This window comes from Paraclostridium sordellii (assembly GCF_000953675.1).
GTDB lineage: Bacteria > Bacillota > Clostridia > Peptostreptococcales > Peptostreptococcaceae > Paraclostridium > Paraclostridium sordellii.
Genome location: NZ_LN679999.1, coordinates 57,672 through 103,770 on the forward strand (window position 1 = coordinate 57,672; position 46,099 = coordinate 103,770).

The 46,099-nt window shown below is 24.2% G+C and carries 42 protein-coding genes and 1 riboswitch (1 of these 43 running past the window's edge); of the genes, 21 read left to right on the top strand and 21 right to left on the bottom strand.

Translation table 11 applies throughout. From position 1 onward, the window contains the following. Positions 1 to 23: the start of a hypothetical protein gene (locus ATCC9714_RS16995; protein WP_021121829.1), read on the bottom strand. The gene continues 307 nt to the left of window position 1, outside the view; 23 of the gene's 330 nt are visible here — the first part of the coding sequence; its start codon is at positions 21 to 23; its stop codon lies off the left edge, out of view. 143 nt (positions 24 to 166) lie between these two features. Beyond that, positions 167 to 379, bottom strand: a complete 213-nt coding sequence (locus tag ATCC9714_RS17000) for a DUF6897 domain-containing protein (RefSeq protein ID WP_021121824.1) — start codon at positions 377 to 379, stop codon at positions 167 to 169. A 400-nt stretch (positions 380 to 779) separates the two neighbouring features. On the opposite strand from ATCC9714_RS17000, the gene ATCC9714_RS17005 reads away from it, so the two are divergent. Next, positions 780 to 1,028: a hypothetical protein gene (locus ATCC9714_RS17005; protein ID WP_244465178.1), complete on the top strand. Its 249-nt coding sequence runs from the start codon at positions 780 to 782 to the stop codon at positions 1,026 to 1,028. Between the two features lies 1 nt (position 1,029). Here the strand turns inward: ATCC9714_RS17005 and ATCC9714_RS17010 are convergent, their stop codons facing one another. The 5 genes from ATCC9714_RS17010 to ATCC9714_RS17030 form a co-directional block, all read right to left on the bottom strand. Then, a complete protein-coding gene (locus tag ATCC9714_RS17010) occupies positions 1,030 to 1,290 on the bottom strand; it encodes a hypothetical protein (protein WP_054630264.1) in 261 nt (86 codons plus the stop codon). Between the two features lie 19 nt (positions 1,291 to 1,309). Beyond that, positions 1,310 to 1,960 (bottom strand): hypothetical protein, encoded by a 651-nt coding sequence (locus ATCC9714_RS17015; protein ID WP_054630265.1) that lies wholly within the window; start codon positions 1,958 to 1,960, stop codon positions 1,310 to 1,312. 13 nt (positions 1,961 to 1,973) lie between these two features. Continuing rightward, positions 1,974 to 2,059, bottom strand: a riboswitch (cyclic di-GMP riboswitch). Positions 2,060 to 2,433: 374 nt separating this feature from the next. Beyond that, a complete protein-coding gene (locus ATCC9714_RS17020; protein ID WP_155485769.1) occupies positions 2,434 to 2,577 on the bottom strand; it encodes a hypothetical protein in 144 nt (47 codons plus the stop codon). A gap of 97 nt (positions 2,578 to 2,674) precedes the next feature. Then, entirely contained in the window at positions 2,675 to 3,301 is a 627-nt protein-coding gene (locus ATCC9714_RS17025; protein WP_130624592.1) for a hypothetical protein, read from the bottom strand. Positions 3,302 to 3,337: 36 nt separating this feature from the next. Continuing rightward, positions 3,338 to 3,532 (bottom strand): zinc ribbon domain-containing protein, encoded by a 195-nt coding sequence (locus tag ATCC9714_RS17030; RefSeq protein ID WP_021121822.1) that lies wholly within the window; start codon positions 3,530 to 3,532, stop codon positions 3,338 to 3,340. A 509-nt stretch (positions 3,533 to 4,041) separates the two neighbouring features. On the opposite strand from ATCC9714_RS17030, the gene ATCC9714_RS17035 reads away from it, so the two are divergent. Both ATCC9714_RS17035 and ATCC9714_RS17040 read left to right on the top strand, forming a co-directional pair. After that, positions 4,042 to 4,605: a recombinase family protein gene (locus ATCC9714_RS17035; protein WP_054630267.1), complete on the top strand. Its 564-nt coding sequence runs from the start codon at positions 4,042 to 4,044 to the stop codon at positions 4,603 to 4,605. 453 nt (positions 4,606 to 5,058) lie between these two features. Then, a complete protein-coding gene (locus ATCC9714_RS17040; protein WP_054630268.1) occupies positions 5,059 to 5,781 on the top strand; it encodes a nitrite reductase in 723 nt (240 codons plus the stop codon). Between the two features lie 239 nt (positions 5,782 to 6,020). Here the strand turns inward: ATCC9714_RS17040 and ATCC9714_RS17045 are convergent, their stop codons facing one another. After that, the gene (locus ATCC9714_RS17045; protein WP_021121645.1) at positions 6,021 to 6,434 is read right to left on the bottom strand and encodes a universal stress protein; all 414 of its coding nucleotides are present in this window, start codon (positions 6,432 to 6,434) and stop codon (positions 6,021 to 6,023) included. Positions 6,435 to 7,123: 689 nt separating this feature from the next. Between ATCC9714_RS17045 and ATCC9714_RS17050 the strand changes: the two genes are divergently transcribed. Both ATCC9714_RS17050 and ATCC9714_RS17055 read left to right on the top strand, forming a co-directional pair. Next, complete coding sequence (locus ATCC9714_RS17050) at positions 7,124 to 7,288, top strand: aspartyl-phosphate phosphatase Spo0E family protein (protein WP_021121672.1); 165 nt, start codon at positions 7,124 to 7,126, stop codon at positions 7,286 to 7,288. Between the two features lie 129 nt (positions 7,289 to 7,417). Beyond that, positions 7,418 to 8,209 (top strand): PepSY domain-containing protein, encoded by a 792-nt coding sequence (locus ATCC9714_RS17055; protein WP_057577642.1) that lies wholly within the window; start codon positions 7,418 to 7,420, stop codon positions 8,207 to 8,209. Between the two features lie 105 nt (positions 8,210 to 8,314). Here the strand turns inward: ATCC9714_RS17055 and ATCC9714_RS17060 are convergent, their stop codons facing one another. From ATCC9714_RS17060 to ATCC9714_RS17075, 4 genes are all read right to left on the bottom strand, one after another. After that, positions 8,315 to 8,488, bottom strand: coding sequence for a hypothetical protein (locus ATCC9714_RS17060; RefSeq protein WP_021121650.1), 174 nt, complete (start codon positions 8,486 to 8,488; stop codon positions 8,315 to 8,317). Between the two features lie 104 nt (positions 8,489 to 8,592). Beyond that, positions 8,593 to 8,856: a hypothetical protein gene (locus tag ATCC9714_RS17065; RefSeq protein ID WP_021121640.1), complete on the bottom strand. Its 264-nt coding sequence runs from the start codon at positions 8,854 to 8,856 to the stop codon at positions 8,593 to 8,595. Positions 8,857 to 9,154: 298 nt separating this feature from the next. Beyond that, on the bottom strand, positions 9,155 to 9,355 hold the full coding sequence (locus ATCC9714_RS17070) for a cold-shock protein (RefSeq protein WP_021121664.1): 201 nt from the start codon (positions 9,353 to 9,355) through the stop codon (positions 9,155 to 9,157). A 329-nt stretch (positions 9,356 to 9,684) separates the two neighbouring features. Further along, positions 9,685 to 9,885: a hypothetical protein gene (locus tag ATCC9714_RS17075; protein WP_021121667.1), complete on the bottom strand. Its 201-nt coding sequence runs from the start codon at positions 9,883 to 9,885 to the stop codon at positions 9,685 to 9,687. Positions 9,886 to 10,236: 351 nt separating this feature from the next. Between ATCC9714_RS17075 and ATCC9714_RS17080 the strand changes: the two genes are divergently transcribed. From ATCC9714_RS17080 to ATCC9714_RS17105, 6 genes are all read left to right on the top strand, one after another. Continuing rightward, positions 10,237 to 10,563 carry a helix-turn-helix domain-containing protein gene (locus tag ATCC9714_RS17080; protein ID WP_054631316.1) on the top strand — a complete coding sequence of 109 codons (327 nt, stop codon included), beginning with the start codon at positions 10,237 to 10,239 and terminating at the stop codon, positions 10,561 to 10,563. A 20-nt stretch (positions 10,564 to 10,583) separates the two neighbouring features. Then, the gene (locus tag ATCC9714_RS17085; protein ID WP_130624591.1) at positions 10,584 to 11,174 is read left to right on the top strand and encodes a DUF7010 family protein; all 591 of its coding nucleotides are present in this window, start codon (positions 10,584 to 10,586) and stop codon (positions 11,172 to 11,174) included. Positions 11,175 to 11,347: 173 nt separating this feature from the next. Beyond that, positions 11,348 to 11,653 carry a DUF3784 domain-containing protein gene (locus ATCC9714_RS17090; RefSeq protein WP_021121661.1) on the top strand — a complete coding sequence of 102 codons (306 nt, stop codon included), beginning with the start codon at positions 11,348 to 11,350 and terminating at the stop codon, positions 11,651 to 11,653. Positions 11,654 to 11,865: 212 nt separating this feature from the next. Then, on the top strand, positions 11,866 to 12,123 hold the full coding sequence (locus ATCC9714_RS17095; protein WP_021121655.1) for an autorepressor SdpR family transcription factor: 258 nt from the start codon (positions 11,866 to 11,868) through the stop codon (positions 12,121 to 12,123). A gap of 15 nt (positions 12,124 to 12,138) precedes the next feature. Beyond that, positions 12,139 to 12,735, top strand: coding sequence for an SdpI family protein (locus ATCC9714_RS17100; RefSeq protein ID WP_021121652.1), 597 nt, complete (start codon positions 12,139 to 12,141; stop codon positions 12,733 to 12,735). Between the two features lie 310 nt (positions 12,736 to 13,045). Continuing rightward, on the top strand, positions 13,046 to 13,474 hold the full coding sequence (locus ATCC9714_RS17105) for a YrvL family regulatory protein (RefSeq protein ID WP_057577644.1): 429 nt from the start codon (positions 13,046 to 13,048) through the stop codon (positions 13,472 to 13,474). 37 nt (positions 13,475 to 13,511) lie between these two features. On the opposite strand, the gene ATCC9714_RS17110 is transcribed toward ATCC9714_RS17105, so the two are convergent. Next, positions 13,512 to 15,248 carry a ferredoxin hydrogenase gene (locus tag ATCC9714_RS17110; RefSeq protein ID WP_057577645.1) on the bottom strand — a complete coding sequence of 579 codons (1,737 nt, stop codon included), beginning with the start codon at positions 15,246 to 15,248 and terminating at the stop codon, positions 13,512 to 13,514. 222 nt (positions 15,249 to 15,470) lie between these two features. On the opposite strand from ATCC9714_RS17110, the gene ATCC9714_RS17115 reads away from it, so the two are divergent. The 6 genes from ATCC9714_RS17115 to ATCC9714_RS17140 all read left to right on the top strand — a co-directional run bounded on the left by ATCC9714_RS17115 (position 15,471) and on the right by ATCC9714_RS17140 (position 22,102). Continuing rightward, the gene (locus ATCC9714_RS17115) at positions 15,471 to 16,514 is read left to right on the top strand and encodes a 4Fe-4S dicluster domain-containing protein (protein ID WP_054631312.1); all 1,044 of its coding nucleotides are present in this window, start codon (positions 15,471 to 15,473) and stop codon (positions 16,512 to 16,514) included. A gap of 15 nt (positions 16,515 to 16,529) precedes the next feature. After that, positions 16,530 to 17,528 carry a sulfite reductase subunit C gene (gene asrC / locus ATCC9714_RS17120; protein ID WP_057577648.1) on the top strand — a complete coding sequence of 333 codons (999 nt, stop codon included), beginning with the start codon at positions 16,530 to 16,532 and terminating at the stop codon, positions 17,526 to 17,528. 294 nt (positions 17,529 to 17,822) lie between these two features. Beyond that, positions 17,823 to 18,203: a universal stress protein gene (locus tag ATCC9714_RS17125; protein ID WP_021121647.1), complete on the top strand. Its 381-nt coding sequence runs from the start codon at positions 17,823 to 17,825 to the stop codon at positions 18,201 to 18,203. A gap of 606 nt (positions 18,204 to 18,809) precedes the next feature. Then, positions 18,810 to 19,055: a DUF1413 domain-containing protein gene (locus tag ATCC9714_RS17130; RefSeq protein ID WP_021121666.1), complete on the top strand. Its 246-nt coding sequence runs from the start codon at positions 18,810 to 18,812 to the stop codon at positions 19,053 to 19,055. Positions 19,056 to 19,083: 28 nt separating this feature from the next. After that, entirely contained in the window at positions 19,084 to 19,407 is a 324-nt protein-coding gene (locus ATCC9714_RS17135) for a DUF6054 family protein (RefSeq protein WP_054631310.1), read from the top strand. A gap of 949 nt (positions 19,408 to 20,356) precedes the next feature. Continuing rightward, complete coding sequence (locus tag ATCC9714_RS17140; RefSeq protein ID WP_054631309.1) at positions 20,357 to 22,102, top strand: sensor histidine kinase; 1,746 nt, start codon at positions 20,357 to 20,359, stop codon at positions 22,100 to 22,102. A gap of 54 nt (positions 22,103 to 22,156) precedes the next feature. Here the strand turns inward: ATCC9714_RS17140 and ATCC9714_RS17145 are convergent, their stop codons facing one another. The 3 genes from ATCC9714_RS17145 to ATCC9714_RS17155 form a co-directional block, all read right to left on the bottom strand. Next, entirely contained in the window at positions 22,157 to 25,093 is a 2,937-nt protein-coding gene (locus tag ATCC9714_RS17145) for an immunoglobulin-like domain-containing protein (RefSeq protein ID WP_208872235.1), read from the bottom strand. Between the two features lie 606 nt (positions 25,094 to 25,699). Next, a complete protein-coding gene (locus tag ATCC9714_RS17150) occupies positions 25,700 to 30,016 on the bottom strand; it encodes a hypothetical protein (protein ID WP_057582222.1) in 4,317 nt (1,438 codons plus the stop codon). 422 nt (positions 30,017 to 30,438) lie between these two features. Next, positions 30,439 to 30,744: a hypothetical protein gene (locus ATCC9714_RS17155; RefSeq protein WP_021121936.1), complete on the bottom strand. Its 306-nt coding sequence runs from the start codon at positions 30,742 to 30,744 to the stop codon at positions 30,439 to 30,441. A 401-nt stretch (positions 30,745 to 31,145) separates the two neighbouring features. Here ATCC9714_RS17155 and srtB point away from each other — a divergent pair, with 401 nt between their 5' ends. Beyond that, the gene (srtB, locus tag ATCC9714_RS17160) at positions 31,146 to 31,856 is read left to right on the top strand and encodes a class B sortase (protein WP_054631306.1); all 711 of its coding nucleotides are present in this window, start codon (positions 31,146 to 31,148) and stop codon (positions 31,854 to 31,856) included. Positions 31,857 to 32,347: 491 nt separating this feature from the next. Continuing rightward, positions 32,348 to 32,887, top strand: a complete 540-nt coding sequence (locus ATCC9714_RS17165; protein WP_021121942.1) for a hypothetical protein — start codon at positions 32,348 to 32,350, stop codon at positions 32,885 to 32,887. 371 nt (positions 32,888 to 33,258) lie between these two features. Here ATCC9714_RS17165 and ATCC9714_RS17170 read toward each other — a convergent pair whose 3' ends face one another. The 3 genes from ATCC9714_RS17170 to ATCC9714_RS17180 all read right to left on the bottom strand — a co-directional run bounded on the left by ATCC9714_RS17170 (position 33,259) and on the right by ATCC9714_RS17180 (position 38,781). After that, entirely contained in the window at positions 33,259 to 36,507 is a 3,249-nt protein-coding gene (locus ATCC9714_RS17170) for an immunoglobulin-like domain-containing protein (RefSeq protein WP_208872237.1), read from the bottom strand. A gap of 283 nt (positions 36,508 to 36,790) precedes the next feature. Next, positions 36,791 to 37,411 carry an RNA polymerase sigma factor gene (locus ATCC9714_RS17175; protein WP_021122173.1) on the bottom strand — a complete coding sequence of 207 codons (621 nt, stop codon included), beginning with the start codon at positions 37,409 to 37,411 and terminating at the stop codon, positions 36,791 to 36,793. Positions 37,412 to 38,052: 641 nt separating this feature from the next. Then, a complete protein-coding gene (locus ATCC9714_RS17180; protein WP_054630237.1) occupies positions 38,053 to 38,781 on the bottom strand; it encodes an EAL domain-containing protein in 729 nt (242 codons plus the stop codon). 225 nt (positions 38,782 to 39,006) lie between these two features. Between ATCC9714_RS17180 and ATCC9714_RS17185 the strand changes: the two genes are divergently transcribed. Continuing rightward, positions 39,007 to 40,440: an RNA polymerase sigma factor gene (locus ATCC9714_RS17185; RefSeq protein ID WP_054630238.1), complete on the top strand. Its 1,434-nt coding sequence runs from the start codon at positions 39,007 to 39,009 to the stop codon at positions 40,438 to 40,440. A gap of 855 nt (positions 40,441 to 41,295) precedes the next feature. On the opposite strand, the gene ATCC9714_RS17190 is transcribed toward ATCC9714_RS17185, so the two are convergent. Then, positions 41,296 to 44,457 (bottom strand): immunoglobulin-like domain-containing protein, encoded by a 3,162-nt coding sequence (locus tag ATCC9714_RS17190; RefSeq protein ID WP_054630239.1) that lies wholly within the window; start codon positions 44,455 to 44,457, stop codon positions 41,296 to 41,298. A gap of 552 nt (positions 44,458 to 45,009) precedes the next feature. Further along, positions 45,010 to 45,423, bottom strand: a complete 414-nt coding sequence (locus tag ATCC9714_RS17195; RefSeq protein WP_054630240.1) for an RrF2 family transcriptional regulator — start codon at positions 45,421 to 45,423, stop codon at positions 45,010 to 45,012. A gap of 225 nt (positions 45,424 to 45,648) precedes the next feature. On the opposite strand from ATCC9714_RS17195, the gene ATCC9714_RS17200 reads away from it, so the two are divergent. Further along, entirely contained in the window at positions 45,649 to 46,011 is a 363-nt protein-coding gene (locus ATCC9714_RS17200; RefSeq protein WP_021127572.1) for a hypothetical protein, read from the top strand. Positions 46,012 to 46,099: the final 88 nt, after the last annotated feature.

Here is a 46,099-nt window from a genome sequence, read left to right on the forward strand (position 1 = left end):
ATTCCCAAAATAAAGTCAACCATGATACTATTCCTCCTATGTTTTTATGAATTAATTATATCAAAAGTTAACTTGAATAATCCATTTATTTCGATTCTAATGGTATTAATTTTATTTAAAATATATAACTAGTTCCTAAACTAAAATTTAAGTGATAGTTATAGAATTAATCTAAAACAAATGATTTTTTCTTACCATTTTTATTTTTAGGATATTCACGAATACGTATTATATAGTCAATATTTACAATTTCAAAATTCGTACCATTACTTATTGAAATTCCTCCATTTGTAACATCTGTAATAACTCCGTTAAATGTTCCATTTATAGTATAAATTAGACACTCTTTATTGATGAATGATTTAATTAATTCTATCATCTTACTCTTCTCCTTAGCATTAAGTTTTTTTGAAACTATATGTTGTATAAATACTTTTTTTTGCTTATGTTGTGAAATCAATATAATAAAAATAGGTAAAAAACAACATAACCAAATTATAGGACTCAATATAATCAGCTCCTTTAATAATATATTAAAAATAATATCATAATTTAGGTATTTAAAGTAATGCGTATTTAAATTGGAATAAAAAAAGCCGTTAAAATCAATTTATTTGGATTTTAACGGCTTTAGGTAAAACCTCCTTTTAGATACAGGTACTACGTACCCTATAATATAAGCTCCTTTCGGATTACTTTCGTTCAACTTCACAACTAATATTTAATACCTATCACTTGCATTTGATTATAATATAAATAGAATTAGGGGATATCTAATTTTGGATAAAAATAAAAAATTAAATAATATTGATGAAAAAATAAAAAAGTTAAAGGCTCAAAAACAAGCAATACTTGCAAAAGAAAAAGAACGTAAAGCTCGAACTATACGTTTAATTGAAATAGGTGCTATTTTTTACAGTATGGGAATTGATACAGTTTATTTAACAAATGAATTTAAAAATCACTTTTCTAATTCCGAAAAATCAAAATCATGGTTAGAAAAATTCATAGAAAAAAATAAGGCTTAATTTAAGCCTTATTTTTATATCTTTCATATAAAATATATAATACAACAATAAGTAATATAATAAAGTAATTGTAAGTAACTTTATCTAATCCGTTAAAATATATTATAATAAATAAATTCAAACTTATTAAAATAACTGAAAAACAAATTTTTGTTTTTGTTAATAATTGTTTATTTTTTGAAACAACTGGCAAAATCATAATTGTTGAAATATAAACTATAAGATGAAAAATTAATTCATTATTATCCATTACATGCTTCATCTATATATTCCTTTCGAGATTAATATCTTTTACCCCTATCAGTAAATGCTTTAATGTATTTACCATCTCCATAAAATGTTGTTACTCTCTCATAGTGATTATACCTACCATCTGAACCATATCTTATTTTATACTTTATTGTAAGTTTATCATACTTACCTGCCACTGCTGCAGCAACCACAGCTATACCCCCAACAGGAGTCCATCCTGCCTTTAATGCAATTAAACCTGCTATAGTAGCGGTAGCTAGTCCACCTGTTTTTATATACATTGTATTATATTGCCATTTTCCCCAACGAATTGCAGCTCTACTACTATTAATTTCAAAATCTTTTTCTAAACTATTATCATTACTTTTGTAATTTTCACTACTATCAACCGATATCTTTTTTCCATCTAGGTATATTTCATTATTTATATCTGTTAATGTATTTAGAACCTTTCCATCTAATGATTTAATTGTTATTGTAGTTTTATTACCATCTACAACTTTATCATATATAGCTCCTAGACTTTCATCAGTATAAGACTCTACTGATTTTTTGTTTGTATAATATGTACTAATGTTGTTGGTTTGTGCAGATACATAAGTTGTTAATAATGGCGACCCTACACTAACTCCAATTAAAGCTATCGCTATACTTTTAGTTGCTCTTTTTTTAAAACTCATTTTAATTTCCCCCTTTGGTAACTGGCTAGCAATATAGTTCCCTACTTAGCCCCTATAGTTTTCCGTCATCTAATTTCTTAGAGTTTGGCTTTTTCAAATTATTAATTAAATTATAACAAGAAAACATTTTCAATAAAAGTCTTTAATTGTCAGAATTTTTATGCTATTCTATAAATAGCGGTGTTGTTTAAATTTTAACATAAGAAAATATAACTTCACCTTAAATTTCCGTTTATGGTGTAGTTATATTCAAAAAAGAATGAAAGCATTGGAATTACTTTATTCCTTTGCTTTCACTCTTTTTTTATTTTTATGTTTTTTATGAAACTTTATTTTATTAATTTTTATAAATTCTATATATTTTAAGCATTATCCTATTTTTACTTTATTTCTATCTGTATTATTTATATTTATTTTGCATTTTTATTTGCTTTTTTAATTTTAAAACTAAAGTAGATTTAAATGTTTTACTTCTATTTTTTTATAGCATTTCTTCCTAATAAAATTAACCCTAAAATACACAGTCCTACTAAATATTTTTTTGAAAGTATGTAAAACAACATCATAAATATCATAAATGGCATTAAAAATTTTAATGCATTGTTTATTTGTTCCAAATTTAATCACCTCTATAAAATCCATTAAATAAAAAATGTGTTTTATAATACATAGTTTTAACTTTCTAGTAAAATTACATTGGTATATGTATAGTATTTATACTAATTTTTTTAATTTTCTCATCCACCAATTTTTATTAAAAGTTACATGTCCATTTGGAGTTATAACTATATAATCATCACTAAAGTCTAACACAGTTGGAACTCCTGTATAAACTACATCTACATGTAACTTAAATGGTTTAGATTTTCTTTTTATTTTATTCTCTATACTCATGATACATTCATGAACCTGAGTACTTTCTATAAGTTCATAAAACTCAAGAGCATTTTTACCTCCTGCAGGCATATTCCACCATTTCAGAAATATAGGGTATGATTCTATACAATATTCCCTTAACTCTCTATAATCCAACTCTTTAAAACTATCTATATCATACATAAGTTCTACTAAGATATTATTTAATTCTACTTCTGCAAACTTAACTTTTTTAGATTTCATTTTTAAAATATCACTAAACCAGTTTTTCCATTGAATTCTTAAATTATCTATATTATGGTTAGGTGATATTTTTCTTACATCAGTTGGCCATCGTTCATTTTCTTTATCAAAATTTTCAATACCAATTAGATCATACATACAACCCACAAAAACAATAAAGTTTAATAATTCATCAGTAACAACAATAATTGACCATGAATCAATATCATCTAAAGACATCAAAGAAAACCACTCCTTTATCACATATTTATAAAAATCTTACATATCAAGCCAAGTGGAACTTCCTGAATATATAAACTCTGTATGGTTACATTTAGGACAAACATAAATTTTGAATATTAAATGTTCTTCTACATCAAAAATTGCTTTAAAAAAACCTCTATTAGCATCTTGCGAATCAAATCTATACTCTTTCAAAAATTTCAATTCTGCATTACATCTTAAACATTCCATATCTTAATTTCCCCCTTTGTTGTACAAATATATTCTTTATTATTTTTTCAATCAAATAATTCATTAAGTTAATTACTCAAACTAATTTTTTGCTCTTTGTTCTATTATAAATTAGTTTAAGAAGATAAAAAATAGATTTAGATTCAATTTATTTTAAAGTTCAAATGAAAAATACTTAACAACATAAAAATATTTTATAAAATACTAAATATTAAAAATATAAAAAACATTATGTATTAATATAAAAAATATTGTATTTTTTATATTTTTAATATTAACTTTATTGCGAATATATTTTTTATTCATAATATTTAGAATCAACTTCGTAACTCAAAAAACAGAAATGTAAAAATAAAGTGTATTCTATTTTTACATTTCTGTTTTTATAAATAAATGTAAAAATAGAATTATATTTTTAATTTATTTACATTATGCAATAGAAATCCTTGAATTTATTTTTACAAAACTGTATTATTTTTATATAAATTCATTATGAGAGGAAAATTTTTATGATAATTGGATATGTAAGAGTTAGCACTGTAGAACAAAATGAGGCTAGACAATTAGTTACTATGGAAAAATATAATGTAGAAAAAATATTTCAAGAAAAAGTAAGTGCCAAAGATTTAAATAGACCAAAATTAGAAGAGATGATGGATTATGTTCGTGAAGGTGATATTGTAGTTGTTCATGATTTTAGTAGATTGGCTAGAAGTACAAAAGACTTGCTTAATATAGTTGAATTTTTGAATAATAAAAAAGTACATTTAATTAGTTCAAAGGAAAATATAGATAGTAGTACTCCAACTGGCAAGCTTATGCTAACTATGATAGGTGCCATAAATGAGTTTGAGCGTTCTAATCTACTTGAACGACAAAAGGAAGGTATTGTAATTGCAAAATCATTAGGCAAATATAAAGGCCGTAAAAAAGTACATATAGATAATTTTGAAGAATACTATAATAGATACATGTGTAGAGATGCTTCAAAATCTCAAATAGCAAAAGAGTTAAATATATCCAGACCTACATTGGACAGAATTATATATGAATATAAAAAAGCAAATGATTAGATCATATGCTCTTTTACTATATAGAAATAAAATATTATTTATCTTTAATTTTTTCTAAATTAGCTTTAGTTTTATAATTTAAATTACTTTATTTTTAGATTTTAATCAAAAAAGTATGCAATTTAAATAAATTGCATACTTTTGGAAGATTATTAATAAAAAGTTAAATATGGAATAAAAACTCCGTATATTTATATTATCAAAATTTCACTTAGAAAATCAATAATAGCGTAAATTTTGTATAATAGAAATATTCAATATAATTCATTTAAAATTAAAATAATTAATTATTTTAATTTTTGATATTATTAATATAGAAACCTTTATTCCTATATCTCGAACTGTAGAGTATAAATTCAGTAGTTGCTAGACCTATTAACTAGCATAAGGAGTGATTTGCATGGTTTCACTCCTTTTTATTTTTAAATGTTTCAATAAAGTGGAGGGAATGTTATGAGTTCAGGCTTAACATATGATGAAAAAATGAATTTTAAAAAAATGGGTATATTAGCTCAGAAACAAAATGGTTATTATACAATCAGATTTTTAAGCAAGGTTGGATACTTTGAAGCAGATGAAATAGTAGCATTAAGTAATATAGCAAAAAAATATGGTAATGGAGAAGTGAGTTTAACTAGTAGATTAACTGTTGAGATTCCCTATATAGAAGAAAAAAATATAGAAAAAGTATTAACTTATGCAAAAGAAAATGAATTAAGAATTGGTGGAGCTGGAAAAACTGTTAGAGCAGTAATAGCATGCAAAGGAAATGTATGTATACATGGACTTATAGATACAAGAAAGCTTGGCAATGAAATTGAAGATAAATTTTTTGGAAAGAAACTTATTGGTAAGTTTAAAATTGGAGTTTTTGGATGCATAAATAGTTATGGAAAAGCACAAAGTAATGATTTATCAATAATGCCAACTAGAAATTTAGAAAATTCAAATATAGAATATTTAATATTTCTAGGTGGAAGACTTGGAAGGAATACAAGGCTTGCAAAACCTATGGAAAGAATATTTAAAAGAGACGAACTTATGAATATTATAGAATCAACAATTGAATACTATGATAAAAATGCAAATAAAAATGAAAGGTTCTCAGAGCTTATAGAAAGAGTTTCTTTAAAAGAGGCAGAGAATTCTATAAATAAAATATTTGATAGTAAATAACTTTTATTTTTAGAGTTAAAAGCTAATAAATAAATATAGCTTTTATTCATAAATTCAGTAAAGCCTAATAAGCCTTAGAATATTTTATATTTAGAGGCTTATTTTATTGAAAGAATCACTTAAATTTTGATATTTTAAGTTTAAATCGAATATCGATTTTTTTCACATAACTAAAATTGCAACATAAAAAACATCTAGATTTTATCTAGATGTTTTTTATGTTGCAATTTTTATTTATCCTATTCTGAAAGTATTATAACTGTACATTTAGATTTCTTCACTACATGTAAAGTTACAGATCCTATCGAATCAATAAAATTCTTTTTAGTAGATTTAGTCATTATTATTGTATCAAATTTACCATTTATTGATTTAGAAATTATTTCATTTCCTGGATCTCCAAAAGTCAAATATTTTTCTACATTATATCCTTGTAAATCATTTTTAATTTTATCTAGTATGATATTTATTTCTTTTTTACATTCTTCTATTTTCTTATCTATAAGCATTTTATTTGTAATATTAGTTAAACTAATATCACTAACATTCATCAACATTATTTCAACATCATCTTTAGAAAAATTTTGCTTAATAAAATCTAAAGATTTTTGACTTCTTTCACTTCCATCAATTGGAACTAATATTTTTTTCATATAATCACATCCTTAAAATTTAATAAAAAAAGACTAATTCAAATGGTCTAGGAGAAATAAAATACAAATTAGTCTTTTTTTATTAAGTTTTTGAAATATATAGTAAGATTAATTTAATTATATCAAATCCTTTACAAATTAATTATTTCACTTTTAAATAGTTTATATTGGATATTTCTATTTAAAAATAAATATGAATTTTGATATAATTTAGATATGATTCATATACATTAAATTTTCCTTAACATGAGGTGTTGTTTTTTACAAAGAAAAAGAGATAATAGTCATTTACTATTATCTCTTTTTCTTTGTATATTAATATAATCCTACAAATTAATTGAATTGTATACCTAAACATCTATATAATTTTCTATAGATTCAATATTTACATGATAAATTTTTTAGTTTTGTAGGGGGATTCTTCTACTTTAAATTATAAAAAAGGAAAAAATGAAAACTTTTACTTTTTTATTTATTTATTTAATTATATACATTAATAATTTCTATTTTATTGTAATCAATAACTTTTATATAATATTATTAACCTTTTTTAAATAAGTGTTATAAATGTTTTTTTATTAGTAAGAAACAGCCGATACTATTTTTAGTTCTTATTAGTATCGGTTATTTCTTTGTTTTGTAATAAATGATCATTTTTGTATTAATTTTATAAATAAGGGGATGATTTTTTGAAAAGAAAAGAAGAAATTAAATTCTTAAAAATTCAATTGGATTTAATTTGTGAAAAACAGGGGCTATTTAGTAAAGAAGTTATAGATCTCAGCCAAAAGTTAGATTTATTAATAGCAATAGAGCAAAGAGAAAATTTAAATAAATTATTGTTAAAAGTATAATAGTAGAAAATAACTAGTTTCTAAACCAAATTTTAAGTGATAGTTACTAGTTATAGAAGTTTAAAGCTAAACTTTGATATAATTACTACTAAAATTAATGGGAATTTAAATATAGAAAGGTGTGAAAAAATGAAATTTAAACAAATAATGCTAATAGGAGTAGGGGCTATTTTAGGAGGAGCATTATCTATAGCAACAGTAGTTAATGCGAATCCAAGTATAGGAAACAATAGTATATCTGAAGTAAATTCAGAAGAAGCAAAAAAAATTATGTTAAACAAAGTTCCAGGAGCTAAAATTACTAAATTTGAGTTTGATTCAGATGGAAAAATAAAAAAATATGATGGAACTTTAATAAAAGATAATATTGAATATGAGATAGATGTAGATTCAAAAACTGGAAAAATTATAAAATTTGAGAAAGAAAACATTAGAATTGTAAAAGATACTATACTTAAAAATTCAACATCTCAAAAAAATAATACTTTCATAGGGGAAAATAAAGCTAGAGAATTAATGTTAAATCAAGTACCTGGTGCTAAAGTTATAAATTTTTATTTAGATAATGATAACACTCCAGAATATGAAGGAAAACTTATAAAAAATAATAAAGAATATGAAATATCTATAGATGCAAAAACAGGAACTATAGTAGATTTTAGTGAGGAAGTAATTAAAACCTCGTCTGCAGCTAATAAAAATAATGAAAATATTACTGTAAACAAGCCGGTAGACACAAACAATAATACTGTTAATAAACCTATAGTTAATCCAAATACTGCTAATAATTATTTTGATGATGACAGATACGATAATGATATAGACGATAGACATGATGATGACAGATACGATAATGATATAGACGATAGACATGATGATGACAGATATGATAATGATATAGACGATAGATATGATGATTAATTAAATATATTTAATTAATATGCCCTTAGAATTCATTTATTTTCATTCTAAGGGCATTAACTTTATTAGAGATACAAACTTAGTCTTCAAAGTAAATTTTTAAGTCTAGTTATTTTTACTTTCTAAAATTACATTTGATAATAGTTTACCAGCAATAATTACCATAGTTATAGATGTCAATATAGTAACAATTAAAGGTATATTTTTGAATATTAATAAGTTCATCATTAGAAGAATTTGAATTAGCCCTGCCAATATTATAGCTATTTTATTTTTCATTTTTACCCTCCTTATATAAGAAACCTAAACTGTGTATTTAATTAATAATATAATAATTTATGTATAAAAATCAATTTGTTCCTAAAGTAAAATTTTAAGACTTGTTAATCGTAAGTTAGATTTAATGGTTCTATTACAATTTTATTTGATGGATTATAGGGCTGAACCTCAAATGAAACTTTTTTGGTTTCTGAATCTTCAGCATGAGGTAAAGTTTCAAATTTATAAGATTTGTTATATTCAACAGTTGGTTGATTATATTCAACATTTGAACGGGCAGAGTATGATCTACTTGCTAGCGAGATAGATACAATTAAAAAGATTGATATAAATCCAATTATATTTATTTTTAACAAAGATTTATGCATTTATATACCTCCATATACACATGTTAGAAATGCTTGTCCAAATTTTTATCAAATGATTAGTAATATGTATATGAAAAGACACTTAAGCATATGCAATTAATCCTTAAAAACTTATTTAAAGAGATCTAGTAAAAAAGCGCTTAAAATCCATTTATTTGGATTATAAGCGCTTTAACTTTATGTAAAATACATAATCTCTAAAGTAAAATTTAATTAATAGTTAGTTTATTAGAAATTAATATTATTAATTATAATAAAAAAAGACACACGATGTGTCTTTTTCACGAACATATATATTTTATAATACAGTTACGTTTTCTGCTTGAGGACCTCTAGCACCCTTAACTATATTAAAGTTTACTTGTTGACCTTCTTCTAATGATTTAAACCCATCAGTTTGTATTGCTGAAAAATGTACGAATACATCATTTCCACCTTCTACTGATATAAAACCAAATCCTTTTTCATTGTTAAACCATTTTACTGTTCCATTTATCATTAAAAAATACTCCTATGAACCTATTTCTAGGTCTCTATTAATTTATTTGTGTATCGCTACAAGTATTATTATAGCACATATTATTAATAATAAATAGTCTTTTATTAATAATACTCTATATACTACTAAATGAATCTATAAAAAAAGCTCTTAGAACCTAGTTATTTGAAGTCAAAGGGCTGTAAATTTGTTTTTTATATAAAAAACTGTACATAAAACGGTATTTTTTATTTTAGGTATTAATTAAAATATTTTTAAATACATTATAGAGCAATTAAATATGTTCATCAAATCATATGTTTTTCTGAACTCAAAATGTATTAAATAAATTACTTAATCTTATCTACCTTATCAAAATATATTGAAATCTCACCACACTTTGGACAAACACTAGCCCTTACCTTACCCTTTGTATCTGAAAAAACTCCACTTCCTTTTCCCAGCACTACTGATGCGTAAGCTGTGAAATTTTCAGTCTTTAACATATACTCTTCAATCATAACTTCATCACATCTTAAACACTTTCTCATACTATACCCCCTCTTTTTAGTTTTATAATAAAAATATAGTTCATCAATAGGTAAAAATCTATATTAGATTTTAATTTAACAATTATTTAAAAACTTATTTAAAGAGTTGTAGTAAAAAAGCCTTTAAAATTCATTTATTTAGATTCTAATAGCCTTAACTTTGTTTAAAATACCTAACTATCCTTTAAAGTAAATTTTTGATACTTATTACTTTTGAAAACTCAATACTAAGTTAAAGTATTGATTTTTCAATTATGCAACTAACACTTGCTAAAAATCTATTGTCATTTTCTTTACAAATTTTATGTATATAATCATAATTAAAGTATCAAATTTTTAGAGGGAGATTAAATGAACTTACAAACAATAATAAAAGAAAATAGAAAGAAAAATAATTGGTCTCAAGATGATTTAGCTAAAAAATTAAATATTTCAAGACAAGCTGTATCAAAATGGGAAACAGGTGAATCTATACCTGATATAGATAAATTAATAATTCTTAGTGGAATATTTAGTTTAACTTTAGATGAATTAATTAAAGGGAATACTACAGAAAAAACAATTGTTTCAGAACAACAAGTTATTGTTAAAAAAGAAAGTAAAAAAACAATAATTGATTTTTTATGTTATCACTGGTGGTTAATCATAACCATCGTATGGTATATATTGTTAAATTAAATAATAAGGGAGTGAAGAATATGAAAATACCGTTTTTGCCAAAAGAGATTTCCATTCAGCAAGATAGATTTGATTTTATTAAAGAGTCCCGTGGTGGAGGTTTTATGCTAATTGCAGGATCTATCTTTTGGTTTCTATCATTTGCTTTAACCTACATATTAAAACAAAACCAAATAGAAAACTTTTATATCTATGGTGGATTAAGTGTACCAATACTAGGTTATATCTTTTCAAAATTATTAAGATTAGAATTTAGCCAGAATCAATATAGGTCTCTTGTAGCTTTTTCATCTGGAATTACAGTATGTTGCTTACCTATTTTATTTATAATAAAAGACTTAAATAGTAACTTGATATTACCAATTTTATGTATAATCAATGCTAGTCATTTACTAATTTTATGTTGGGTTCATTTAGATTATTTATATGCTATATTAGTTGCATTTGGAGTTTGTATAGGGATTCTGTTTATCTATTCAATTCCTTATCAATATACTCATTTTATAGGTTTGATCTGGGGAATTATATCCTTATGTCTAGGTGTATATATTCATATTAATACTAAAAATCCATTACAGGGATATAAGTATATTATTATAACTAGTTCTTAAAACTCGTTTAAAGATTACTAGTAAAAATGCCCTTAGAATCCATTTATTTGTATTCTAAGGGCATTAACTTTATTTAAAATATGTAATTATACTCTAAAGTAAAATTTAAGTTATAGTTAAACTTATATATAATTAATTTATAACTAACCTTTATTGATAGGAGTTGATAAGATATGAAGTTTATAATAATGATAAATGTTATATTAGGAATTTTAAGTATATTTTTGGGATATCAAATAAAGTTTAAGAAAAAGTCGAGTTTTATAAATAATTATAATAGTAAAAGCATAACCGATAAAAAATCTTACCTAAACTGGATTGGATGTTTAGAATTAACTATTGGTTCATTAATATTACTTATAACATTAGTTGGGTATATTATTAAATCTGTTTTATTTATAGCTTTTATGGATGTATTATTAATAGTAATTCTTATATTTTTATTGGTATTAATTGATAGGAAATATATAATAAAGTAAAATTTAAAGTTCATTGTTAAAAAAGCTCTTAGAGCCCAAATTAATGTACTCTAAGAGCTTTAATGTTATAACTAGTCCCTTTAAGTTATAGTTAGTAAATATATTTTTTAATAAAATACTTGCATTTTTTTACAGAATTACATACTATGTTAATATAGATATTTAACTAATTAGTTAAATATCTATATTAAATAATTGAAGGGAGTTATTTTATGAGTAAAGCATTTAAGGCTTTAAGCGATAAAACAAGAAGAGAAATATTAAAATTGCTTAATAATAAAGATATGAGTGCAGGTGAAATAGCCGAACATTTTGATATATCTAAGCCGTCAATATCAAAGCATTTAGATATTTTAAGAGAAGCAGAGCTTATAAGTTCTGAAAAGAAGGGGCAATTTGTAATTTATTCTATAAATACTTCTGTAATTCAAGAGGTTCTTGGAAACTTCTTAGAAATATTCAAAAAATAAAAAGGGGGAAATATTATGAAAAAAATTAACTCTACAAAAACTATATTATTAACCATATCACTTTTAATACTTGGTATAGGATTTATAATGTCTGATGGATATATTGAAATTTTAATATTAGGAATTTTAGGTATTGTTTCTTTATTTTTATTAAATATTCAAGCAACAAATATAGTAGAGTTATCAGAAGATAATCCTAAAGTTAAAACTTTTAGATTTTTAAATATGTTTAATATATCTATTGTTATACTTTGTTTTATATTTGCTCTATCATTACCAAATAATCAATTATCTATCACTGAATATAACAAAAACTTAGTTATTTGTTTGATGTCCGTATTTATGATGTTTTTTGGGAATTTATCACCAAAGATACCTTTTAATAGGTATTTAGGACTAAGACTTCCTTGGACAATAAGAGATAAAGAAACTTGGAAGATTGCACATAAATTAGTAGGGTATTTATCTTTCCCTATTGCAACAATAATGTTTATTGCATCATTTTTCTTTAATGGTGAGATAGTAGGAATTATTGGTATTTTAACTTGGATTATAATACCAAGTATATATTCTTTTATATTTTACTCTAAGAAATTAAAAGGTTTAAATTAATAAAGTAATATTTTAAATAAATTTCAATTTAAAAAATCCAATAGATAATATTATCTATTGGATTTTTTATACATACTACACATATCTAGTATATTAAGTTCAAGTTTTTTTATATTTATCAAAATTAACTATTGATAATATATTAGGATATCCTTTTTGTTTTTATGAAAAAAGATATATAAGATATAATTTTAATTAATTAAATATTATAACTAATCCCTAAACTGAAATTTTAAGAAGAGTTGATAAATACTTATTTTTGATATAATTTTTAATTGAGAAAAAATATATCCATTAAAAGGAGAATTTCATGAAAAATAAAGATAAAATAAAAGATATTATAGGAATGGGTATAGTTGGAGGAATAGTAGTATTAATAATATTTGGGATAACATTATTTTTTGGAGTAACTATTATATCTATTTTAGGTCTTAAATATGATAATCTATCAGTACTTGTTAAGTTCTTTGCTATCTATATGATTATAGGTATACCGTTGGATTTTATAATTGAATGTTTTTTGAAAGCAATAAAAATCCTAATAGGTTTAAGAGAAATTCAGTATACTATGATTTATTGCTTAATAGATATATCTATTAATACAGTATTGATTGGAGTATTAGAATGGACCATAGATGGAATTGAATGTAGTTTATTTACTGCATTGTTATTTTCTACTCTATCTTGTGTTTTAAGTTATTTTTTTAATAGGAAAGTAAATAACAATGATACTGAATAATAAATAAATTTTAAAAATATAGATTAGAAGAATCCTTCTAATCTATATTTTTAGGTATATATGTTACATGTAATAATTCATGAGCTTTACCTTTTGTAGGTTTACCCATAAATGTATCATACATTTTTAAAACAGCAGCATTTTTATGGGATTTTCTTTTTGGAAGATTTTTATCCTGATTATATAAAACTGAAGCTCTCAATGATTTTATATTTAAGTCTTCTTTTACTATAGAATCTACATGAGGCTGACCACCACCATTCACACATCCACCAGGACAAGCCATAACCTCTATAAAATGATAATTTTTTTTATTAAGCATTGAATTATTCATAAACTCAAAGAAGTTAGAGGCCCCATTTATAATTGCAATATTATAATTATTGTCACAGATATTAACAGTTGCTTCCTTAAAACCATCTAAACCTCTTGTGGCTTCATAATCTATTTCCTCTAAAGAAACTCCTTCTAATAAATCAGTTGCTGTTCTTAATGCAGCCTCCATAACTCCGCCTGTTGCTCCAAAAATAGTTGCTGCTCCAGTGTACTCACCCATAACTGGATCTACATCACTTTCTTCTAGCATAGAAAAATCTATATTACTATCTTGAATAAGTTTAACTAATTCTCTTGTAGTTAAAACCGCATCTATGTTCTTAATATTATTATTCACCATTTCAGGTCTATCTGCTTCAAACTTTTTAGCAGTACAAGGCATTATAGATACTGTGAATATATCCTCAGGATCTAAATTTTCTATAAATGGATAATAACTTTTACTTATAGCTCCAAACATTTGTTGTGGTGATTTAGCACTAGAAATATTATTAAGCAATTCAGGGTAATAATTTTCAGCTAATCTTATCCAGCCTGGGCAACAAGATGTAAACATAGGGAAAGGACCATTATTTTTAATTCTTTCTATAAGTTCTGTTCCTTCTTCTAATATAGTTGTGTCAGCAGCAAAGTTAACATCAAAAACTTTATTAAATCCTAAATGTCTAAGAGCTGAATAAACTTTATTTGTAACGTCTATTCCATACCCCATTTTGAACATTTCCCCAACAGAAGTTCTTATTGAAGGAGCTATACCTACCAATACATGTTTTTTAGGATTATTTAGAGCATCTAAAACCCTATTTATATGGCTTTTTTCATACAATGCACCCACAGGACAAGCAGCTACACATTGACCACATAATAAACAGTTTGTTGAATCAAAACATTTTAAATCATCTGGCCCAACAATTTTTCTATTGTTTTCTTTTAGAAAATGCATAACTTCAGTTCCAGATTTACCTTTGCAAGCAGCTACACATCTCCCACATTTCACACACTTTGATTTATCTAAAACTATAGACTTACTTCTTGAATCTATTAAATCAGATGAATTATAAGTTTTAAATGGATTTGTTACTTTTGCATTAGTTTTCTTAACTAACTTTAATAATTCACAGCTATGTAATCTACTACATTTACCACATTCTAGATTGTGATCATTTAATATCTCACTAATTCTTTCTCTTACAGCAATCTGAACTTTTTTACTAGCAGTATTAATAATCATATTATCTTTTGTTTTTTCGTGGCATGCTCTAGCTAACTTATCTTGACCTTTAATTTCTACCAGACATACTCCACACTCATTCATATTATTACAATCACTTAAGAAACATAGTGTCGGAATTTCTATATTATTTTCCATAGCTATTTGTAAAATAGTTTTATCAGAATCAACTGATAACCTTTTTCCATTTATGGTTATATTATTCATTAAAACCTCCAAAGCATATTAAAATTTTGTTACTTTTTAGCAAGTTGATTTTTAATGTTTTAAATTATAACACAGGAAAAAAATAAAAAATAATAATAAAAATTAATAGTAATCATTTATAAAATAATTGGATTGACATACAAAATTTGGAACGTTATATTATAAAATGATTTGCAGAATTAGTTAGAAAGTTAACTTAAATAAATAATTGGAGGAAAGAGTATGGATTATAAATTATCATTAAATCAAGCAGATAAGATATTAAATGATCTTCAAAAAGAATATAGAATATATGCTCCTAAAGTTTTTGAAGGAGAAGGAAGACATAGTTATACGAATTTCGTTAAGTATGGTGAGATAAATTCTTTTTCAGAAGTTGAATATAAAACTAAGTCACAAGGATCTCCAAAAGAGGTATTGCTTCCAATAAACCATACACTAGCTATTAAAATTAATGGACAGGAAATAAGTACAACTAAAGATACAGATGAAAGGAAAATATTAATATTACTTCGTTCTTGTGACATACATGGAATAACTAGAATTGATAAAACATTTATTAACGATGAATACTATAAAAACAGAAGAGATAAAGTTAAGTTTATGGTAATGGAATGTCCTAAGTCTTGGGATACTTGTTTTTGTGTTTCATTAGGAACTAATAAAACAGACAATTATTCTATGGGGATTAAATTTGATGAAAATACTATATCAATAAAAGTAAAAGATAATGAATTTGAAAAGTATTTTGAAAATAATTTTACTGAAGATAATTTTGAAATTAGATTTGCAATTGAAAATGAGATGAAAGTTAAAGTTCCAAATATTGAAATTTGGGATAAACAAGCGCTTGATAAAGTTAAATCACTTGATATATGGAATGAATATAAAAATCGTTGTATAGGATGTGGAGCTTGCAATATGTCATGTATAACCTGTACGTGTATGCTGACTTCAAATATAGTACATAGAGAAAATAAAGATTTAGAAGAAAAAAGAAGAACATGGAACGGTTGTCAGTTAGTTAAGTCATCAGCATTAAAAACTAAGTCAATGCCTCAAATTGTACCAACAAGAGTTAGACAAAGAGTACTAGATAAATTCTATAGACCAAAATTAAAAGAATCTAAAGAACAGGTTTGTGTAGGCTGTGGACGTTGTATAGATGCATGTCCAAGATATATAAATTTTGCTAATACAGTAAACAGAGTAAGTAGTGAACTTGATAATATATATAAAGAATTTGGAAGAGAAATTAACGAATAGGGGGGCACTGAAGCTATGAACAAGGATATAAATATAGATAAATTACGCATAAACTGTTTTAGAGAATCAAAGGTTCCAGGTGAATTTATGTTTCAAATGAGAGTTCCCGGTGGAGTTACAGAAGCTAAACATTTAAGACTAGTACAAGATATAGCCGAAAAATATGGAAATGGATTGTTTCATATAGGAACTAGACAAACTTTTAGTATTCCAGGAATTAAATATGAAAATATCGATAAAGTTAATAAACTTGTAAAATCATATATATATGAGGTAGAAGTTGAGCAATGTGGTGTGGATATGGATGTAAATGAATATGGATATCCAACTATAGGAGCAAGAAATATAGCTGGATGTATAGGGGCACAACATTGTATAAAAGCAAATACTAAAGTCTCTACATTAGCAAAAAAATTAGAAAAAATAATTTTCCCAAGTAACTATCATATAAAAATAAATATAGCTGGATGTCCAAATGATTGTGTCAAAGCTCACATGAGTGACTTTGGAATAATTGGAGTTACTATACCACAGTATGATTATACTAGATGTGTAGGGTGTGGAGCTTGTGCAAGAGCGTGCAAAGCTCATTCAACTGGCGCTATAATAGAAGAAAATGGTAAGGTTATAAGAAATGAAGAGCTATGTATAGGATGTGGAGAGTGTATAGAAGCTTGTCCAACTAGAGCTTTTACGAGAACAAAAGATCCATTTTACAGAATAATTATAGGTGGTAGAACTAGTAAAAAAACTCCAAGGATTGGAGAAATATTCTTAGATTATATTACAGAAGAAGTTTTATTTAAAGTTCTTAAAAACTGGGAGCCATTTTCAAGAGATACATTAGGAGGCATACCTAAATATCTACATGGAGGCCATTTAATGGATACAGCTGGATATATGAAATTTAAAGAATTAATGTTAAAAGATGTTAAATTAAATAAAGAGGCTAAAGTCGCTAGTAGACTAAACTGGAAAGAACACGAGTATAAAGCTAATATAAATGTAAAATAATACAAACTTTATTTTTTTAATAAAAATATCTAATGGAAACTATTTAAAAGTAAAATGATTAATTTTTAAAAATTTTGATATAATTAAATTAATCCTACTATTATATTGAATGTTTTAAAAATTTTAATACCCAAAACTAATAAAAAAGACTAATTGTAATTCGCCTATAACATATTACAATTAGTCTTTTTTATCAATATATGTTTGAATTTTTCTACACTTTATAAATATAAAAATAAATTTGATTTTAAAATTATATTTTCATAGAATCAAAAATTAAAAGGATATGATTATATGAAAAAAACATTAATTTCAATTGATGGAAGTGAAAAAAGTCAAAAATCTTTAGATTTTATAATAAAAAACTTTTCTAAAAATGACGTTGAAATAATGTTGATGAGTGTTAGTGATATTAGTCTAACTAACATTACAAATAAAATGATTGTAGATATGAAGATAGATGAATGTAAAAATAAATTGCAAGGATACAAAGTGGAAAAATATTTGGCATTTGGAGATCCTGGTCATGAAATTATATCGAAAGCAATAGATGGAAAATTCGATGCAATAATAATGACTAAATCTACTAAAAAGAACCTTATTGATTCGATAGGTTCTGTAACTTTATATGTAGTGAAAAAATCTAAATGTACAGTTATAATACTTCCTGAATAATTTGCAACAATGTAAAAAGAGCTAATACTATTTTTGGTATTAGCTCTTTTTACATTGTTGCAAATCAATAATTCATACTCAGGAAAATGAAATTATATAGCGTATATTTAAATTATAGCAAATTTTAGTTCTATTTTTATATAGAAATAACCAATATAAACTATTTAAAAATAGAATAATTAACTTATTTAGTTTTTGATATAATTAAATTAATCCTACTTTAATATGTGTTTCAAAAAATTTATAAACCTGATCTAATAAAAAAGACTAAGTGTAATTAACCTCCCTAGAATATTTCAATTAGTCTTTTTTTATCAATATATGTTTGAATTTTTCTACACTTTATTTTTACAATTATCAATATAATATTAAAATAAAAAATAAATTTAATTTAAATCTATTTTTTATGCTCCTAAACTAATTTATAATAAAAACAAAGAGTTAAAAACTCTTTTAAAAGGAGCGAATAGTCATGAAGGGCAATTTTAAACTAGTAATTGTTTTTTTTATAATAAAATTTAGTTTAATGTATATTGTTCTAAAAGTTTTTTCCTGGATACTAGATAAATATTATAAAAATAAAATAGACTAGATAAGGAGATCTTTATGAATAAATTATTGGCGCATTGTATAAAAGAGATAGAATATATTCATGAAGAAGAAGTTTTTACAGTTAAAGATTTATTCAAAGGATATGTATGGAATAGATTGAGTACAGGTGAAAGAAGAAATATTGGATATATTTTCAAAAACTATATATATGAAAATAAGGACTTAAATATCGTTCATATAATAAAAAATCAAAATGTAAAAGAAAGTAAATTGCAATATAAAAAAGTAAAGAAAAAATAAGTATTTATTATATGGGAGTTGAAATTTTATGGCGCAGAAAGTATTTAAAGTAAGATTGAATCCTTTAGAAGTTCAAGATCTTATAGAAAAAAATATATATGAAGAGTTGGTCTTTTCAGATGCATATGATTTAGGTAGTGGAAAATATATATTAATTACAGTATATGATAAATACTATATGAGAACAGGTAGTAATACTGGCTTGGTAATTGTTTGTGAAAATACAACAGAAAATACAATAGTTAAGATTACTTCAACAGGTAGTGGATCTGGATTACTTGGTATTGATTGGGGTTCAGGAGAAAGCTTTATCAAAAAAGTAAAAGAAATTATTTCAGAATATATTATTTAAAATAAATACAAACGATACATATAATAAATAAATTGAAAATATAAAAAAAATTACGTTTGTATTAACTTGTGCATAGTATTTATTTCATATTTTATTTGAAAGGAAACTTTATGAATTTAAGATAGTATATTATTTAAAGCGTTTTTTTGCTTGATACTTAAAGTATCGTTATCATGTTTGTTTAGCTTTAATAAGTTAGTTGAGTCTAATATATTAAAATTTGGAATTAAAGGTTTATTGGGGATTTTGCTAGGATCGTATTTAGTTTGGTTTTTGTTATTATTTGTAGTTAATTTTGTAATGGGAGAATTAAAATATATAAAAAATAAATAAGAATGAATGTAGATGAGTATAATAGTTTCAATATATTTACTATTGTTTATTTTTTATATTAACCTAAATGACAAAAAATATTAGTTTTAATTTAAAAATGAGTTCCCTTTTTATTAGTTTTATATATGGGCGATAATAAAATTTATATTTTTATTTTATCATCTACTTTGAATTTACACCTAAACTTTGATAAAATTATTTTGTGATGATAACTAATATATTTGTTATGTTTCATTCAAATTCTAGGAGCTATTTTAGTAGCTCCTAGACTCCCAGGGGTATCTTTATATTATAGATATTTATATCATAGAAAAAAGCGTAATGATTAATAGTCATTATGCTTTTTTAGTTATAATCTTTATAAATATAATAGTAATTTAATAATATATAATCTTAGTAAAAACATTGGATTTTCATAGTTTACATCGACATTTTTAAAATTTATATTTTATTTGTAATTTTTAAAAATACATGTTTTTCTTTATTTTCATGTAATGTATAATTATGTACTAGTTATAAATTAATATAAAAATTTTGATATTTATAATAATTTTTATACTAAAAAATAAAGGAAATTGATTTTAATTAATGCATTAAATAAAAAGGGGAGAATATAATGGGTAAAATTAATATGACTACTTATACAATTGACAACCTTGAAGATTTATTAGATAAAATACCATATGAAATTTGGTTAAAAGATAAGAATGGCAAACACATATACATAAATAAGTTAGGCGCAGAAAAATTAGGATTATCAAAAGAAGAAATAATAGGCAAAACAGATTTTGATATTAGACCATATCCAATTGCTAATAAATGTTTTAAAACAGATGAAATTTTAATGAAGAATCCTGATTTAGAGTTATATAATACTGAAGAAAGTATAAGTGGTAATCAAGATATATGTTATAAAGTAAGTAAGTTTTCTATAAAGAACAAAACGGATGATATAATTTTAGGAGGCATAGCAGAAGAAATTAGCTTGGAAAAAAGCATTCAAAATGAAATAGAGAAAATTATGACTATAGAAAACAATTCATATAATATCCAAAATTATTATATGAATTTCTTAAACAAAAAGCTTAAAGCATTGAATGTGCTTTTAAAAAGTTTAAATATAGATATCTTTTTATATAACGAAAAAGATAATATATTAAAACTTTATATGAGTGCAGACGAAAAAAATAGTGTATTTGATAAAGATAGTAAAATCATAATTAATAAAGAAATGAAAAAATTTTTGGAAAGTGAGAATATATACTATAATTCAAATAGTACATTATATTCTAAAATAATGGAAATTAAAAATGATAAATATATGGATAGTTATATATCTAAATTTTATAATTTAAAAATAGCTGACAATCTTTTTTCATTAATACATATTCATTATAATAGTAAAAAAGATATAAAATATAAAGATGACTTGTCAATTAGTTATATACTAAAAAAAATATGCTTATTAATATTTCAAATAGAAAAAAACAATATACTATTCTCCAATCTAGAACAAGAAAAAGACAGTTTACAGGGTGCTATTGATTTTGAATATATAAAATCTAGTTTTTTTGCAAATATATCTCATGAATTTAGAACTCCTGTAAATATAATATTATCAATAGTACAATTATTAGAGTTAGATATACACTCTGGTTATAAAAATTTGAATCAAGAAAATTATATAAATTATTTAAATATACTAAAACAAAATTCATATAGACTTTTACGTTTAGTTAATAACGTTGTAGATACTGCAAAAATTGATAGCAATTTTTTCGAATTAGATTTAAGCAACTACAATATAGTTAAAATAGTCGAAGACATTACTATGTCTACAGTTAAATTTATAGAGTCTAAAAATAAAAAAATAATATTTGACACGAATTCAGAAGAAGTAATTTTACTTTGTGATCCTGATAAAATAGAAAGAATACTTTTAAATCTTATATCAAATGCAGTAAAGTTTTCATTTCCTAATAGTGTAATACGAGTAAATTTATTCTTAAATAAAAAAGAAGAAAGAGTATATATTTCAGTTATAAATGATGGAAACACAATAACTGAGAACGAATCTAAAAAGATATTTGAACAATTTACACAAAGTGATAATCTCTTTAGAAGAAAAACAGAAGGAAGTGGAATAGGATTATTTTTGGCTAAATACTTTATTGAAATGCACAATGGTAAAATATGGATTGAGTTGGAAAATAAAGAAGCAGTTGAGTTTAAATTCTATTTACCTATTAATATTGGGACTGTTATAAAAGATAAAAAATTATATAATCAATATGATTCACCTTGTAAAAATAAACGAATCTATAAATGTAACGTTGAATTTTCAGATATATATGATATATAAAAAATACAAAAAAAGAGCTAGGAGATATTTTATCCAGCTCTTTTTTATATTTTTTTATTTATTTTTCTTTCTATTTGCAAATAATCCTACTAAAGCTGTTGCTCCTAACCCTAGATATCCCATAACTCCAATATCTCCTGTTTGAGGGTTACTTAAAAATGACTGTTTAGTTTCATCAGATAGATTATTATGTTGTATATTACTTGGGTTACTTGTATTTGTTATATTATTTACATTCATATTATTTTTATTGCTATTACTTTGAACAGTGACAGTAATAGTTTTAGTACTTGTTTCACCTTGGCTATCTGTCACTTCATAAATTACTTTATATGTTCCTGGTTTACTTGTATCTACAGTATTTTTTATAACTTTAATATCTTTAGTAATATTACCATCTTCTTTATCTGTAGCAGTAACCCCTGTCATTGGATTAAACTTATCCCCTACTTTTATAGTTTTGTTTTCTGCATTTATTACTGGAATTGCATTTATCTCTACTATTTTAGGATTTACAATTACAGTTCTTTTAACCGTAGTAGTATTACCATCCTTATCAGTTACTGTATATGTTAATTCATATTTACCAGGCTTGTCTGTATCAACTATACCAGTTACTTTAATGTCTTTAGTAATATTACCATCTTCAGTATCAGTTGCAGTAACTCCGGCCATTGGATTAAATGGAGTTCCTTCTTTTATACTTATATTATCTGCACCACTTATTACCGGTTTATCATTACTTATTACTGTTACAGTTATAGTTTTAGTTGCTGTCGCTCCTTTACTATCTGTAACTTCATAAACTACTTTATATGTTCCTGGTTTACTTGTATCTACAGTATTTTCTATAACTTTAATATCCTTAGTAATATTACCATCTTCTTTATCTATAGCAGTAACGCCTGTCATTGGATTAAACTTATCCCCTACTTTTATAGTTTTGTTTTCTCCATTTATCACAGGTATATTATTTATTGCTACCATCTTAGGATTTACAATTACAGTTCTTTTAACTGTAGTAGTATTACCATCCTTATCAGTTACTGTATATGTTAATTCATATTTACCAGGCTTGTCTGTATCAACTATACCAGTTACTTTAATGTCTTTAGTAATATTACCATCTTCAGTGTCAGTTGCAGTAACTCCGGCCATTGGATTAAATGGAGTTCCTTCTTTTATACTTATATTATCTGCACCACTTATTACCGGTTTATCATTACTTATTACTGTTACAGTTATAGTTTTAGTTGCTGTTGATCCCTTACTATCTGTAACTTCATAAACTACTTTATATGTTCCTGGTTTACTTGTATTAACTGTATCTTCTATTACCTTTATATCTTTAGTAATATTACCATCTTCTTTATCATTAGCAGTAACCCCTGTCATTGGATTAAACTTATCTCCAACTTTTATTGTTTTATCTTCTGCTTTTATCACAGGAGGATTATTTATTGCTACCATCTTAGGATTTACAGTTACTATTCTTTTAACTGTACTAGTATTACCATCTGTATCAGTTACTGTGTAAGTTAACTCATATTTACCAGGCTTGTCTGTATCAACTGTACCAGTTACTTTAATGTCTTTAGTAATATTACCGTCTTCAGTGTCAGTTGCAGTAACTCCAGCCATTGGATTAAATGGAGTTCCCTCTTTTATACTTACATTATCTGCTCCATTTATTACAGGTAATGAACTTATTAGAACTGGTTGAGTTATAACACCACTAAAAACTCCATTAGCCTTACCAAGATTAATATTCTTATCAAATTCAAAGGTTAAATCTTTACTTTCATTTATAGTTCCCCAGTCTATGCTATTTTTTGAGCTATTGAAACTTCCCCCATCACTTACATTGGTTATATTTGATACAAATCCATCAGTATCAATTATAGGATTAGGTATACTTAGATTCTTCCCTTTTCCAACCTTTATTTCTTTCAATGTATATTTTTGTTCAGATATATTTAAATTAGTTAATTTTGCTAAACCTGCTAAACTACTTATATCAATTATATTATTTCTTTTTAAATCTAGTGTAGTTAATTTATTCAATTTTGATATGGGTTTTACATTGCTTATTTTATTCATTCCTAGTTTTAAAAAGTCTAAATTTGTTAGCCCTGAAATAGGATTTAAGTCACTTATCTGATTGCTTTCTAAATTTAAAAAGTTCAAATTTGTTAGGCTCGAAATAGGGTTTAAATCACTTATCTGATTGTTCATCATTCTTAATGTTTTTAGATTTTTTAAATTAGATAGTGGTCTTATATCACTTATTTTATTTAGTCCTAACTCTAATATATTTAAATTAACTAAACTAGATAAAGGCTCTATATTACTTATTTTATTTATCCCTAAATCTAAATTTTTTAAATTTATAAGATTTTTTAAAGGATTTAAATCTGATATATTATTTTTATTTAATCTTAAAGTCTCTAATTTGTTTAGATTCTTTAAATAACTAATATCTTGTATGTTATTACCATTTAAATTTAAAATTGTTAAATTAGTACAATTTTCAATACCTTCAATAGATGTAATCTTACTATTTTCAGATATTAAACTTTTTATAGACTCTAATTGTTGTTTTGTAATATCTGAGTTTTCAGGTTGACTCAATTGTTTATTTATTGCTTTTTTTAAGTTAATATCTGGTATATTTACTATTTCAGCAGAACCAACTCTAGTTTCTTTATTCTCACTATCAAATACTACATTATTTTTTTCACTTTTAACTTCTTTATTTTTACTATCTTCTATTACACTACCTTCCTCACTTTTAACCTCTTTATTCTCACTATTAGCTATTATATTACTTTCCTCACTTTTAGAGTTTGTTTTATGCTCAATATTTGAAGGTACACTAACATCACTTGTTGCATCATTTGCAAAAACTCCTAATGGTATTGATTGAATTATCATTGTTGTAGTAATGGCCCCTACCATTTTGTTTTTTAAATTAGACTTTCTTCTTCTCAATTTCTCTCTCTCTCCTTTTGTAAATAAATCTATTAGCTTTTTATATTTAATTATTTTTTTAAATTGATTCATTTATTAAAAATATTTTATTTATTTTATATTAAAAACTTTATTTACTTTCAAAGCTATTTATATATTTTTTCATTTTTTAATGCCAAGTCGTATTTTATAATAAAGCTTACTTTTAATTTTTTACCCATTTTATATATTATTAAGATGTATTTTGGATAAAAAAGGTTCACTTTTTTTAATATTTAATCTTATATTCAATATGTATACAATTAAACATACAAATTTATATCAGTTAATAAATTAATTTATAGCTATAAAATAGTTACTTAATTTATAAAGTTAAAACTTTAATACGATAGTAATAAATCATATAAGATATACTATTTTATATCCACGTAAAAATAGTAAAAGTTAAAAAATATCTAAGAAAAGTAATTTCACTATTGAGATTTTGAAAATTCTTTAAAAATCTTAAATTTAATAAATAAATTTAAACACTTAAATATTATTAAAGATTAATCAGCTCTATGAAAATGCCTATTTTTATATACAAAAAAATAGTGTAGACTGCATCTACACTATCTTTTTATAAAGTTATTTTTTATGTTTTTTCATTCTTATAATTAATATCCATAAAGAAATTGTTCCTATTACAAAATATAAAGCTATTCCACTATCACCTGTATTTGGATTGATGTTATCATATATATTTTTCCTCTTAACTTCTTTATCTATTGGTAATGATGATTTATCTACTGGCGGTACTGGTGGCACTGGTGGCACTGGTGGCACTGGCGGTACTGGTGGCACTGGTGGCACTGGCGGCACTGGCGGCACTGGTGGTACTGGCGGTACTGGTGGCACTGGTGGCACTGGTGGCACTGGTGGCACTGGCGGTACTGGTGGCACTGGCGGCACTGGCGGCACTGGTGGTACTGGCGGAACTGGCGGTACTGGTGGCACTGGTGGTACTGGCGGCACTGGCGGTACTGGTGGCACTGGCGGTACTGGTGGCACTGGCGGTACTGGAGACTGTGGTGTTTTAACAATTACTTTATTTGATTCTACAGGATATAAAGAATTACCATTTATATCTTTCGCTAATGCTTGGAATGAATTTATTGCATATATATCTTCACTAGTATCTTTAGGAATTATCATGCTATATTCTATAGTTAAAACATCTTGAGGTCCTATAGTTAAATCAGATATATCAAATCTAATCGATTTTAATTTACTTATATCTTTAATTTCATCATCCCATGTTCCTTCTCCGATTTTACCTGTAATGGATAGTCTTTCTGGATCACTTGACTGTGAATATTTAATTGTTAATTTATTTTTATCTAATTTTTTGCCATTAATTAAAATATCAAATTCTTTAATAAGTTTTGGTGTAAATAATGATCCTCTATCTGAAGAAGTTAAAACATTTTTATCTCCAACAGATGGTAATATATCAATTATAGATAAATCTTTAAGCTCATTATTTGATGTGTTCTTAATTTTAAGTTTATAATCTATTACATCTTCACTATTAGCTACTATACTTGTTCCATAATTAATATCTCCATTTTTTTTAATATACTTCTCGCTTGTTATTCCTGAGTTTTTGGATATATTATAGTTAGCTATAGATTGAGCGTATATATCACCACCTATATTTCCATTTCCATCATAATCATAACCAAGAGGTTCTGATATATCAGTTTCTAATTCATTAATAGGAATATCCATTTCATTATCTGGAACTCCATATACACCTCTTATTTCTCCATTTATATTTTGTGTTGATACTCCCATTTCATTTGATATAAAGGTTACATCTTTTACTTGCTTTAAATTTACCTTAATTGAAATTGTAAATCCTTGTGGTAAATTATCACTAAATACCCATCTGATAATCTCTTTTTCCTTTTCTTTAACTTTCTCAAACTTTACATTAGTATTTAATGGACTTTCTACAATATTTCCATTTCTGTCTTTTATCTGTAATTCATAATTAATATATTCCATACTATCAGGTAATACATCGAATATAATAGGCTTAGGTAAATCTCTTTTAGGAGATTTTGTAACTAATTCATACTGAGCTGTTTGGTTTATACCCGTAGTCCTTTTTAAAATATTTTTCTCTGTATATGCTGTATATGCTGTTTTAAACAAGAAAAAATCACTATCTTTTACTTTACCATTTATATCTTTATTTATATATTCTAAAGTAGCTGTATTTTTAATTTTTTCATTATTTTTTATAAAACTTCCATCTTTATGTTTATTTCTTACATTTCCATCTAATCTCATACAACTCCATCCACTGTATGTGAATCCTATTGGAACATTTTCAATAATAACTTCATATTTAGATAAATACTCACCTTTATTTAATACAGATCTAATATCAATACTCTTTCCAACACTTAATTCATCTCCAGTAAGTGTTGCAATATTTATAACTCTACCTGTATTAGTTTCAATATTCATTGTAAATTTAGTATTACTATCATAATTCTCATATTTACCAGAATTAATTATGTAAATATTATTCTCATATGGAATATCATCTTTCAATATAAATTTATCGAAAGCTACTTGCCCTTGATTTTTTAAATAAAGATTCCATCCTTGAGATCCTCCAACTGAATTAACCTTAGATGTAGATAATTTAGATAAAACACCTTTTCCGCTTTTTTCTTGAACTGGATTTGTTATAGACCCTTTATTTATATAATTACCGCTATTATCATATATTTCACCTGTATTTGTAATAGAACTACCTATAACAACATCTTTAAACTCAATAGTTATATCCAAATATAAATTTGCTTCTGTATATTTTTCAGGGACTATTACACTTACAATTCCATCTTTTTCAGTTATATCCGCTCCTGATATAGGATTCAAATTAGAATTTTTTAAAACTGCTTCTTTAAATATGCCTTCTTTAGGCAAAATATCTTTTATAACAAAATCCTTTAAATTGTATTTATCTTTATTTTTTACTGTAATTCTATATTTAGCTATAGAATTAGGAGCTATAGAATCTGCAGATATCATATTTTTAATAATTTCCAATTTAGGCTTTAATTCTAAAACAGTATCTTCGCTATTTACTTCAACCAAGGTAACATCTTCTTTACTTATACTTGATTTTATATTTCCAATTGATCCATTTTGCTCATTATTTTTAAACTTGACCTTTATTTCAAATTGTTCTGAAATTGGTTTTGATGTTGGAGGTATATTAAATATTATCTTATTGTTGGTTTTGTCAATAATAGGTTCAATTCCCCCTAAATCATTTACCGATAATATCTCTAATGTATCAGATATATTTAATTCAAATTTTAATGTTTTATTATCTCCTTGCGATGTAAAATTAACTATATATGAAAATTCTTCATCTTTTGAAACTTTCTCTGCTGTAGTTATAATATTTGCATCTACTACTGAAAATGCGTTTAGTATAACTGGCTTACTTGATATATTATATTCAGACGGATAATTTACAGAGGCACTAACAGTTGCCCTTGAACCATCTTTCATACCCTTTTTAAATCTTACCTTAACTTTTAATGATCCATTTATTTTATTGATATCTTTTGTATTTAATTTATAAACAATTTTATTGCTTTCATGTTTTTGGTCAAGTATATTTTTATCTTTATTTATAAATGATACTACTTCTAATTCATCTGGTATATTAACATTAATCGTAGCTGTATCTTGATTAGCGTCTATCATTTCATAATTTATTATATAATTGAATTCTTCTGCAGGTTGAATAATATCTTTGTTAGCTTTAATAGTAAAGTTTAATAATGGTTTAACTAATTCAACATAAGAACTAACATTTTCTTCTATTAACGCATCATCTACATCTATTACTTTAGATACTATTTTTATATTGCTTTCGTTTAATGCAGAATCTTTAAATTTAAGTTTTACAGTAATACTATTATTTAAATCATTCCCTGGCTTTAAATAAAATTCTATCCCAGTATCAATAATCTTCTTATTTAAAATATCATCATTTTCCGTGATTGATACTATATCAACCAAGTTAGTTGGAATATTTAAAATAATTTTTGTAGGGTCATTTGAATCTTTAATTTCATAGTTTAGTCTATAGTTAAATTCTTCGCTTCCTACTACTTTTTTCTTGTCGAATTTACTAGATAACTTCGCTAAAGTCATTCGACTTAATACAGTTTCAGAGCTTATAACTTGTTTCTCTTCATTTGATTTTAAAATAGCCTCTGATGTTGCAATTGAATCTTTACTCGACCCATCTTTAAATTTAACTTCTATATTTACAAAGTTAGATATCATGTTTTTATCAGTTGTATCTAACTTTATACTAATTTTATTTCCGATTATTTCAGCACCCTTTAATTGTTCTTTGTTTAGAATCTCTAAGTTATCAGAAATGTTAATTATTAACTCACATATATTTTCTGTATTATTTTGTATCTCATAAAATACTTTATAATAAAATTTTTCATTGAGATTTACTTTACTTTTACTTGGCTCGATTCTAATATTTGAAATATGTTCTAATGAGTTTGGTGGATCTTTTACTTGTTCTTCAATAGCCTTATTTTCTTTTGTTAATTCTAAACTGTTTGATTCCTCCTTATCATTCTTATTTAAGCTAGAATCCGATACTTGATTTGATTCTTCAGCTTTTAAATTCTGTGCATCATCTTGATTAGTGTTTGAATTCTCTAAGTCAGTTTTTTGTGTAGCATCTGATTGGTCTAATTGTGGTTTTAATTCATCTTTAACCGTGGCTATTTGTTCTAAATTATTGTAGTTAGTATCATTTGCGAATGTGTAAATTAGTGAATTACTAACTATACTTATAATTAATAATGCTATACATAAAACTTTACCTTTGTGTTTTTTCATATTTTCTCCTTTCTTTTTTTGAATTCTCTTTAACAAGATTAATTTGCTATAAAAAAGGTTCATTTTATATAGTCAAAACCTAAAAAATATGTAGATTTTTGTAAGATAATTAAATATTATACCTATAATAAAATTTGAGTTTCGATTTTTAATTTAAAAAAACTATATAAATAAAAAAGGAAAAGTATATATATACTTTTCCTTTTTTATTTTAAGAAAATAGAAGTAATTTTAAGTATCCAATATCTATTTATATTGGATTATTTTAAATTATAACTATGTTTAAGTTATATATTCAATAAAAAAGCAGATATAAATATCTACTTTTTATAAATTAAACTAATCTTAAAATAATATAAGCAATATTTATTAAATTAGTGCTATATATTAATTAATTATAAACTCAAATTTAAATTGAATCATTAATAATATAACTCTTTTTTATTATTTATAACTCTACATATAGTTGCTTTACTCCAACCAGTTTCTTTAGAAATTAAACTATATGATTTGCCTTCTTCTTTTAATTTTAAAATTTTTGATACATCATTATCTGAAATAGATTTCTTATTAGATTTAAGTTTAATGGTATTAATTTCATTTTCTAAAGATTCTATAATCCTATTTTTTTCTTCAATTTGTTTCTCATAGAAAGCAACCATACTATTGTAATCTCTTATATATTTAGCAGTCCAATTTAAATCATTTTTCTTTAGTTTCTTAAACATAAAACACCACCTACATACTAATTATCACTTAAAAAACTATTTCTACTTAATCAAATCGATATCCTTTTTAATTTACTATTGTTTACTTTATAGTATAGATAGACATTAAGGCAAATCTACATAGCTAATTTATACTTACCTTTCTAAATAAATTAAAAAGGAGTGATATTAGGTATATCACTCCTTTTGCTAGTTAATAGGTCTAGTAACTACTAAATTTATACTCTACAGTTCGAGGTTTGACTTTATATTATTAATATATATCAATAAAAAATTTCTTTTATATCTTATACGCTATAGACTAGTAATACAATTTATACATAAAATTTAAATTAGTCAATTATATAGTTATTCTAAGTATGTTTTTTGATATAATATTCATTAAACAGGAGGTTTTTTTATTGAAAAAAATATTTAAAATAGTAATAAACATTTTATTAATTTTAATACTTGTATATAGTGGTTTCAATATATATATTAAACTCTCAGATTATAAAAGAGCATCTAATACTTATAATCAACTTCGTACTACTTATGAAGAAACTGATAATTCACAAAAAAATCAATCTCTCTATTCTATAAATAATGATTTTAAATTTTGGTTAAAGGTTGATAATACTAATATTAATTATCCTGTAGTTCAATATAAAAATAATAGCTTTTATCTAAACCATGATTTTTATAAGAATATAAGTAGTTCTGGAAGCATTTTTATGGATTATCGAGATAATAAAGATTCTCAAAATATAATTTTATATGGTCATAATATGAAAAATAAAACTATGTTTAATAATTTGATAAAATTTAAAAATGAAAACTTTTTTAATGAAAATAACAAAATCAGAATAATAAAAGATAATAAAGAGTACATATATGAAATCTTTTCTGTATATACAATAGACGGAGAATATAATTACTTAACAACAAATTTTGATACTTCGCAAGATTTTAAAAAATATATTGAAAACATAAGAAGTAAATCATTATTTAAATCTAATGTAGATGTAACCGATAGCGACAAGATAATAACATTATCTACTTGTAGTTATGAATTTGATAATGCAAGAACTGTAGTTCATGGTAAATTAATAACTACAAATACAAAACAATAAAAAATCACCTATGTTAGGTGATTTTTTATTGTTTTAGAAAATTTTGCATAAAGCAACATTAAAGAATATTACCAATTTAAATATATCAAAGTTTAAGTGATAAGTTTAATAAATAAAATAACTATTATATTTTTATTTATATTAATTAATTTTTAATGCTTAAAATAAAAAAGAAGTTAATATGTCTACTAACTTCTTTCTTATTGAATACTATCTAAATGTAAAAAAATGTATATTTATTATATATTATATTAAAGTTTAACTTTCATTTTCAATTATTTTATATTGTTTATCAACTAGGAAATTATAGTCATTATTTCAAATTTATATTACTTCATCTTTTTATACGAATAATTTAATTTTTTTATTATAAATTTTAATTTAAGTATTGTTATTTTAACTAATTTTGTATCAATTATGAACCTTTTTTTGATATATATACTCTTTTTATATAGTAAATCAAATAAGTATATTAAGGAGTATCATAAAATATGAAAATCATAGACACGTACATAAATTTAGCAATTGATTGTAGTGATATAAAAAATTTATCAATTTTAGACAGTGGTGAAAGTAGACTGATTACAAAGACTCCTGGTAATGACCATGTATTTACGTCTATTCTAGTCCTAGAATTTTCTCAAAGACATACCCAGTTCTTAACAAATGGTAAGTTAGATCAACAAATTTTATTTGTAAATGGTGTTTATCAAATTTTAAAAAATAAAAACGGAACTCCATTTATAAATATAAAGGTTTTAAAAGTTATAGCCAAAAATAAAAAGCACGTTGTAGATATAAAAAGTATTAGAAGTAACTTATGCTCTGAATTTGAAGAAAGTGACTTAGATATATTAAAAGAGAAATATATAAATACTTGCACTAAATATGAAATTCAAAATTTAAAAGAAGTTATAGAAAAAAGAGATTGTTTACGTCTACAGTCTCAATTAAAGTCTCAAGAAATTCAGAGATTAAAACATGAAAATAAAAATCTACAATTGAAAAATAAAGTAATAAGAACTATTTAATTTTATTCTTTCTTGAATTTATATTCTATTTTTGAATAGAAATATCCAATAGAAACTATTTAAAAGTAAAATAATTAACTTTTTAAATTTTTGATATAATTAAATTAATCCTACTATTATATTTGTTTCAAAAAATTTATAAACCCAACTTAATAAAAGAGACTAATTGTAATCACCCCCTAGAGTATTTCAATTAGTCTTTTTTAGTTCTAATATATATTTGAATTTTATTTATTTTTAACTTAATCTAATCTCTTAATGTATATAAAAAAGCCCTTAGAGTTCATTTATTTCGGATCTAAGAGCTTTAATTTATTTAAATATAAGACAATACATTTTAAATTATAAAATTTAAGTTATATTCTTTTTTATTATCTATCTTTATTTTTATTTTTTCTATTAATAAATAATCCTGTTAGAGATGCAAGTCCTACTCCTAAATATCCTAGAACTCCCGCATCACCTGTTTGAGGATTTAAATTATTATTTGAAACAACTTTATTATTTTGATGTAAATTATTTGGTTTATTCGTAGTTGTTTCGTTATTTACATCTATATTATTTGTATTACCAGATGGTTTGGTTCCACTAGAGCTATTATTATTAATAGTACTATTTTCTATATTTCCGTTTATAACATTAACAGTAATAGTTTTAGTAGTTTTAGCACCTTGGCTATCTGTAACTTCATAAACGACTTTATATATTCCTACTTTACTTGTATTAACTGTATCTTCTATTATCTTTATATCTTTGGTAATATTGCCATCTTCTTTATCTATAGCAGTAACACCTGTCATTGGATTAAACTTATCTCCAACTTTTATTGTTTTATCTTCTGCATTTATTACAGGCATACTATTTATTACAACCATCTTAGGATTTACAGTTATAATTCTTTTCACTGTAGTAGTATTTCCATCTTTATCAGTTACTGTATATGTTAATTCATATTTACCAGGTTTGTCTGTATCAACTGTACCAGTTACTTTAATATCTTTAGTAATATTACCGTCTTCAGTGTCAGTTGCAGTAACTCCAGCCATTGGATTAAATGGAGTTCCTTCTTTTATACTTACATTATCAGCCCCATTTATAGAAGGTTTATCATTACTTCTTACAATAACAGTTATAGATTTGTCTGCAGTATTACCATCATCATCTGTAACTGTGTATATCACTGTATAAGTTCCAACTTTAGGATCTTTTACATTTAAACCACCATCACTTTTAACAGTAACTCTATCAGTTATGTTGCCATCTTCTTTATCTGTAGCTTTTAATCCTATAGCTTTATCAGTTAATAGGTTTATTGGACTATTAGCCTTTATAGTTATATTATTCGCTGATATTACAGGTTTATCATTACTTCTTACAATAACAGTTATAGATTTGTCTGTAGTATTACCATCATCATCTGTAACTGTATATATCACTGTATAAGTTCCAACTTTAGGATCTTTTACATTTAAACCACCATCACTTTTAACAGTAACTCTATCAGTTATGTTGCCATCTTCTTTATCTGTAGCTTTTAATCCTATAGCTTTATCAGTTAATAGGTTTATTGGACTATTAGCCTTTATAGTTATATTATTCGCTGATATTACAGGTTTATCATTACTTCTTACAATAACAGTTATAGATTTGTCTGTAGTATTACCATCATCATCTGTAACTGTATATATCACTGTATAAGTTCCAACTTTAGGATCTTTTACATTTAAACCACCATCACTTTTAACAGTAACTCTATCAGTTATGTTGCCATCTTCTTTATCTGTAGCTTTTAATCCTATAGCTTTATCAGTTAATAGGTTTATTGGACTATTAGCCTTTATAGTTATATTATTCGCTGATATTACAGGTTTATCATTACTTCTTACAATAACAGTTATAGATTTGTCTGTAGTATTACCATCATCATCTGTAACTGTATATATCACTGTATAAGTTCCAACTTTAGGATCTTTTACATTTAAACCACCATCACTTTTAACAGTAACTCTATCAGTTATATTACCGTCTTCTTTATCTGTAGCTTTTAATTCTATAGCTTTATCAGTTAATAGGTTTATTGGACTGTTAGCCTTTATAGTTATATTGTTTGCTGATATTACAGGTTTATCATTACTTTTATATTTAATTGGCTGTTGAACTATCCCTGAAAATATAGCATTACTATGTCCTATACTTACGTTTTTACTAAAACTATAGCTTTCATTAATATCTTTCGTTATGTTATTCCATTTTATTAGATTTGTATTTGAATCGTATACCCCTCCATTACTTACGTTAGTTGCACTAACTATTGATCCATCAACACTTTTTACATTATTTTTTATCTCAGCTAAATTTCCTTTTGATTGAACTTCTTTTAAAGATATTTTTTGATCCACTAAATTTAAATTAGTTAACTTTGTTAACTTGGATAATGCACTTATATCACTTATTCTATTATTACCTAAATTTAAATAAGTTAAGTTAGTTAAATTAGATAATGCACTTATATCACTTATTCTATTAAATTGTAAAGTGATCAGATTTAAATTAGTTAACTTAGTTAACGAACTTATATCACTTATTAAGTTATTGCCTAAACTCAAATCAGTTAAGTTAGTTAAATTAGATAATACACTTATATCGTTTACTTTATTATTAGCTAAATTCAAATTAGTTAACTTAGTTAAATTAGATAATATACTTACATCACTTATTTTGTTATCAGATAAATACAAAGCAGTTAAATTAGTTAAATTAGATAATGCACTTATATCGCTTATTCTATTATTAACATTTAAACTTAAAGTCGTTAAGTTAGTTAAATTAGACAATGCACTTATATTACTTATTTGGTTTTTAGATAAATACAAAGTAGTTAGCTTAGTTAGATTACTTAACTCACTCACATCACTTATTCTATTCTCACTTAAACTCAAATCAGTTAAATTAGTTAAATTAGATAATGCACTTATATTACTTATTTGATTTTTATTTAACTCTAAATGAGTTAAGTTACTTAACTTGGATAATACACTTATATCGCTTATTTGATTATTATTTGCCTCTAAATGAGTTAAATTAGTACAATATTCTATCCCCTCTAAATTAGTGATAGATGAAGATCTAAGATTTAAACGTTTTAATAATTTCAGTTTAGATTTAGTTATGGGAGCATCAGGTTTTTCTCCCAAAGCGGCAGTTAATTTACTTCTTAAGTTTGAATCAGGTATAGTGACTATTTCATCACTTTTTGTATTAATATCATCTTCTTTTTTTAATTTTGTATTTGTATTTTCTTCATTTGTTGTCACTTCAGTAGAATTTTCTTGTTTATTTATAGTTGATTCTTCCTTATTCATTGTATCCGCATCATTTTTATCTGAAGATACAGGTTTATCTATTTCTATTTTACTAAGTTCTGAATTAATTTCCTTAGTTTTATCCTTCTCTTCAGCATTAGATTGATCTTTATCTTCAACAGTATCTTTTGTTTTTTCTGTATTTGATTCAATAACTTTATTATCCTCATTATATGCAAATACATCTAAAGGCATAGATTGCATAATCATTGTCGTTGTTATTGCTCCTACTACTACTTTTCTTACTTTTTTGCTCATATTTTTCTCCTTTATATTCAAATTATTATATAAATAAGACATAATTATGATTAAAAAGGTTCACTTTTTTATAAAATAAATTCTTTATATAAAAAATAAAACTAAACTTTGAAATTTATTTTTTACTTAAAGGTATAATTGTTAACAGAAAAAATAGATGACACTAAAATAACATCATCTCTCTTTTTTTATAATAAAATATTAAAAAACTAATTTTAACTAAAACATGAAATTGTAAATATCTATAAAATTTTTATAGATATTTACAATTTCATATATATAATTAAATGCATTTTTGTCTCAAGTAATCTAACTTTTCATATCTTGTACTTTCTCTTTTATTCATATCATAAGTATACAACTTATGAAGTTTTTTCTTTGCCTTACTAAGTCTACTTTTAACTGTTCCTTCTGGTATATCTAAAACATAAGCAATTTCTGATATTTTTAATCCTTCAAAGTATCGTAGAACTAAAACAGTAGATTGTATTTGAGTTAGTTGCCCAATTAAATTCATCAATTCTTCGACATTCTCTTTTAATATACAGTTTTCTAAAGGATCATTATATTTACATCTACAACTAATCATAGGAAATACATTATCAATGTTATTATGTTCAATGTCTTTTAATTTATAAAATTCATTCATACAATAGTTATATGTTATTTTATTTATCCATGATAAAAATAACTTTGGATTTTTTAATTGATCAATTGATTTTAATGACTTTATGAAAACTTCCTGTGTAGCATCTTCTGCCATGGATTTATTTTTTAAGATGCTTAATGCTAAAAAATACACTTTTTTATAAGTTAATGAATATAATTCATCAAAAGCTTGTAGATCTCCTGTTTTAACTTTATTTACAAGATTCCCCATTTTAATATAACTTCTATTCATCATTTTTTAATCACCTCTTACAATATTACTATTAAATTAAATACCCTTTTAGCAAATGAATATTTGTAATATCTAAAACTTAAGATTATTTTTATATAAAAATAATGAATGAAAACTATTTCAAAATAAAATAATTAATTTATTTTGTTTTTGGTATAATCATATTAATTCTACTATTAATGTTGTAGTAATTTTGTATACCAAAACTAAAAAAGACTATATGCAATCTATGCCTTAATATTTTAAAATAAAGTTGTATAAAAATTGTTTTATTATATAAAAAATATTTTTTAGTATTTTTTATAAATATAAACTTTGATATAATTCTTTTAACCTTATATTAGTATTTTTTTACTGATTTTCAAAGAAATTAAATTCCAAACAAATTAAAAATAGATGATACTAAAAAATAGTATCATCTATTTTACTTTATCTAGTATTTCTTGTTATTTCAAGAGTTGTATGTTTTACTATACTTTTCATTTAAAATTAAAACAAGTTTATAGAAAAACATATGAAATTACTGTATTAAAAATGTATTTTCATGATTAAGGTAAAAGGAAAGTTATACCCTATAAATATATTCTATATTAATTAAAATTTATCAAATATAGGGTATTTAATTATTATTTAAGTAATACTACTTAAGCTAATAATTTTAAAATATTTTGGAATGAATTCGGTTTATGAAAATAAAATCCTTGTCCTAATTCACAGTTTAAATTCTTTAAAATCATATAGGTCTCCATATCCTCAATACCTTCTGCTACTACCTCAAATCCTTTCTCCTTTGCTGTTTTACAAATCATATCTATCAACTTCTTATTATTTTTTATATCTTTTATTATGGACTTGTCCATTTTAATCAAATCCATATTATACTTATCTATAATCTCAACTTTATTAAATCCAGATCCTACGTCATCAAATGATACTTTAAACCCTTTATTCTTTAAAAATTTTATTTTTCTTTTCATATTTAAACTATTTTCTATTTTATTTTTCTCACTTAACTCAAACTCAATATATGGTATATATTTCAAATTTTCATTACTAAATATTTTATTTATCCAAACTTCAAAATTATCACACTCAATTTCTATAGATGTTATATTTACAGAAATTAAAATCAATTTATCTAGTTCTAGTTCCATTTTAGATAAATCTTTAATAACTATATTTAATACCGATGTAGTTAACTGCCTTTTTTCTTCTACGCTTTTAGCTAAATTTATTACCTCCTCAGTATTTAATAAAGTACCTTTCTCATCTTTAAATCTAGATAAAGCCTCCAAAGAAGTTATCTTCTTATTCTTCAAATTGACTTTAGGTTGATACAATATATTTAAACATTTTATTGACTCTTTTCTCATAATCATCCACTCCACATATAATATTAACTTCTGTTTTATACTTAAGATATGAAATTTATTGAAATAGTTCACTTTTCCTTACATTTTTTTATTTATTTCCAACTTTTCTTTTAAATTTTAACATTATCTGCTTTCTAGTAAATTTCACTAAAATTTATGATTGATGTATAATTAAACTATTGTTTAAGAAAATAGTTTAATTTTTAAGAATAGAGGTGATTTTTAATGAATGGTCTAAAATACATAAAATTAGCTAAACTTGTATCTAAAGTTAAAGATAATGACACTCAAGCATTTGCTGATTTATACTCTTTAACATATCAAAAAGTTTACTTTTTATCTCTAAGTATTTTAAAAAATAAACAAATGGCAGAAGATGCCGTTCAAGAAGTTTTTATAATTGTATTAAAATCAATTAATAAGTTAGAAAACCCAAAATTGTTTTTAGCATGGCTAAATAAAATAACATATAACTACTGTATTCGTGAGATTTCTAAAACAAAGAAACTTGGAGAAGTTAGTTCTGATAATATTTTTCCCATAGCTTGTGATGAATCTGAAGATACTAATCCCTTAGATTCCTATATTTCAAAGGAAAATAGTAACGAGTTAATGAGTTTAATTAACAAATTATCTGAGATACATTCTACTATACTAGTATTAAGATACTTTGAAGAGTTGAAAATTTCGGAAATTGCATATGTTCTAAATATATCTGAGGGTACTGTTAAAAGTAGACTTAATAACGCAAAGAAAAATTTACATAAACTTTATGTTAGTGAAAAAGAAAAAAGTACAAAACTTTATGCATTTTTACTTTATCCTTTATTCAAAAAAGCATCTAACGATAATATGTTAAGTTATGATTCATCTAAAAACTTATTTAAAACCGTACTTAATGAATCAGATAATAAATCAAGTGATAATATAGAGTTTAAACCTAGCTCTAAGTACAATATAGCTAATTATATGCCCTTTTCTTTAACAACATCTATTGTATTAACTACTGCTTTAATTTGTACATATGGTATTGTTAAATATCCTTTTAATAAAGATTTAAGCAATTTAGATATTAATAAAAGCAATCCAAATAATAATATAATAGTTGATGAAAAAAATAATGTCCAAAAAAATATGGACATACTTGGTAGTTATAAAAATGCAGATATATTTATAAGCGATATATCAAAACCTACAAATAAACCTATTTTTATAGATATTAAGTTTAAAAGAAAGCCAAGTTCAAATGATGTATATATAGAAAAATCTAACGGTGAGAAAATTTTGGGTAGCTATATAGACTCATCTGTATATAGATTTAAAATTAATGAAAATGATGAATATAACTTATTTATAAAGTTTAAAAATAACTCAACTATTGAAAAGAAGTTTAAAGTATCATGTATTGATACTGATGGTCCTGATATAAGTGACTATTCATTTAATAACAATGAACTTACAATTAAATTAAAAGATTCTGTTGCTAACATTGACTTTAGCAAAGTTTTTCTAAAGGATTCTAGTGGAAAATCTGTTGATATAAAATCAATTGATAAAGCTAATAATTCTATTGTTATAAATGTTGATGATAAACCTTTATACTTGATAGTATCTGATAGTGCTGGTAATGAAGTAATATATACTATTAAAAGTTTCTAACTCTTATATTAAGTATAGTTAGTGGTATTTATTTTTATAATGAAATATGCTCGTGAATTAAGTTTTAAGACTTTTTAAATTACGAAAGTTAAATTGTATTTTACAGTATTATGATTAATACCTTACTCAGAATTTAAATCCACTATATTAGCCCTTTTAAAACATATAAATTTGATAAAGTATACGTATACTTCATCTATATATATAAGATAAAGTACTTAAATTAATAGAATTTTAATCTATGAAATAGCTTTTAATTTTAGATAGTCGTATATATTATAGAGTGATAGTAAAAAGATATAAGATGTGTCCCCCGGGGGCACATCTTATTTATAATATAAGTAAAGTATTTAATATATACGTATACCTCATCTATATTTAAGATAATTTACTCAAATTAATAAAATTTTAATCTATGAAGTAGTTTTTAATTTTAGATAATCGTATATATTATAGAGTGATAGTAAAAGATATAAGATGTGTCCCCCGGGGGCACATCTTATTTATGATATAAATAAAGTATTTAATATATACGTATACCTCATCTATATTTAAGATAATTTACTCAAATTAATAAATTCATCTAAATTTCTTAACTATATAATTTACCCTTGAGAGCACATATTATTTTTACATAAAATTTAAATAATAAAAATAAAAATAGTATACCTCTATACAACCTACTTGTACTTTTGGCTACTATTTTTATTTTTCTATATATCTACTCTGTTAAGTCTTAAAATAATTAACATAGGACAATATTATATAGCTATACTATCTTATTAATAACTTATTTTAATTAATAAGATAGTATAAAGTTTAGTACTTCTAAATCGACTATAGTAAAAGAAAGTTTTATTTATTTTTTTTATTTATAAATAATCCTGCTAATGCAGCAACAAACAATCCTAAATATCCTATAGCCCCTGTATCTCCTGTTTGAGGATTATTTGAGTTACCATTACTTGTAATTGATGCTTTGTTTTGTTGTGAATTTTTATCTTTATTTATTTCTACCGTATTACTTTCACCTTTATTGTTGGCATTCTCTTCCAATGTGCTATTGTCTGTATTTTTATCCAGGTTATTACTTATAACAGTGATAGTTATCCCTTTAGTAACTGTAGCACCTTTACTATCCGTTACTTGATATATAACTTCATATTTACCTGGTTTATTTACATCTACAGTATTTTCTATAACTTTAATATCCTTAGTAATATTGCCATCTTCTTTATCTGTAGCAGTAACTCCTGCCATTGGATTAAACTTATCCCCTACTTTTATAGTTTTGTTTTCTGCATTTATTACTGGAATTGCATTTATCTCTACTATTTTAGGTTTTACAATTACAGTTCTTTTAACTGTAGTAGTATTACCATCCTTATCAGTTACTGTATATGTTAATTCATATTTACCAGGCTTGTCTGTATCAACTATACCAGTTACTTTAATATCTTTAGTAATATTACCATCTTCAGTGTCAGTTGCAGTAACTCCATCCATTGGATTAAATGTAGTTCCTTCTTTTATGCTTACATTATCTGCTCCACTTATTACTGGTTTATCGTTACTTCTTACTGTAACAGTTATAGTTTTAGTAGATGTAGCTCCCTTACTATCTGTTACTTCATAAACTACTTTATATGTTCCTACTTTACTTGTATTAACTGTATCTTCTATTACCTTTATATCTTTAGTAATATTACCATCTTCTTTATCATTAGCAGTAACCCCTATCATTGGATTAAACTTATCTCCAACTTTTATTGTTTTATTTTCTGCATTTATTACAGGTATATTATTTATTACAACCATCTTAGGATTTACAATTACAGTTCTTTTAACCGTAGTAGTATTACCATCCTTATCAGTTACTGTATATGTTAATTCATATTTACCAGGCTTGTCTGTATCAACTGTACCAGTTACTTTAATATCTTTAGTAATATTACCATCTTCAGTATCAGTTGCAGTTACTCCAGTTATTGGATTAAATGGAGTTCCTTCTTTTATGCTTACATTATCTGCCCCACTTATTACTGGTTTATCGTTACTTCTTACTGTAACAGTTATAGTTTTAGTAGATGTAGCTCCCTTACTATCTGTTACTTCATAAACTACTTTATATGTTCCTGGTTTACTTGTATCTACAGTATTTTCTATAACTTTAATATCCTTAGTAATATTACCATCTTCTTTATCATTGGCAGTAACTCCTGTCATTGGATTAAACTTATCTCCAACTTTTATTATTTTATTTTCTGCATTTATCACAGGTATATTATTTATATCTACCATCTTAGGATTTACAGTTACTATTCTTTTAACTGTAGTAGTATTACCATCTGTATCAGTTACTGTGTAAGTTAACTCATATTTACCTGGCTTGTCTGTATCAACTGTACCAGTTACTTTAATGTCTTTTGTAATATTACCATCTTCAGTATCAGTTGCAGTAACTCCAGTCATTGAATTAAATGTAGTTCCTTCTTTTATACTTATATCATCTACCCCACTTATTACCGGTTTATCATTACTTTTTATAGTTAATTCAATTGTTTTTGATACTGTATTTCCATCGCTATCTTCAACTGAATAAGTTACAGGATATACTCCTGGTTTGTTCCAATCTACTTTACTATCATCTACTGTTATTTTATCTGTTAAATTTCCACTTTCTAAATCATTAGCTGTAACTCCACTAAGTAAAAACTCTTTATAATCCTTTATAGTATTTATTAAAACAGATTTATTTGCTGCTACAATTTTTGGTATTGCACCTATATATCCTTGTATAAATCCTGAACTAATTGGAAATCCACCTTTTTCACCAGTGTTAGATATAGCTCCAAATTGCGTTGTATATACTTTAGCAAAACTATCTACCTTAGTTGTGAATAAAACTTCAAATACAGTATCCACCTGGACTTTTCCAGTATTTATTATTAACTCATCAGAGTTCTGTGTTATTTTCATAGTATTTGTAATATCTTTACCATTAGTTTGATCAACTATTTTTACTGAATCCCTAACTAATGTTTGCCCCTTATCCATTTTTACATTAAGAGTTACATTATCATAAGGACCAAGTTTTCCAGATCCATTATATGTAGCTTTTAATGGAATAGTATTTGAATCTGGTAAATATAGACCTCCTATAGCTCCATTTTCTAATGTTCCTTTACCAGTAAAGTTACTTCCATCCCAATATGGGTCAAATAGTCCCATAATTGAAGCAGTTGGAGGTATTATAGTCAAAATATCTCCATCTAATGGAATATTATTAATGGTTCCACTATCATTGATTAATTTAGCTGATACATTATATTTTCCTGGATTATTTAGTATATTAGATACTATAGAAATATTAATATCACCTCTAAATAAAAACTCTTGATTAAAAACCAATGTAACTGAACTATTGACTTCATCTGGAATTAAATCAATTGCTGGATTAGTTGGATAATAATTAACTTTTTTATAATCTATTGCTTCTTTAGGTATATTTAATTTAATTTTAGTCCCCTTAGGTATTGCAGCATCAGTCTTGCTCTTTAAACTTATATTTATTTTTAATACATCTCCAAACTGATAATCCTTGCTAGTATCTATTTTTAAATTAAGCATATCTAATATATTTTGTGAAGTTCTCGAACTACCTTTCATCTTAGGTTCATTTTTAACCTCTGGATCTATAGTATATACATTGTTTTCTTCTTTTTTTACAGAATCTAAGTCTTTACCTACTTTATTTTCTTCTACTGCCTGTTTCTTATTTTCTAAATCTTTTGAATCTATATCTTTTTCTTTCTCTATAATTTCTTCATTCTCTTTTAAATCTGTATTACTATCTACTTCATCAGTTTTTTTATTTTTTAATTCAATATTTTTCATATTATTTTTATTAACTTCTTCGTTTGCTGATGCACTTATTGGAGCTAATTGTATAATAATTGTTGATGTAATTGCCCCTGCAATTACTTTTTTCATAATAGATTTTTTTCTTTTTTTCATTTATTACACCTACCTTAAAATAATTCATTTTTCCTAATTACTCTAATCCTTTGAATTATAGTTCCTATTTCTTAATTTTCATCATATATTTTACCCTCTTTATTCTTTCAATTTATTTGATATTGCTTTGTTTTTATATAAGTAAGACAATACCTCTACACTAACTATTTACCCATTTTTTTATGGGCAACTTAAGTTTATAGTATTTTTAAATTAACTCTAGTAATTAACGTAGTTCTACATATTAATTTACTAAAATTACTCTTATTTTTACTTGTATAAATATAAGTGCTATTTTATATAAAAAAGGTTCACTTTTTTTATATAAAATTTATTAATTTTATGTATAAATTAAATTTACAATATTTTTAACCTACCAATAGTAAATTAAATTAATCAATTTATAATTAAAGTAGTTATCTATCAACTTTAGTAATATATAAAATTTTTAAATTTTAATCTATTTATAGTGACCTTAATAAAACTTTACGAGTATAATAAAAAATGATCATTTAGGTTTAACCTAAATGATCATTTTTTTACTTAATTTTTTTACTTAATTCCTTTCTTGAATAAATCTATTATTTTATTTCTGCTTAACTCTTTTTTAAATATTTTTTCTACTCTTCCAAGTTCCCGCTCTATTTGGCATCTATTGTATCTTTTACATTGTTTATTTTTTATGCAGCAGTTTTGTATGCTAATCTCTCCACTTATAACACTAACTAAATCTAATAATGTTGCTTCATTTATACTCTCTCCTAATTTATATCCTCCCTTTACTCCTGGGGTGATTTCTATATAATTATGTTTTTTTAATTTTCTTAATATAGTATATAAAAAATCAATAGGAATATCTTCTTTTTCTGCTATTTCTCCCGCTCTTATATTCTTAAATTGCTGATTTTCATACAAGTACATCAAAGCCTTTATTGTATACGTTACATCATTTCTAATTTTATTCATAACCATAAACCTCACTTCTATTTAAATTCCACATTTATATAAGATATTTTAAGTTTAAAAAGGTTCAGTTTTTCTAGAATTTAATAAATAATTTTTACTTTTTTAGTAATTTAAATGAACTAAAATATATTTTTTTGACTCTTATCTATATGATAAGTATTTACAAAAATTTACAAATTATAACTATATTCTAAGACAGTAATTTTAAGGAGATGAACTATACACATGACATTTATTCAAAATCAATTTAATGATGATTTAACATTAAGAAATTATTTAGCTTTAATGGCCTGTATATTAAATCCAGACCTAAATCATAATCGTGCTTTAAATTTATTTGATATTTCAGATAAAAAATCACTAGAAATTGATCCAGATAGTGGTTCATTAAAAAAATCTTCAAATAAGCATAATAGAGATTTTAAAAAGATTAAAGTTATAGATACTCTTAATAATAATGAAATTATATTTAACTCTGTATATGAAGCAGAAAATTATACCGGTATAAAAAAAGAAAATATTTATGTTTATATTCCTAGAGGAATATTAGGTGGAAGAAGATATAAGTTCTATTACTATAATGATTAAACATTATATATGGGAACTTAAATTTTAATATCTAGTAGATATTAAAATTTAAAACTGCTATAAGTGATATTTTTGTAAATAAAAAAAG

Bases quoted from the DNA above. Each gene is read 5' to 3' on its own strand.
- ATCC9714_RS17000 (WP_021121824.1), bottom strand. From the start codon at position 379: ATGATAGAATTAATTAAATCATTCATCAATAAAGAGTGTCTAATTTAT.
- ATCC9714_RS17010 (WP_054630264.1), bottom strand. From the start codon at position 1,290: ATGAAGCATGTAATGGATAATAATGAATTAATTTTTCATCTTATAGTT.
- ATCC9714_RS17015 (WP_054630265.1), bottom strand. From the start codon at position 1,960: ATGAGTTTTAAAAAAAGAGCAACTAAAAGTATAGCGATAGCTTTAATT.
- ATCC9714_RS17030 (WP_021121822.1), bottom strand. From the start codon at position 3,532: ATGGAATGTTTAAGATGTAATGCAGAATTGAAATTTTTGAAAGAGTAT.
- ATCC9714_RS17035 (WP_054630267.1), top strand. From the start codon at position 4,042: ATGATAATTGGATATGTAAGAGTTAGCACTGTAGAACAAAATGAGGCT.
- ATCC9714_RS17040 (WP_054630268.1), top strand. From the start codon at position 5,059: ATGAGTTCAGGCTTAACATATGATGAAAAAATGAATTTTAAAAAAATG.
- ATCC9714_RS17045 (WP_021121645.1), bottom strand. From the start codon at position 6,434: ATGAAAAAAATATTAGTTCCAATTGATGGAAGTGAAAGAAGTCAAAAA.
- ATCC9714_RS17055 (WP_057577642.1), top strand. From the start codon at position 7,418: ATGAAATTTAAACAAATAATGCTAATAGGAGTAGGGGCTATTTTAGGA.
- ATCC9714_RS17060 (WP_021121650.1), bottom strand. From the start codon at position 8,488: ATGAAAAATAAAATAGCTATAATATTGGCAGGGCTAATTCAAATTCTT.
- ATCC9714_RS17065 (WP_021121640.1), bottom strand. From the start codon at position 8,856: ATGCATAAATCTTTGTTAAAAATAAATATAATTGGATTTATATCAATC.
- ATCC9714_RS17070 (WP_021121664.1), bottom strand. From the start codon at position 9,355: ATGATAAATGGAACAGTAAAATGGTTTAACAATGAAAAAGGATTTGGT.
- ATCC9714_RS17075 (WP_021121667.1), bottom strand. From the start codon at position 9,885: ATGAGAAAGTGTTTAAGATGTGATGAAGTTATGATTGAAGAGTATATG.
- ATCC9714_RS17080 (WP_054631316.1), top strand. From the start codon at position 10,237: ATGAACTTACAAACAATAATAAAAGAAAATAGAAAGAAAAATAATTGG.
- ATCC9714_RS17085 (WP_130624591.1), top strand. From the start codon at position 10,584: ATGAAAATACCGTTTTTGCCAAAAGAGATTTCCATTCAGCAAGATAGA.
- ATCC9714_RS17090 (WP_021121661.1), top strand. From the start codon at position 11,348: ATGAAGTTTATAATAATGATAAATGTTATATTAGGAATTTTAAGTATA.
- ATCC9714_RS17095 (WP_021121655.1), top strand. From the start codon at position 11,866: ATGAGTAAAGCATTTAAGGCTTTAAGCGATAAAACAAGAAGAGAAATA.
- ATCC9714_RS17100 (WP_021121652.1), top strand. From the start codon at position 12,139: ATGAAAAAAATTAACTCTACAAAAACTATATTATTAACCATATCACTT.
- ATCC9714_RS17105 (WP_057577644.1), top strand. From the start codon at position 13,046: ATGAAAAATAAAGATAAAATAAAAGATATTATAGGAATGGGTATAGTT.
- ATCC9714_RS17110 (WP_057577645.1), bottom strand. From the start codon at position 15,248: ATGAATAATATAACCATAAATGGAAAAAGGTTATCAGTTGATTCTGAT.
- ATCC9714_RS17115 (WP_054631312.1), top strand. From the start codon at position 15,471: ATGGATTATAAATTATCATTAAATCAAGCAGATAAGATATTAAATGAT.
- asrC (WP_057577648.1), top strand. From the start codon at position 16,530: ATGAACAAGGATATAAATATAGATAAATTACGCATAAACTGTTTTAGA.
- ATCC9714_RS17125 (WP_021121647.1), top strand. From the start codon at position 17,823: ATGAAAAAAACATTAATTTCAATTGATGGAAGTGAAAAAAGTCAAAAA.
- ATCC9714_RS17130 (WP_021121666.1), top strand. From the start codon at position 18,810: ATGAATAAATTATTGGCGCATTGTATAAAAGAGATAGAATATATTCAT.
- ATCC9714_RS17135 (WP_054631310.1), top strand. From the start codon at position 19,084: ATGGCGCAGAAAGTATTTAAAGTAAGATTGAATCCTTTAGAAGTTCAA.
- ATCC9714_RS17140 (WP_054631309.1), top strand. From the start codon at position 20,357: ATGGGTAAAATTAATATGACTACTTATACAATTGACAACCTTGAAGAT.
- ATCC9714_RS17150 (WP_057582222.1), bottom strand. From the start codon at position 30,016: ATGAAAAAACACAAAGGTAAAGTTTTATGTATAGCATTATTAATTATA.
- ATCC9714_RS17155 (WP_021121936.1), bottom strand. From the start codon at position 30,744: ATGTTTAAGAAACTAAAGAAAAATGATTTAAATTGGACTGCTAAATAT.
- ATCC9714_RS17165 (WP_021121942.1), top strand. From the start codon at position 32,348: ATGAAAATCATAGACACGTACATAAATTTAGCAATTGATTGTAGTGAT.
- ATCC9714_RS17170 (WP_208872237.1), bottom strand. From the start codon at position 36,507: ATGAGCAAAAAAGTAAGAAAAGTAGTAGTAGGAGCAATAACAACGACA.
- ATCC9714_RS17175 (WP_021122173.1), bottom strand. From the start codon at position 37,411: ATGATGAATAGAAGTTATATTAAAATGGGGAATCTTGTAAATAAAGTT.
- ATCC9714_RS17180 (WP_054630237.1), bottom strand. From the start codon at position 38,781: ATGAGAAAAGAGTCAATAAAATGTTTAAATATATTGTATCAACCTAAA.
- ATCC9714_RS17185 (WP_054630238.1), top strand. From the start codon at position 39,007: ATGAATGGTCTAAAATACATAAAATTAGCTAAACTTGTATCTAAAGTT.
- ATCC9714_RS17190 (WP_054630239.1), bottom strand. From the start codon at position 44,457: ATGAAAAAAAGAAAAAAATCTATTATGAAAAAAGTAATTGCAGGGGCA.
- ATCC9714_RS17195 (WP_054630240.1), bottom strand. From the start codon at position 45,423: ATGAATAAAATTAGAAATGATGTAACGTATACAATAAAGGCTTTGATG.
- ATCC9714_RS17200 (WP_021127572.1), top strand. From the start codon at position 45,649: ATGACATTTATTCAAAATCAATTTAATGATGATTTAACATTAAGAAAT.